This is a genomic window from Micromonospora sp. CNZ303 (genome assembly GCF_004345505.1).
This window is the reverse complement of the sequence record NZ_SLVT01000014.1, coordinates 1-57,671: the sequence shown is the minus strand read 5'-3', so window position 1 is coordinate 57,671 and position 57,671 is coordinate 1. Positions and strand designations below refer to the sequence as shown.

Sequence of the window (57,671 nt, the reverse complement as noted above, 5' to 3'; positions counted from 1 at the left end):
GCCGGCCATGAAGACGGTACGCGGGCCGAACAGGTCGCCGAGGCGCCCGGCGACGATCAGCAGCGACGCCAGCGCCAGCAGGTAACCGTTCAGCACCCAGAGCATGCTGTCGATCCCGGTGTCCAGGGACCGCATCATGTCCGGCACGGCGGTGTTGACGATGCTCGTGTCGAGCAGGATGAGGAAGTTGCCGAGGCACAGCACCAGCAGGGCCGCCCACGGGTTGACCGGTCGCGGCGTCACCGCCTCGGCGCCCCGCTGCGGGTCACGGTTGCTCCGCACGCGACGCCTCCTGCTCGGCGTCGGCGTCGGTCACGCCGCGCGGGGCGGGCCGCAGGCCGTCCTCGTACAGGGTCGCGCCGATCCGGCGGGCCGTGGTGAGGCTCGCCCAGGCCGTGACCGTGACCAGCGCGGCGTCGTCGGCGCCGCCGTCGCGGCAGGCGGCGACGTCGGCGTCGGTCACCCGGTACGGCGCGAGCGCGGTCAGCAGCGCCAGCCGGGCGACGGGTCGCTCGGCCGGCGCCAGTTCGGCGACGGCGGCGTCGAACCACCGGCCGCCGCCCGGCTCCGGGGGCGGCGGGCCGGCCAGGCAGGCCAGGATCCGCTGCCGGACGTGCTCCGGCAGGGCGGCCTGCCCGGCGTGGTGGACCGCCTGGCCGGCCCGGGCGAAGGCGGCGGCCACGTGCGGCTGGCCGACGGCCCAGGTCAGGTCGGCCTCCGGCGGCGCGGGCGGCAGCAGCTCCAGCGAAAGGCCGGGTGGCCGTCCGGCGCGCGCCAGCGCTCCCATGATGCGGGCGGCGGTCCGCCGGACCCCGGCGCGGATCCCGGCCGGCGCCGGCGGCAACGGGGAGTCCTGGAGGAAGACGCTCACCATCCGGTTCAGGTAGTGGAAGGCCACCGCCACGCCGATCAGTTCCGGCCCGTGCGCGGCGGGGAAGGGCGGGGGACGGCGGCGCGCCGCGCTGGCGTCCCCGCTGTGCCGGGCCCACTCGGCCAGGGCCCGCAGCCGGGGGTCGCCGATCCCGCCGACCCCGGTGCCCGGCCACCCGCCCGGGTCGCCCAGCAGCCCGGCGGCCGTGGCGCCGTGCACCTCCACGCAGTACGGGCACCGGTTGCTCTCGGAGACGGCGGCGGCGACCACCTCCTTCGCCTCGCGGCCCACCAGCCCTTCGGCGAGCAGCGTCTCGCGCAGCATCAGCCAGCAGGCCCGCAGCACGTCGGGGGCGGGGGAGTGCAGCAGCACCGGGGGCGCGAGGACGCCGAAGTCGTCGGCCATCTGCCGGTAGACCCGCGCGACGGGCCCGTCGGCGGCCTCCGGGGCGACCGGCGTCACGTGCCGGACGTGGGTCAGCATGGTGCGGCTCGTCACCCGAGCCAGTCGCCTGCCCATCGGTTTCCTTCCTGGTCGGGCGGGCCGGGGCCGGGGGCGGGGTGCGCCCCCGGCCCGTCGTGGTCCTAGCTGGGCACGACCTGGGGCACCGCGGTGACCGTGCCGTCGGGCAGCGAGCCGTGGTAGGTGACGTCGATGCCCCGCTGCTGCGCCGCGCGGACGATGCCGGGCACGGCGCGTTCGGCCAGCGCGGCGATGGTGAGGGCCGGGTTGACGGTGAGCGCGCCCGGCACCGCCGAGCCGTCGGTGACGAAGATGCCGGGGTGCTGCCGCAGCTCGTGCCGGTCGTCGAGGGCCGACGTCGCCGGGTCGTCGCCGATCCGGCAGGACGACAGCGGGTGCACCGTGTACGCGCCGACCACGTCGTTGGTCCACGGCATCACCCGGGCCAGCCCGTCGCGCTCCAGGATGTCCCGGGCGTCCGCGTCGGCGGCGGCCCAGCCCCGCAGCGTGTTGGCGGTGGGCCGGTAGCGCAACGGGCCCCGGCCGAGCATCTGCTGGGAGATACGGTCGGCGTTGCCGGTCGCCGGCGGCGGCCCGAAGACGCCCTCGTTGTCGTCCTCCGACATCGTGAACAGCGTCAGCCACGACTGCCAGCGGCGCAGCATCTCCTTCTTCTCCAGGCCGAACCAGCTCGGGCCCTGCGCGTCGGGCACCTGGGCGAGGATCGTGCCCAGCCCCAGCGGGAAGAAGAGCTGCTCCAGCGAGTACCGCTCGTACTCGGGCAGGTCGGGGTCGAGCCGGTCCCAGGTCGCCACCGTCGGCCCGCGGCCGATCTGGTTGGCGTCGTAGCCCTTTCCGTTGGGGCGGCTGAGCCCGAGCACCTCCCGGACCCGGTCGTCGTCGAAGACCGCCGTGTTGAGCCGCTCGCCGTTGCCGGAGAAGTACCGGCCGACGGCGGGGGGCATGGTGCCCAGCGTGGGCTCCGAGCGTTGCAGGATCACCGGCGTGGCCCCGGCCCCGGCCGCCACGATGACGATCTTGGCGTCGATCGTCCCGCTGTCGTGCAGGATCCGGTAGTCCTCCGCGTCGACGATGCGGTAGTGCACCCGGTATCCGCCGTCCTCGGTGCGGGAGAGGTGCTGCACCTCGTGCAACGGCCGGATCTCGGCGCCGTGCGCCAGGGCGGCCGGCAGGTAGTTGAGCAGCAGGGAGCGCTTCGCGTCGAAGCGGCACCCGGCCATCATCCAGTTGCAGTTGGTGCACTTGTCGACGTCCACGGCCGACGGCACGGGGTTGGCCGTGCGCCCGGCGTGCGCGCAGGCCGCCGCGAAGAGGCCGCCGGCGTACGGCACCTTGTCCCAGCTCTGCATCGTCACCGGCAGCGACTCGCAGACCCGGTCGTACCACGGGTCGAGCGTGGCGCGGGTGATGGCCGCCGGCCACATCCGGCGGCCGATGCTGCCCTGCCGCTCGAAGACGAACTGCGGCGCGCGCGGCATGGTGGCGAAGTAGACGACGCTGCCGCCGCCGACGCAGTTGCCGCCGAGCACGCTCATCCCGTCGCCGACGGTGAAGTCGAAGATCCGGGTGTACGACGAGCCGAGCTTGAAGTCGTGGTCGAACTCCTCGCTGGACAGCCACGGTCCGCGCTCCAGGACCACCACCCGCGCCCCGCCCGCGGCCAGGTGGTAGGCCGGGATCGCGCCGCCGAAGCCGCTGCCGATCACCACGACGTCGGTGCTTGCGCTACTGGTCATGCCGGGCTCCCTGTGGGGGTGGTGTGTGGGTGCAGTCGCGACAGCGGGCGTCCGTACGAGTACTCGGGGAACCGCCACAGCCCGTCGTCGTCGGGCTTGGTGATGCCGATCGCCAGCAGCCCCGGGTGCCCGGCGGCGAGCGCGTCGAGCGTGTTCATGTGTGCGGCGCTGTCGTATGCCATGTTGCTGAACAGGGCCAGCCCCACCCACATCTCCTTCTCCGGGTTGTCCGGGGCGAGCAGGTGGCTCAGCAGCGCGGTGCGGTGGTCGAACGCGAGCGCGACGAAGGGCGGCACCGCCGGGTCGAGGGTCAGGCCGTTCGCCTCGGCGTACCCGGTCGCGTGCGCGTTGAGGGCCTCACTGAGCGTTCCCAGCATCAGCGACAACCCGCCGGCCGGGTCCTCCATGAGGGCCAGCGCCCCGCACTCGACGGCGCCGCCGTCGGTCGAGACGCCGGCGATCGCCCGGTCGTCGGCGGACCGCTTCGCCCCGGGGACGATGGTGTCGGCGAACGCTTCCAGCGTCAGCACGCGTGCCTGCTGCTCCTCGGGTGTTTCCGGTTGCACGGCGGCTACCTCCTTCTGGGGCGGGCGCGTCGGTACCGGTCCCGCCGGGACTTTTTTCGGGCAGCCTTGACCACCGCCCGCTAGGGCGACGGATGCAAGGGATGAATTGGTGGTCGCCCGGAATGCTTTCCGTGCGGCGTGGACGGTGCGCGAAGTTCTGCATCATCGTGGCTACCGACGCAGGTGGGACGCATCTTCTGTTTTGCTGAGGCCGATGTCCCGACGGCCGGGACGATTGACGCGGAAATTGCGAACGGCGGCGGGCGTGCAATTTCCGCGCCACGTTCCACGCGGACGGAGGTGGCCGCCCCCGCGCGGCGGGCACGGCGCGCCGTCCCGGGCGGCGGACGCCGCGTCCCGGCCGCGGCGGACGGTGGGGCCGGGCCCACGAGCGGGCGGGCCCGGTGCCCCGCGGCGCGTTGCGGCGGCGTGGTCCGCGCGGGCGGGCGCCCGCGCGGGGCACAGTCCGGACGGGTCGGGGTCGGCGGTCAGGCCGGTTCGGTGGCGCGGCGCGGCGCGGCGGTCGCCGGGAGCGCGGCGCGCCCGGCCTGCCGGCGGCTCAGCCGCCCGGTGCGGTGCAGCCAGCGCACGGTGTCGGCCAGGGTCTCGTCCAGCGACCGGCTCGCCGGCCCGAGCAGCTCCTCGGTGGGCGTGCCGTCCATCGGGCGGGCCGTGGCGCACAGGTAGATGGCGCCGTGCTCGGCGGGCAGGTGCACGGGCGAGAGCCGCTGCGCCGCGCTGACCAGGTGGCCCATCGGCAGCAGGGCCGCAGCCGGCAGCCGGAGGGTGGGCAGGGCCCGCCCGGTGACCCGGCGCAGTGCGTCGACGAACTCCCGGGTCGTGACGTACCGGCCGGGGGCCGGGAAGCGGCGGGGGCCGCGCCCCGGTTCGAGGACCGCCGCGTGCAGCCGGGCCACGTCCCGCACGTCGCCGACGGGGAAGCCGCCGGTCGGCCACAGCGGCATCAACCCGCGCAGCACGTTGCGTACCCGGGTCGTCTGGTCGCCCAGGTGCGGGTCGTCGGGCCCGAGCGAGGCCAGCGGATAGGTGATGACCACCGGCGCCCCGTCGTCCTGGTGCCGGCGCGCCACGTGCTCGGCGGCGGCCTTGCTGCTCAGGTACGCCTCGCGGGGCGCGCCCACCGGGGAGTCGACGGTCAGCGGCGATCCCGTGGCCGGCAGCAGCGCGCCGAAGGTGGAGACGTGCACGATCGGGTCGAGGCCCGCCGCCCGCGCCGCCGCGAGCACCACCTCGGTGCCGCGGAGGTTGACGGCCCGCATCCGCGCCCGGTCCCGGGAGTCGAAGCTGTACACGCCGGCGGCGTGCAGCGCGGCGGCGCAGCCGTCGGCGGCCCGGGCCACGGCGGCGGGGTCGGTGACGTCGCCGGTGACCAGCTCCACGCGCCCGGCGTCGGCGCCCAGCGTCGCCAGCACCCGCCGGGCGCGGGCCGGGTCGCGCACGAGCAGCCGGACCCGGTGCCCGGCGTCGAGGACGGCCGCCGTCGAGTGGGAGCCGATGAATCCGGTGCCACCGGTTACCAGGACCAGCATCGCGACTCCCGCGGGTGGGGGACTGGGTCGTCGCCCATCATGGGCGGGCGCCGCCGGGCCCTCCTTCTCCCAGGGTGCTCAACCGGCGTCGATGGCGTTGCCTGCGCCCCCGGACTCCCAATACTGGCATTGCCGCAGTCGTGGGAGCCGTCGTCGTGACCGTCCGGCGGGGCGGCGCAGAGCAGGAGGCAGATCATGATCGCTCGTCGGGTGGCCTCGTCGGTGGTCCAGCGCCAGGTCAACTACGTCACGCCGGTGCCGCAGGGGTCCGCACGGGGACTGGTGGACGCCGTTTACCGGCAGGTCGCGCAGGAGATGCAGCTGGTGGTGCCGCCGGCGCAGCTGCACTCCCCGTCGCCGGAGGTGCTGGCGGCGTACTGGATGGTGATGCGGGAGCCGCTGCTGCCGACGGAGAACGTGGACCGGGCGACCAAGGAGGCGGTGGCCGCCGCGGTGTCCGTGGCGAACATCTGCCCGTACTGCGTGGACATGCACAGCGTCGGGCTCTACGAGCTCTCCACGGAGCACGACGCGGAGGCGATCGTGGCCGACCGGCTCACCGAGATCGCCGACCGGCGCATCCGCGTGGCGGCGGAGTGGGGCCGTACGGCACACCAGCCGCAGACCTCGCGGCCGGTCCTGCCGTTTCCGGAGCGGGACCGCCCGGAGCTGGTCGGCGTGGTGGTGGGCTTCCACTACATCGCCCGCGTGGTCAACGTGTTCCTCTCCAACTTCCTGCTCCCGCCGGGGCTGTCGCCGCGGGCGCGCCGGCGCCTGAAGCGGGGCATCGGCTGGGTGTTGCAGGGGACGCTGCGCGACGCCCGGGAGCCGGGCCGCTCGGTGGAGCTGCTGCCGCCGGCGCCGCTGCCGGCGGAGGCGGCCTGGGCGGCGGGCAGCCCGCACGTGGCCGGGGCGATGGCCCGCGCCTACGCGGCGTTCGAGGCGGCCGGCGAGCGGGCGGTCCCGCCGGCGGTCCGGGAGCTGGTCGCGGAACGCCTCGACGCCTGGCGGGGGGAGGAGACCGGCCTGAGTAGACAGTGGTGCGAGCGGCTGATCGCGCCGCTGCCCGAGGCGGAGCGGGCCGCCGGCCGACTGGCCCTGCTGACCGTGTTCGCCTCCTACCAGGTCGACGAGGAGGTGGTCACGGAGTTCCGCCGCCACCAGCCGGGCGACGCGGCCCTGGTCGATGCGGTGGCCTGGGCCAGCTTCGCGGCGGCCCGCTGGGTCGGCACCTGGTACGCCCCCGCCGGCTCGCCCGAGCCGGTCTGACGGATTCCCGACTTGAACTGCGCAACATTGGAGACGTGTCGGCGTGTCGGAGCCGACACGCTGGGTGAGGGGCGTGGTTTCTCTCGCGCCCGTGACCCTTCCAAGGAGGAAACGTGACCAGCTACCAGGCGACCCTGCCCGGAGCGTCCGGGCGTTGGGCGACACTCAACGGCGCGCACCACCGGGCGGCCCTGAACGCCTTTCTCGTGATCGTGCTGGCGCACTGGGCCGAGCACCTGGTGCAGGCGTACCAGATCTGGGGCCTGGGCTGGTCGCGGCCCGAGGCCCGCGGGGTGCTCGGCATGCCGTTCCCGTGGCTGGTCAGCTCGGAGTGGCTGCACTACGGCTACGCCATCGTGATGCTCGTCGGGCTGTGGATGCTGCGCCCCGGCTTCGTCGGGCGCAGCCGGAGCTGGTGGACCGCGGCCCTGGCGATCCAGTTCTGGCACCACATCGAGCACCTGCTGCTGCTGTTGCAGGCGCAGACCGGCCGGCACCTGTTCGACAGCCCCGTGCCCACCAGCCTGCTCCAGGTCGTGATCCCCCGGGTCGAGCTGCACCTGTTCTACAACACGGTCGTCTTCGTGCCGATGATGATCGCGATGTACCTGCACCTGCGGCCCTCCCCGGCGGAGGCGGAGCTGATGTCGTGCAGCTGCCGGCAGCCCGAGGTCGCGGCCCAGCCGTCATGACCACCGTGGACGGCGCCCGTCCGCCGGCACCGCCCACGTCCGTCGGGGCGGTGCAGCGGGCGGTCATCGCCGTCGCGGTCGGCATCGTGCTGTCGATCGTGGCGCTGCTGGCCTTCGGTACTCCGGCCGAGAGCCGGAGGTTCATGCTGAACCCGGGCGACGGGTCGGTCGTCGGCGTCGCGCCCGCCGAGGTGACGCTCACGCTCGGCGGAGCCGAGTCGGCCGAGAACGTGCACCTGGCCGTCACCGGACCGACCGGGGCGGTCGTCTCGATCGGGAAGGCGGCCGTCCGCGACGGCCGCCTGGCCGTGCGGGTACGCGACGCCGGGCCGGGCACCTACCGGGTGGCCTACCGGGCCCTGTTGCCCGACGGCCGGCAGGTCGCCGGTCTGGCCGGCTTCACGGTGACCCCCGGCGCCGTTCCGGCCGGGCCCGTCGCCGCGCCGATCGGGGACGAGGCCGCGAACGCCGGCCACGACCACGCCCGGATCGACGGCATCAACGGCGTGCTCCTCCTGCTCGACCTGGGCCTCGTCGCGGTGGCCCTGCTGCTGATGTTCCTCCGTCCGCAGCGGGGAAGGGGGCCTGTCACCGGCCCGTGACCCGCCCGCCGGGCGGCCCTGCCCGGGGCGGCGGATGGAGCGCACAGCAGAAGACGCGGCCCCGGCCAACGCGAGGTGACGATGAAGTCACCCGCCGGCCGGGGCCGGCGTCGTCGTAACGACAGGGGGATCTGCCATGCCGACGGTACTGGGCTCCATGCGTCGACTGCTGATGGCGCCGACGCTCGCGGAGGTGACCTTCGCGCGTCGGGGTTTCCCCGGCCCCGCCACGGAGGTCACCCGCCGGCTGGAGGCGGTTCCGCAGTCGGTCGTCTGCGGATTCGAGTGGGGCATCGACACCCGCGACCCGTGGGAGCTGGAGCGCCGGCTCGCGCTCGTCGACCGGGAACTGCTCGGTTTCGCCTACGAGGGCGCCACGATGGCCTGCACCATCCTCGACGTGATGGGGCCCCGGCGCGGCACCCGCACCCGTGACCTGCTGCGGGGGCCCGGCGCGCCGCACCTCTTCCTCGCCTACATCGGCATCGGGTTCGCCATGGCACGCCTGCCGCGACCCCTCTGGCGGCACGTCGTGCCGGACCTCACCGGCTCCCCGTACCACCCGACGATGACCTGGCTGGCCGTGGACGGCTACGGGTTCGACCGCGCCTACTTCGACCTCGACCGCTGGGTGACCCGGCAGGAGCGGCTGGCGGCGTACCCGTGGCAGGGCCACGGGGACTACTTCCTCCGGGCCACGGACCAGGGCCTCGGCCGGGCGCTGTGGTTCATCCACGGCGCCCGCACCGCCGACGTGGCCGGGGCCGTGCGGGCCTTCGCCGCCGACCGGCACGGCGACCTGTGGAGCGGGGTGGGGCTCGCCGCCACCTTCGCCGGCGGCGCCGACGCCGAGGCGCTCGCCGCGCTGCGCGCCGACGCCGGCCCGTGCGCGCCGGACCTGGCCCAGGGCGCGGTCTTCGCCGCCAAGGCCCGCAGCCACGCCGGGCACGTGCCGGCGCACAGCGAGGCGGCGATGCACGCGCTCGGCGGGCGGTCCGTGGCCGCCGCCGCGGCGCTCGCCGACGACGTGGCGGTCCGCGCGGAGCCGGCCGGACCGGTGCCCGCGTACGAGGTGTGGCGGCGCAACGTCCGCGCGCACTTCGAGCCGGCCGGCGTCAACCACGGCCGCTGAGAACCGCCCGCGTCGTCCCCCGGACGGTCGCCGTGCCGTCGCGTGTCGACGGTGCACGTGAATGTTCCGGATAGTTGCGACGAGTGCGCAAGGTTGAAGAAATCAATCCTTCCCGCGCTTGCCATCATCGAATTGGATGTCCATCCCCGGTAAACGGAAACACCGACCCTTTGGGGGAACGTGCCATGCAGAGCCTGCGTGATCTGCGGCGCAGAATCCTGACGCCAAATATCTCCGAGACGAAAATGGACGTGCGCGGATTCCACGTGAAGAACGAGGAATCGAAGGCGCTGCTCGAAACCGTCGGCGCCTCATTCCTCGCCGGTTACGGATACGCCGCCGAGGCGCCGACGGCCGAGGCGGCCGAACGCCGGCTGGAAACGGTGCCGACGCGTTTTCGTGGTTTCGCGTACGAGGGCGCCGCGATGGGCTTCGCCGTCCGCGACGCACTGCGGCCGGGCCGCCCCCGGCACGTGGAGGCCATGCTCGCCGGCCGGGGCGACGCGCACGTCTACATGGCGTACGTCGGCGTGGGCTGGGCGATGGCCCGGGTGCCCCGGATGCGCTGGGGCCAGCTGCACGCCCCGGACCCGCTGCTGCGGTGGCTGGTGCTCGACGGCTACGGCTTCCACCAGGCGTACTTCCACACCGACCGGTACGTGTACGGGCAGTACCGCCACCCGCGGTTCCCGTGGCCGGCCGAGGGCCCGCGCGAGTACGCCGACCGGGTCATCGACCAGGGCATCGGGCGGGCCACCTGGTTCGTCGGCGGCACCGACGTGGACCGGGTGACGGAGATCTTCGCCGCGTTCCCCGCGCACCGGCGGGCCGACCTGTACGCCGGGGCGGGCCTCGCCGCCACCTACGCCGGTGGTGCCACCGAGGCGGACCTGCACCGGTTCCGCGACCGGGCCGGCGACTACCGGGTGGACCTCGCCCAGGGCAGCGCCTTCGCGGCCGGGGCCCGGGTACGCGCCGGCCTGGTCGTCCCGCACAACGAGGTCGCCACGCAGGTGTTCTGCGGCATGTCCACCGCCGAGGCGTCGAAGGTGACCGACGTGACCCTGCCCCGCGGGCAGGACGGCGGCACGCCCGCCTACGAGCGGTGGCGCCAGGCCATCGCCGCCGAGTTCGAGGGGCGGTGCTGACCGTGGCGCCCCACCCCGCGGCCCGTACCGCGCCCCGGCGGTCCACCACCGCACGCACCGAAGGAGAGACCTCGTGACAAGGATCGCTGTCGTGGGGATGGCGTGCCGCTACCCGGACGCCACGTCGCCCCGTGAACTGTGGGAGAACGCCCTCGCCGGGCGGCGGGCCTTCCGCCGGCTGCCCGACGTGCGGATGAGTCTGGACGACTACTGGGATCCGGACCCGGCCACGCCCGACCGCTTCTACGCCCGCAACGCGGCGGTCATCGAGGGCTACGAGTTCGACCGCATCGCCTACAAGGTCGCCGGCAGCACCTACCGCTCGACCGATCTCACCCACTGGCTCGCCCTCGACATGGCGGCCATGGCGCTGGCCGACGCCGGGTTCCCGATGGCGGAGGGACTGCCCCGCGAGCGCACCGGCGTGGTCGTCGGCAACACGCTGACCGGCGAGTTCTCCCGGGCCAACCAGCTGCGGCTGCGCTGGCCCTACGTGCGCCGCATGGTCGCCGCCGCGCTCAAGGAGCAGGACTGGGACGACGACCAGCTCACCACGTTCCTCGGCGACTTCGAGGCGACCTTCAAGGGCCCGTTCCCGGAGGTCGACGAGGACACCCTCGCCGGCGGCCTGTCCAACACCATCGCCGGGCGCATCTGCAACCACTTCGACTTCAAGGGCGGCGGCTACACGGTCGACGGCGCCTGCTCCTCGTCGCTGCTCTCCGTCGCCACCGCGTGCAAGACCCTCTCCGACGGCGAGGTCGACGTGGCGGTCGCCGGCGGGGTCGACCTCTCCATCGACCCCTTCGAGATCATCGGCTTCGCCAAGACCGGCGCGCTGGCGCGCGGCGAGATGCGGGTCTACGACCGCGGCTCGAACGGCTTCTGGCCCGGCGAGGGCTGCGGCATGGTGGTCCTGATGCGCGAGGCCGAGGCCCGCCAGGCGGGGCATCGCATCTATGCCACCATCGCGGGCTGGGGCATCTCCTCCGACGGCAAGGGGGGCATCACCCGCCCCGAGGTCGCCGGCTACCAGCTCGCCCTGCGCCGGGCGTACGACCGGGCCGGCTTCGGCATCGAGACCGTCGGGCTCTTCGAGGGCCACGGCACCGGCACGCAGGTGGGCGACGCCACCGAGCTCCAGGCCCTGTCCCTGGCCCGGCGCACCGCCGACGAGAACGCCGCCCAGGCCGCGATCAGCTCGATCAAGGGCATGATCGGGCACACCAAGGCGGCGGCCGGCATCGCCGGTCTGATCAAGGCCGCGATGGCGGTCCACCACGAGGTGCTGCCGCCCACCATCGGCTGCGTCGACCCGCACGAGATCCTCACCGCCGAGCAGTCCGCGCTGCGGGCCCTGCGCAAGGCCGAGGCGTGGCCGCGCGACGTGCCGGTGCGCGCCGGCATCACGGCGATGGGCTTCGGCGGCATCAACACCCACATCGTGCTGGAGAACGGGCAGCCGCGTCGCTCGTCCCGGCTGGACAGCCGCTTCCGCAACCTCGCCGCCTCGATGCAGGACGTGGAGCTGCTGCTCGTCGACGGGGGCAGCCCGCAGGAGCTGCGCGAGCGGTTGCAGCGTCTCGTCGAGTTCGTGCCCACGGTGTCGTACGCCCAGCTGGGCGACCTCGCCGCCACCCTGCACCGGGAATTGCGCGACCTGCCGTACCGGGCGGGTGTGGTGGTCTCCTCGCCGGAGGACGGCGAGCGGCAGCTGCGCCGGATCTGCGACGCTCTCGACGCCGGCGAGGTACGCCTGTTCTCCTCCGACGGCCGCTGCTTCCTGGGCCACGTGAGCGGCCCGGGCCGCATCGGCTTCCTCTTCCCCGGGCAGGGGTCCGGCAAGGGCACCTCGGGTGGCGCGCTGCGCCGCCGCTTCGCCGACGTGGAGGAGGTGTACCAGCGGGCGGCGCTGCCGAGCAGCGGCGACATGGTCGCCACCGCGGTGGCCCAGCCGCGGATCGTCACCGGTTCGCTCGCCGGCCTGCGGGCGCTGTCGCTGCTCAACCTCGACGCCACGGTCGCCGTCGGGCACAGCCTCGGCGAGATCGCCGCCCTGCACTGGGCCGGCGTGCTCGACGAGGAGGCCCTGCTCCGGGTCGCCGGCGTGCGCGGCCGGACGATGGGGGAGCACAGCGCCTCCGGCACGATGGCCAACATCGGCGCCCCGCCCGAGCGGGTGGCCGGGCTGATCGCCGGCCTGTCCGTGGTGATCGCCGCGTACAACGGGCCGGAGCAGACCGTGATCGCCGGCTCGGAGGCCGCGGTGGAGGACGCCTGCGAGCGGGCCCGCTCCGCCGGCCTGCGGACCACGCGGCTGTCCGTGTCGCACGCGTTCCACTCCCCGCTGGTCGAGCCGGCCGCGGACGCCTTCCTCGACGCGCTGGCGGGGGAGCGGTTCGGACCCGTCACCCGGCGGGTCGTCTCGACGGTCACGGGCGAACCGCTCGCTTACGACACCGACGTCTCCGCCCTCCTGCACCGCCAGATCACCGACCCGGTGCTGTTCAGCCAGGCCGTGGCCCTCGCCGCCAAGGAGGTCGACCTCTTCGTCGAGGTGGGCCCGGGGCAGGTGCTCTCCGGCCTCGCGGCGGCCAGCACCGACCTGCCGGCGGTGGCGCTCAACACCGACGACGAGTCGCTGGCGGGCCTGCTGCGGGTCGCGGCGGCCGCGTACGTCGTCGGCGCCGGCGGCGTGGAGGGCACCCTCTTCCACGACCGGCTGGTCCGGCCGCTCGAGGTGGGCCAGAACTTCCGCTTCTTCGCCAGCCCCTGCGAGTCCGCCCCGGTGGTGAGCCTGCCCAAGGGCGCTGGCGTCCGGGCGGCGGTCCCGTCGGCCGCGAACGGGCAGCGGCCGGAGTCGGAGCAGCCGGCCGGCGAGTCGAGCCTGCAACTGCTGCGCCGGCTGGCCGCCGAGCGGGCCGAGCTGCCGCTGGAGATGGTGCACGACGGCAGCCAGCTCCTCGACGACCTGCACCTCAGCTCGATCACCGTCGGCCAGCTGGTCAACCAGGCGGCGCAGCAGCTCGGCGTGCCGGCCGCGCAGACCCCCACCAACTTCGCGACGGCCACCGTCGGGCAGCTCGCCGAGGCCCTGGAGCAGCTCGCCCGGACCGGTCGGGACACCGACGCGGCCGGCCCGAGCATTGTGCACGGCGTCGCCGACTGGTGCCGGGCCTGGTCGGTGGAGCTCGACGAGGCGCCGGCCCCGGTCGCCGGCCGGGCCGAGGCCGACGGAGCCTGGCAGCTGTTCGCCCCCGCCGGCCATCCGCTCGCCGAGCCGCTGCGCGCGGCCCTGCAGACCGCCGGCCTCGGCGCGGGCGTGCTGGTGTGCCTGCCGGAGCGGTGCGCGGAGGCCGATCTCGAACTGGCCCTGCGCGGCGCGCAGGCGGCGACCGCCGCCGCCCCCGGCACCCGCTTCGTCCTCGTCCAGCAGGGACCGGGCGCGGCCGGGCTGGCCAAGACGCTACGGCTGGAGGCGCCGCAGCTGCGCACCACCATCGTGCACACCCCGCCGGTGCCGGAGGCCGTGGCCCGGGTGACGGCGGAGGTCGCCGCCACCGACGGGTTCGCCGAGGTCCGCTACGACGCCGGCGGCCGGCGCCGGGTGCCGACCCTGCGCGGGCTGCCGGTGCGACCCGCCGAGACGCGGCAGCCGCTGGGCGCCGAGGACCTGCTGCTGGTCACCGGCGGCGGCAAGGGCATCACCGCGGAGTGCGCCCTGGCGATGGCCGTCGACAGCGGCGCCGCCCTCGCCGTGCTGGGCCGCTCCGATCCCGCCCAGGACGACGAGCTGGCCGCGAACCTCAAGCGGATGGCGGACGCCGGCGTACGGGTGCGCTACGCCCGGGCCGACGTCTCCGACCCGGAGCAGGTGCGGCAGGCCGTCGACGGGCTCGTCGCCGAGCTGGGACCGGTCACGGCGGTGCTGCACGGCGCGGGCCGCAACGAGCCGGCGGCGTTGACCGGCCTCACCATGGACGCGTTCCGCCGCACGTTCGCGCCGAAGGTCGACGGCCTGCGCGCCGTGCTCGACGCGGTCGACGCCGACCGGCTGCGCCTGCTCGTGACGTTCGGCAGCATCATCGGCCGGGCGGGCCTGCGCGGCGAGGCGCACTACGCCACGGCCAACGACTGGCTGGCCGAGCTGACCGTCGACTTCGGCCGGCACCACCCGAACTGCCGCAGCCTCTGCCTGGAGTGGTCGGTCTGGTCCGGCGTCGGCATGGGTGAGCGGCTGTCCGTGGTCGAGGCGCTGACCCGCGACGGCATCACTCCGGTCACCCCCGACCAGGGTGTACAGATGCTCCGGCGCCTGCTCGCCGACCCGCAGGCACCGTCGGTGGTGGTGGTCAGCGGGCGTACGGAGGGCATCGACACGGTCCGGATGGACCGTCCGGAGCTGCCGCTGCTGCGGTTCGTGGACCGCCCGCTCGTGCGCTACCACGGCGTCGAACTGGTCGCCGAGGCCGAGCTCAAGCCGGTCACCGACCTCTACCTGGACCACCACCGGCTGGACGGCAACCTGCTTTTCCCGGCGGTGTTCGGCATGGAGGCGATGGCCCAGGTCGCCGCCGCGGTGACCGGGCGGACCGACACGCCGGTGGTCGAGCGGGCCGAGTTCCTGCGGCCCATCGTGGTGCCGCCGGAGGGCAGCACCACCATCCGGATCGCCACCCTCGTCGTCGACGACGACGTCGTGGACGCGGTCATCTACAGCGCGGAGACGGAGTTCAGCGCGGCGCACTTCCGGGCGCGGCTGCACTTCACCGGCACGCGACCGCCGGCGGGCCCGCCCGAGCAGGTGCCCGCCGGGCTGCCGGCGGTGCCGCTGGAGCCCGCCACCGACCTGTACGGCGACATCCTGTTCCAGGGTGGACGGTTCCAGCGGCTGCGCCGCTACCACCGGTCGGCCGCCCGGCACGTCGACGCGGACGTCGTCACGGCTCCGCAGACGCGCTGGTTCGCCGACTACCTGCCGGACACCCTGCTCCTCGGTGACCCCGGCGTGCGGGACGCCCTCATGCACGGCAACCAGGTCTGCGTTCCCGACGCGACGCTGCTGCCGGCCGGGATCGAGCGGCTGCACCCGGCGGGGACCCGCCTGACCGGGGCGGAGGAGCTCCGCTACTGCGCCGAGGAGCGCAGCCGCGACGGCGACACCTACGTCTACGACATCGCGCTGCGCTCCGCCGACGGTGCGGTCGTGGAGCGGTGGGAGGGCCTGCGGCTGCGGGCGGTACGCAAGAAGGACGGCCGTGGCCCGTGGGTGGCGCCGCTGCTCGGCTCGTACCTGGAGCGGGCGGTCGGCGACCTGGTCGGCGGCGACGTCGCCGTCGCGGTGGAGCCGACCCCGACGGAGCAGGACGGGCGCGGCGAGCCGTCCGGGCAGGGCACGCCGGACGAGACCCGGCGGCGGCGGGCCCGGACCGCGGTGGCCGCCGGCCGCGCCGCGGGCGGGCCGGTCGAGGTCGCGTACCGGCCGGACGGCCGCCCCGAGCTGGCCGACGGGCGGTCCCTCTCCGCCGCGCACGCCGAGGACCTGACGCTCTGCGTGGTCGGCACCGGGCCGCTGGCCTGCGACGTCGAGGCGGTACGCGCCCGCGAGGAGTCGGTCTGGCAGGGGCTGCTCGGCGCGCACGTCGACCTCGCCCGGCTCTGCTCCGCCGACGGCGGGGAGTCCCTGGACGCGGCGGCCACGCGGGTGTGGGCGGCGATCGAGTGCCTGCGCAAGGCGGGGCTCTCGCACCGGGCGCCGCTGGCCGCGGTGCCCTCGGAGCGGGCCGGCTGGCTGGTCTTCGCCTCCGGCGACCTGCGGATCGCCACGCTCGTCACGACCGTGCGGGACCTGCCCCAGCCGATGGCGTTCGCGATCCTCACGGAAGGACGGGCCTAGGCGATGGACAAGTACTTCGAGTACCTGCACACGGTGGGCTTCGAGGAGACCAACCTCGTCGGCAACGTGTACTACGTCAACTATCTGCGCTGGCAGGGGCGCTGCCGAGAGATGTTCCTGAAGGAACGGGCGCCGGACGTGCTGGCGGACGTACGCGACGACCTGAAGCTGTTCACCCTCCGGGTCGACTGCGAGTTCTTCGCCGAGATCACCGCGTTCGACGAGCTGTCCATCCGGATGCGCCTGGTGGAGCTGGCACAGACCCAGCTGGAGTTCAGCTTCGACTACGTCAAGCTCGACCGGGACGGCGGCGAGACGCTGGTGGCCCGGGGCCGGCAGCGCATCGCCTGCATGCGCGGCCCGAACACCCGCACCGCGCCGGCGAGGGTGCCGGAGGCACTGGTGACGGCGCTCGCGCCGTACACCTCGGCGCGGCGCACCTGACGGCGCGAGGAGGAGACGTCGTGGACGTACAGCGAACACTCACCGTCGGGACGCCCGACGTGACGGCACTGCGGCGGGCGTACGGCGCGTTCGCGACCGGCGTCACGGTGGTGACCGTCGGCGGTGCCACCCCGCACGGCATGACCGCCAACTCGTTCACCTCGGTGTCGCTCGACCCGCCGTTGGTACTGGTGTGCGTCGACCGGAACGCGGTGATGCACGCCTGTCTCTCCGAGACCCGGGAGTTCGCGGTCTCGGTGCTGACCGACGCCCAGGAGAAGGTGGCCCGGTACTTCGCCGACGGGCGGCGACCGCTCGGCGGCGAGCAGTTCGACCAGGTGGACTGGCGGCCCGGCGCGACGACGGGGGCGCCGCTGATCAGCGGCGCCCTCGCCCACTTCGAGTGCGAGGTGTGGCGTTCCTACGACGGCGGTGACCACACCATCTTCCTTGGCCGGCTGCTCTCCCTGGAGCGCCGGTCGGACGGGGAGGCCCTGCTCTTCCTCTCCGGACGGTTCCGGCAGGTCGAGCGCGAGCGGAGTGAGGCGGCATGACGACGATCGAGGGAGCAGCCCGGCGCACGCCGCCGGGCCCGCCCCGCTCCGCCGGCCTGCACATGCTGGTCCTGATGGGCCGGGACCGGCTGCGGATGATGACCCTGGCCGCCGAGCGGTACGGCGACGCCGCCCGGCTGCCGGTCGGCCCCAAGCAGCTCTACTTCTTCAACCACCCCGACCACGCCAAGCACGTCCTGTCCGACAACAGCGCCAACTACCAGAAGGGCATCGGCCTGGTGCACGCCCGCCGGGCGCTGGGTGACGGCCTGCTCACCAGCGAGGGTGAGCTGTGGCGCAAGCAGCGCAAGGTGATCCAGCCGGCGTTCCAGAAGGGACGGCTCGCCCAGTACGCGGGGGTGATCGGCGAGGAGGCCGCGCTGCTGGTCGAGCGGCTGGCGGCGCGGGCCGGCGGCCCTCCGGTGGACGTGCTGGAGGAGATGACCACGCTGACCCTCGGGGTGCTCGGGCGGACCCTGCTCGACGCCGAGCTGAGCGGCTTCCACGGCGTCGGCGGATCGTTCGCCGCCGTGCAGGACCAGGCGATGTTCGAGCTGGAGACGCTCAGCGCGGTGCCACCGTGGATCCCGCTGCCCCGGCAGTTGCGCTTCCGGCGCGCCCGTCGCCACCTCCAGCAGGTCGTCGACGAACTCGTCGCCGGCCGGGGCCGGGACGTGGACGGTCGCGACGACGTGCTCTCCCGCCTGATCATCTCGACCCGGCTGGAGAAGGACCCGCGGGTGGCCCGGCAGCGGCTGCGCGACGAGCTGGTCACGCTGCTGCTGGCCGGTCACGAGACGACCGCCAGCACGCTGGGCTGGAGCCTGCACCTGCTCGACCGGCATCCGGAGATCCGGCAGCGGGTCCGCGAGGAGGCCGTGACGGTGCTGGGCGACCGGCTGCCCGGGTACGAGGACCTGCACCAACTGCGGTTCACGGCGATGGTGGTGGAGGAGGCCATCCGGCTCTATCCGCCGGTCTGGCTCCTGCCCCGCAAGGCCCAGCAGGACGACGAGATCGGCGGGTACCACGTGCCGGCGGGGGCGGACATCCTCATCTCCCCGTACACCCTGCATCGGCATCCCCGGTTCTGGGACGAGCCGGACCGGTTCGACCCGGACCGCTTCGACCCGTCGCGCAGCACGGAGCGCCCCCGGTACGCGTACATCCCGTTCGGCGCCGGCCCACGGTTCTGCGTGGGCAACAACCTGGGCATGATGGAGGCCACCCTCGTCCTTGCCATGCTGCTGCGCGACGTGCGCCTGGCGGGGGTGCCGAACCGTCCGGTGGTGCCCGAGCCGATGCTGTCTCTGCGGGTGCGCGGCGGGCTGCCGATGACGGTGCACAAGGTCGACTGATCCCCGCGCAACGGTCCCGCGGACGCCACGGCGTCCGCGGGACCGCTGCGTGTCCGCCGGGGCGTCCGCACCGCCCCGGACGCCGGCTCCGCGCCGACGTGACGCGGGGAAGCGACGCGAGCGATGGCGTGGCGCGGGGGAGCGACGCGAGCGATGGCGTGACGCGGGGGAGCGACGCGAGCGATGGCGTGGCGCGGGGGAGCGCCGCGAACGGGGCGTGGCGCGGCGGCGTGCACGGGGTGGCCCGGCGGTGGACATGGCGGTACCCCGGTCGCCGACGCCGTTGCGGGCGCCGGCGGCCGGGGTACCTCGTGGCCGACCGCGGGTGACGCGGCGGTGGGGAGCGCCGCCGAGGGGTACGCGGTGCTCCGCCGGGGGCGGGTCAGGCCGCGTACACCTCGGCCCGGTTCTCCCCCTGGGCCTGGCGTTCGCTCGCCGCCTTCCGGCTGTCGAGCAGGGCCAGGAGCACCGGTGGGTCTATCTTGGACACCTGCTTGAGGTGGGCGTCCGCGGTCAGGGTCTGTCGGCCGCGGACGACCAGCGGACCCACCGCGGACACCATCACGCTGTCCTGCTGGAGCCGGAGCACGTCGCCCGAGACGGAGTGGCACAGCAGGTACCAGGTGCCGTCGGGCACGTTCACGAAGCGGTAGACGCCCGGCGACTCCATGATGGCGCAACGTGCCGGCGGGCCCTCGGGGATGCGGTGCTGGAACAGCCCCATGAAGATGAGCCCGGGCACCGGCCCGCGGGCGGGGGCGGTGACCCGCCCGGTGATGGTGCCCTGCGTCTGGCCCGACGGGCGTTGGATGGGGATGCGCGGGGCGAAACCGCCCATCCGCCGGTACGTGGTGGGTGGCAGGCCGACGCTCTTGGTGAACCTGGTGCTGAACGTGCCGACGCTGTTGTAGCCCACCCGGAGGCTGATGTCCGTGACGTTGAGCCTGGTCGTGGTGAGCAGCCGCTTGGCCTCCTGCAGGCGGATCGCGGACAGGAACCGACCGGGCGAGATGCCGGTGACCCGCTGGAAGATCCGCGTGAAGTGGAACTTGCTGAACATGGCTGCGCGTGCCATGTCGTCCACCGTCAACTGCTCCGATAAATTGCTGCGCATCGTGTCGATCGCTCGTTCCACTGCCTGCTCTGCGCTGTCGTGCATTTGTCTCCCCCGGATTGCGGACAATCCCAATGTGTGGATGTGGCGAATTGGGCCGAGTCATTTGGGAGCATCGACCGCCACTATTCCCCGCTAACCGCAGTCGATGCTAGCCGAGGCCGGACGGCCGGTCAACACGTTCTGCGTTCGGAGAGTAGCGCGGAGTGACGAGGGGGGGCTTATCAATTCTTGCCCAGAATTGGCACGTGCCACTGTACGTTCCGGATGAAGATCGCTAAGATTGCGCTTCGTATTGTGGAACTCGCCAGTATCCGCGCCGCCTTCTATCAATCCTTAGCGTAATTTTTCGGACATCGGCGGCCCGTTCCGATGCGTGGCGATCAAGCGGCCCGGCGCCCCCGTCGTCGGCGTGTCCGATCCGTCGTGGATGAGCATCGCTCAATGGCTAGCGATCGATCTCTATGGCAAGATTGCCCAAACGTTCGCCAGGGCGGAGGACGCGTGCGTATCTCGGAGCTCAGTCGACAGAGTGGCGTGTCGGTCCCGACGATCAAGTTCTATCTGCGTGAGGGATTGCTTCCGGCGGGCCTGCCCACCGGTCGCAACCAGGCGGACTACAGCGAGCGGCACCTGCGCCGGATCCGACTGATCCGGACCCTGAGCGGGATCGCCGGGCTCGACCTCTCCTCGGTCCGGGAGATCCTGGCGGCCATCGACGACGACGAGGTCACCCTGCGCGACGCGTACCAGGTGCTGGACCGCGCCCTCTACCTCGACGGATCGGAGACGCTGGGCAGGGCCGCCGTGGACTGCGCACGCACGGAGGTGGCCGAGTTCGCCGACTCGCTCGGCTGGTCCCGCGAGACCAGTGCCTCCGGCGGCGAGGTGCTGGCGCAGGTGCTGGCCGGGCTGCGCAGCCTCGGCTGCGAGGCCGACGCTCCCTTCTTCCTCTCCTACGCCCGCGCCGCCGAGCAGCTCGTCGTCGCGGAACTCGACCTGCTCGCCGGCGACGGGGGGACCGAGAAGGGTCCCGCGATCGTGCGCAGCGTCCTGTTCGGGGTCGCCCTGTCCGCCCTGCGCCGCATGGCGCACGAGCACCACGCCGCCCTGCGATTCCCGCTGAATGCGGTTGAGTGCGGGCCTGGAACGGGTGAGATGCCGGATCCAACCGGCCGGTAACGTGTGCGCCCTCGTCGGCCACTGAGCAACTTTTGAGAAGAACTCAAGCCGTGCTCCCGCGACCATAAGTGGGCCGGCGGCGACTTTCGCGGCCGGTTCACCAGGCATCGTGAAGGGACCGCACGCCATGCCTCGATCGGCTGAGAATGGGCAGCGCCGGCCACGTACGCCGTAGCGCCCCACGTGAGTGAATGCCCCGTTCCTGCGGCAATGAACTGCCGATGGATGACAGCGAAAAAATTGTCGCCGGGACAATTCACTCCATTTCTCGGTCGATGACACTGCCCGTCGCCAGACCCGGCCGCACGGCGAGATCAGCCGCTGCACAGCACGGGTGGTGGCCCAATCTGGAGGGGAACCCCTTGCCATCCCAACCCGTCGGCGCCATCCGCCGAATCATTCCCGCTGTCTTCGTGCTGGTCCTCGTGGCCGCGTTCTTCGCCGTCGCCCGGCTGCCCAGCGCGTCGGCCGAGGAGCGTCAGACGCTGGCGTCGCGGTTCGGCTTCACCGAGCTGCCGATCGCGCTGCCGCCCGGCCTGCCCGAGCGCTCCGTGCGACCGGTCAACCCCGAGTACGAGCACATCCGCGCCTGGGTGTCGTCGGTCGGCGCCGCCGTCGCGGCCAACGACCTCGACGGCGACATGATCGCCAACGACCTCTGCCTGGTCGACACCCGCAGCGACAGCATGATCGTCACGCCGTCGCCCGACGGGCCCGCCCGGTACGCGCCCTTCGTGCTGGACCCCGCGCCCCTGCCCACCCACAAGGCGATGGCGCCGATGGGCTGCGTGCCCGGCGACTTCAACGGCGACGGCCGCACCGACCTGCTCGGCTACTACTGGGGCCGGACGCCGGTGCTGTTCCTGCACCGCGCCTCGGCGGCGGGTCCGCTGACCAAGGCGACCTTCCACCCCACCGAGCTGGTCGGCCAGCCGTCCTCCTCCAGCGGCGAGTACCAGGGCAAGCTCTGGAACACCAACGCGGTCGCGGTCGCCGACTTCGACGGCGACGGCCGGCCGGACATCGGCGTCTTCAACTACTTCCCCGACAGCCAGGTGCTCGATCCGGCCGGCCAGCCGAACGTCGAGATGAACCACTCGCTGTCCCGGGCGCAGAACGCCGGCGGGGCGCACGTGCTGCGCTGGACCGCCGCCACCAGCGGCGACAGACCGACCGCGACGTACGTCGAGCAGTCCGCCATCCCGCCGGAGTACGCCACCGGCTGGACCCTCGGCGCCGGCTCCGCCGACATCGACGGCGACCTGCTGCCCGAGCTGTACCTCGCCAACGACTTCGGCCGGGACCGCTTCTTCCACAACGTCTCCACGCCGGGGCAGATCCGCTTCGCGATGGCGGAGGGTCGCCGCGGCGCGCTCACCCCGAAGTCCATGGTGGTCGGCCACGACTCGTTCAAGGGCATGTCCATCGAGTTCGGTGACCTCGGCGGCACCGGCAAGTTCGACATGTTCGTCAGCAACATCACCACCTCCTGGGGCCTGGAGGAGAGCAACTTCGTCTGGCGCAACAACTCGTCGAGCCTGGCCGACGCCCGCAAGCGGTTGAACGAGGGCAAGGCCGTCTTCGACAACAAGGCCGCCGAGCTCAACATGGCCTGGGTCGGTTGGGGCTGGGACGCCAAGATCGCGGACTTCGACAACAGCGGCGAGATGTCGGTGGTCCAGACCGCCGGGTTCGTCAAGGGCAAGATCAATCGTTGGTCCTGGTTGCAGGAACTGGCCATGAGCAACGACCTCATGCTCCGCAACCCGGCCATGTGGCCCAAGGCCGAGCCGGGCGACGACATCGCCGGCTCCGAGCCGTTCGCGTTCTGGGTGCGGGAGAAGAACGGGCGCTACGCGAACATCAGCGCCGAACTCGGCATGACCGACAGCACCCCGAGCCGCGGCGTGGCCGTCGCCGACACCAACGGCGACGGGGGCCAGGACTTCGCGGTGGCCCGCCAGTGGGGCGCTCCGTCCTACTACCGCAACGACAAGCCCGGCAGCGGCAACTTCATCGGCCTGCGCCTGTGCCGCCCCGGTGAGGACGGCCGCGGCACGCCCGCGTACGGGGCCCAGGTCCGGGTGAAGACGGCGGACGGCCGTACCCGCGTCGCCCAGCTCGACGGTGGCAGCGGCCACTCGGGCAAGCGCAGCTTCGACGTCTTCTTCGGCCTCGGCGACGCCGGCGCCAAGCCGGTCTCGGCGGAGATCGCCTGGCGCGACCTCAACGGTGCCGTGCACAAGCAGACCCTCGACCTCGCCGCGGGCTGGCACACGATCATGCTCACGGACAAAGCCCAGGAGATGCCGAAATGACCGACGTCCGAGACAGCGCCCGTACCAGCAGTGACGTGCGGGGGGTGGGAGGCACCGCGGTCGCCGACGCCCCGGTCGGCCCGGCGCCGGCCGTCACGTTCGACCGCAACGCGTCGGTGGCGGCCACGACCGGGGCGCCCCCGCGCATCGACCGGCGGGACCCCCGCTACCTTGCCCTGCGCAACTTCGCCATCTCCATGAGCGTCTTCAACATCCTCGGCTACACGGTGCTGGGCTTCGAACAGCCCTGGACCTGGCCCTTCTTCGCCCTGGCCATCGGCTACGCCACCGAGATCGTGGTCGAGCTGGTCACCGCACGGGCCAACAAGCGCCGCCCCGCCTTCCTCGGCAACGGCGCCTGGGGGATGTACACGTTCCTGCTGCCCACCCACATCACCGCGCTCGCCGCGAACATGCTGCTCTACGCCAACGACAACTTCTGGCCCATCGCCTTCGCGGTGGTCGTCTCCATCGGTCAGAAGGCGATCTTCCTGGCGCCGATCAGGGGCCGCATGCGGCACTTCATGAACCCGTCGAACTTCGGCATCACGGTGACCCTGGTGGCCTTCTCCTGGGTCAACATCGCCCCGCCGTACCACTTCACGGAGGACGTGCCGGACATGATCCGGATCCTCGTGCCGCTGGTCATCCTGACGGCCGGCACCGTGCTCAACGGGGTGCTCACCAAGAAGATCCCGCTGATCGTGGGCTGGGTCGGCGGCTTCGTCATCCAGGCGCTCGTGCGGCACTTCATCTGGGACGTCGCGCTCTGGGCGGCCCTGCTGCCGATCACCGGCGTCGCGTTCGTGCTGTTCACCAACTACATGATCACCGACCCCGGTACGACGCCCACCTCGGGCCGGGCCCAGTTCATGTTCGGCGCGAGCGTCGCCGGCGTGTACGGCGTGCTGATCGCCTTCAACGTCGTCTACACGCTCTTCTTCGCCGTGACGATCGTCTGTCTCGCCCGGGGCCTGCTCTGGTGGGGCATCTGGCTGCGTGACCGCTCCCGGCGTGCGAGCACGCCGGAGGTGCGGCCCGCCGTCACCTGACGCACGGGTGGTCCGTCGCCGGCGCGGCCCCGGGTGGGCGCGCCGGCGACGGACCTCGTTCCGACCGACCCGCATGCAGAGAGGAGAGCGAGGCGATGAGCGTGCACCACAGCCCGCAGGCCCCACCGCGAGGCGTGCCGCCGGAATCCGTACCCCGGCGGGTGGCCCGCCCCGGCCGGACGGCGGTGATCAGCGCCGCGGCGGGCGTGCTGCTCGCCGTGCTCTGGTCGTTCGAGCTGGTGGACTCGGTCATCGGCGACACCGTCGCCGACACCCTGCTGGGCCACGACGCGAAGGGCACCGCCATCACCGGCACCGCGGCGGGGCTGCTGTTCGCCTTCGTGTCCGGCTTCGCCGGCACCTTCACCGCCTGCAACATCGCGATGGCGGCCTCGGTCGGCCCGATGAGCCAGGCCGGCGCGGACGGGCACCGCCACGGCGTGCGGTCGCTGCTGCGGCCCGTCGCCTGGTTGACGGTCGGCATGCTGGCGGTGTCGGCGACCTACGGCGCGCTCGGGGTGCTCCTCGGCGAACGGCTGCCGCAGCTCTCCACCGACACCGTCGGCGGGATGCCCGTACGCCTGATCCAGTCGTCGGTGGTCTTCGGCCTGATCGGCCTCGCGCTGACCTACCTCGGGCTGGCGGCCCTCGGCCTGCTGCCCGACGTCTTCGCGCGGCGGCCGGTGGCGCGGGTCGTGGTCATGGGCGCCCTGGTCGGGGGGTTCCTGGTCGGCCGGCCGTACCCGCTGTTCAACAAGCTGTTCCACTGGGCGGTCGACACCGGCAACCCGGCGTACGGCGCACTCGCCTTCGCCCTCCAGTCGCTGGGCAACGTGCTGATCGTCGCGGCGCTCTTCGCGGTCCTCATCCTGGCCAGCCGGGGCCGGTTCCTCGCCTGGATGGCGTCGCCGCGGCGCGCCGCGACCGTGACCGGCGCGCTGCTGGTCGCGCTGGGCGTCTTCACCGTCGTGTACTGGGACCTGCGCGTGCCCGCGATCTTCGGGGTGGGCTGGTTCCCGACGATGCCGTACAACTGACCGACGCCGCCGACGACGCTCCCCGGTCCGTCCCGGACCGGGGAGCGTCGTCGGGCCGGCTACCGGGCGTTGCCGGGCACCGGCCCCGGGGCGCGGGCGGGGTCGCCGGTGCCCGGCCGGGCGCGTTCGGCGTTGGCCGCCAACCAGCCGGTGGTGATCAGCAGCAGGGCCGCGATGTAGGTGGTCATCACCGCCAGGCCGTGGCCGGGGACCCGGGAGCCCGCGGCCTCCAGGCCGATCAGCAGGTCGGAGATCAGGAACAGCCCGCCGCCCAGGGCCACCCGCCGGGAGACGCCGGCCGCGGCGGCGGCCATCAGGCTGAGCGCGAGGCTGTAGCCGAGCACCGGCAGCCGCAGCGGGCCGAGGGCGCTCCACAGCACCAGGTTGGCCATCGCCCAGCAGGCGAGGTAGATGACCACCGCGCTGGCCGGCGGCCGGCGGTGACGCAGGAACGCGGTCAGGAAGGCCACCTGGGTGCCGAGGAAGCAGCCCATGCCGACGAGGAACGCCGTGTCGCCGGAGACCAGCAGCGCGATGTCGCCGCCGGTCGCGAAGACCAGCCCGACGGCGACGGGGTCGACGCGCCGGCGTGCCCGCAGCAGGTGCAGCAGCAGCACCGGCGCGAGCAGGGGCTTGGCAAGCCACTGCAGGAGGGTCGAGTCGGTCGCCACGCCGATCAGCTCGACGGCGGCCACCACGCCGAACAGCCAGAGGATCCTCATCGGGCCACCGCCGGCTGCGCCTGCGGGGTGGGCTGCCAGCCCGGCCGGCCGAACACGTGGCCGAGGCGGTGCCGCCAGGACGAGGCGGCCCGGGCGTCGGCCCAGATCGCCTGGTACTCGTGCGTCGCCACCCGCAGCGGGTTGTACGTGCCGACGTTCTTGGTCAGGCCGTAGCGGACGGTGGCCCGCTCGGGCTCGAACGTGCCGAACAGCCGGTCCCAGACGATCAGGATGCCGCCGTAGTTGCGGTCGAGGTACTCGGCGTTGGCACCGTGGTGCACCCGGTGGTGCGAGGGCGTGTTGAACAACCACTCGACGGGCCGGGGCAGCCGGCCGACCCGCTCGGTGTGCAGGAAGAACTGGTACAGCAGGCTGACCGACTGCTGGAGGAAGATCATCCAGGGCGGGATGCCGAGCAGCGCCAGGCCCAGCCAGAACGGTACGGATGTCATCGGGGTCCAGCTCTGCCGCAGTGCCGTGGAGAGGTTGAAGAAGACGCTGGAGTGGTGCACCACGTGCCCGGCCCAGAGCAGCCGCACCTCGTGGTGGGAGCGGTGGAACCAGTAGTAGGCGAGGTCGTCGGCGAAGAAGAGCAGCACCCACGTCCAGACGCTGGTGGGGGAGAGCTGGATCGGCGTGAGGGTGTACGCGGCGGCGTAGAGGCCGACTGTCGCCAGCTTCCACGGCACGCCGATGACCTGACTGCCGGCGCCCATGGTCAGGCTGGTGGCGGTGTCGCGCAGCTCGTACCCGCGTTCGCCGTCGTCGGGGGCGAACCGGTAGGAGAGCGCCTCGACGACGATGAGGAGCAGGAACGCCGGTACGGCGTAGAGCACGGCGGGGATCATGCCCGGGCTTCCCTTCTCGGTGCTGCGGCGGGGGTGGTGAGGGGGGCGGTGAGCAGGGCCCGTGCCTCGCGGGCGGCGTCGGCGGACCGGCCGGTGACGACGGCGTCGGCGAGCCGGCGGTGGCCCGCGACGTCGAGCAGTTCCGCGGCGCGCCGCTGCGGCGGCACCTCGCCGACGGCGAGCGCGCCGGCCACGAGGCTGTTGAAGGCCAGCAGGTAGGCGGTGTTGCCGGAGCCGGCGACGATGTGCCGCCAGAGCACGATGGTGGCCTCGCCCATCCCGGTGAGGTCCGGCGCCAGGCCCGCGTACTCCTCGACGGCCCGCAGGATCGCGGCCCGCACCGCCGGGTCGCCGCGCTCGGCGCAGAGCCGGGCCGCGTCGACGCCGATGCAGGCCCGCATCTCCAGCATGTCGCGGACCAGGGTGTCCACCGGGAGGGTGTCGTGGAAGCGGGTGAGCGACAGGGCGAGGTCGAGCCCGGCGTGCACCCGCCAGTCCAGCACCCGGGTGGCGCCGCCCTGGCTGACCCGCACCAGGCCGAGCTGCTGGAGGCGGCGCAGGGCCTCCCGCACGGCGTGCCGGTTGACCCCGAAGGTGGCGGCCAGCTCCCGCTCGCCGGGCAGCGCCTCGTCGGGGCGGTAGACGCCGCTGACGATCGCGTCGCGGATCTGGCCGAAGACGTGGTCGGAGACCGAGGAGCGGGGGACGGGAGCGAACGCCATGCCGTGGAGTGTGGGGCAGACCACATCAACCCGTCAACTGGTTGGACCAGACGATGTCGAGCCCGTGCCCGCCGGCCGTCGACCTCGTGGAACGCGGCCTACGGACCGGACGGCACCGGGAAGCGGGCGCACGTGCGGTGGTACGGCTGCCCGTGACCGACGTACCGGTTCCATTCCGCGGGGGTGAGGTTGCGTCCGGCGATGACGCAGGCGTGGTCCTCCCACTGTCGTACGTCGACGGGGAACATCTGGATCGTCTGGTCCGGCCTGGCGACGGCTACCGCCGCGGACCCCGGTACTAAGGCCACCCTCCCCACGTGGTCGACGTAGCCGGACAGCGGGGGTCCGGTCCGACGACCGGTCCCGACGTCCCACCGGACGATCACTCCGTCGCGGTCGACTGCGGAGATGGTCCGACCACCGGGGTCGAACGCGACCTGCGTGACCGCCTCGTGGTGCCCGACGAGTGGCACACCCACCTCACTGCCCGATTCGACGTCCCAACGGCGCACGGCGTTCGGCGCGGACGCCGCCGCGACGACCGTGCCGTCCGCGCTGACGGCCAGTGCCTCGACCGGCGCCCCCGCGAGGAGCGGACCGCCCCGCGCGGATCCCGTGCGGGTGTCCCAGCGGCGGACGGTTCCGTCGTGACCCGCGGACACGATCATCGCGCCGCTCTGTGCGAACAGGACGGTGTTGACCGTGTCCGTGTGGCCGAGCAGCGGCGGGCCGAGCGGGGCTCCGGTTTCGGCGTCCCACCGGCGTACCGTGCCGTCCCAGCCCGCCGTGGCGACCACGGCGCCCGTCGGGTCCACCGCGACCGAGGCGACCTCGGCGGTGTGGCCCGGCGACGCCGCTCCGATCGGCGCACCGGTGGCGGCGTCCCACCGTCGGAGCGTGCCGTCCTGGCTGGCGGAGTAGATGCGCCGGCCGTCGGGCGAGAAAGCCACCGACGTGACCTGGTCGAGGTGGCCCGCGAGTGGCGCGCCGATCGGCTCGCCGGTGCCGGCATGCCACCGGCGGACCGTACCGTCGCCGTGGCCGGAGGCGATCATCGCCTGGCGCGGGTGCGTGGCCACCCGGGCGAACTGGTCCTTGACACCGCGCAAAGTCGGGCCGATCGGCGCCGCCGGCTCGGTCCGCCAGAGCCGGACGGTCCGGTCCCGGCCCGCGGTGGCGATGGTGCCGCCGTCCCTGCTGACCGCGACGAACCGCACCTGGTCCCGGTGACCGAGCAGGGGCGCGTCGAGCGGCGCTCCGGTGCGGGCGTTCCACAGCCGCACCGTCCGGTCCCGCCCGGCCGAGATGATGGTCTTACCGTCCGGGGTGACGGCGACCGCCTCCACCGGGGCGCTGTGTCCGGTCAGGGGTCTGCCGACGGGTGTGCCGGAGGCGGCGTTCCAGCGCCGCACCGTGCCGTCCTGGCCGCCCGAGACGATCAACGAACTGCCGGTGTGCACGGCGACGTCCAACACCGGACCGGCGTGTCCGCGCAGCGGCGCCCCGAGCTGGCGTCCGCTGTCGCCGTCCCAGCGACGGACGGTGTGATCCCGGCCCGCCGAGACGATCAACCGCCGGTCGGCGCCCATGGCGACGGCCCACACGTGGTCGGTGTGGCCGAGGAGCGGTGGACCCAGCGCGGCACCGGTCGCGGCGTGCCAGCGGCGGACCGTGCGGTCCTTGCCCCCCGACACGATCATCGCGGCGTCGGCGCTGATCGCGACGGACTTGACGTTGTCGGAGTGCCCCCGGATCGGGTCGCCGAGGGGCTGACCGGTAGTGCCGTCCCAGCGCCGGATCGTCCCGTCGTCGCCACCCGAGACGATCATGCCGTCCGGGCTGGTCGCCAGGCCCTCGACGGGGTCGGTGTGTCCGGTGAGGGGCGCTCCGACGGGAGCTCCGGTCGCCACGTCCCAGCGGCGGATGGTGCGGTCGTCACCCGCGGAGACAACTGTCCGCCCGTCGGCGCTCAGGACGACCGCGTGCACGCTGCCGGTGTGTCCCGTCAGGGTGGTCGTGTTGCGCTGTGGCCGCAGTACGCCGTCCAGCAGGGCCGCGCGACCACGGTCGGACGGGTGCAGCCGGAGGCTTTCCATGCTGAGCAGCAGCGCGAGTGGGTGCGGGCTGCTCGCCGCCTGGACGGCGAGCTTCTCGGCGGTGGCCCGGTCCCGTTCCCGGGCGAGCGTGCGCCGCTGGTCGACGGCGATGGCCGTCGCGGTTGCGGCGAGCACCACCAGCACGGCAAGGGTGGCCGCCAGGACGGCCAGTCGGCGGTTCTGGCGGCGGCTGGCGGTCAGCTCGTCACGCTCCAGCGCGCCACTGGCGGCGAGGAACTCGCGTTCCCGCTCGTTGACCGCCTCCGGATGCGCCTGCGCCCACTGCCAGGCGACGGCGAGGCGGCTGCCTCTCCAGAGGAAGCCGGCGTCGCGGTCGTGCGTCGTCCACTCGGCGGCGGCATGACTGAGCCGTCGCTGCAGGCGCAACTCGTCGCGGTCGTCGGTCAGCCAGGTCTGGAACGTGGGCCACGCGTGCAGCAACGCCTCGTGCGCGAGCTGCACCTGGCCGTCGGTGACCGAGACCAGGCGGGCGGCGGTCAACGCTGTCAGTACCGTGTCGACGGCCCGTTGGCCGCCCGGTCCTGCGGTCAATTCGGCACGGTCCACCGGGCGGCGGGTCGCCTCACCGCCCTCGCCGACGGTCAGCCGGAGCAGGATCCACCTGGCGGTCCTCCGGCCGGGCTCATCCAGGTTGTCGTACAGGTGGTCCGCGGTCTGGGCGATTGCACCGCTCAGCCCGCCGGCGGCCTGGTAGGCGTCGAGGGTGAGCTTGTCACCGTGGCGGTGTCGCCAGGTCTCGAGCAGGGCGTGGGACAGGTGCGGAAGCGCCCCGGGTCCGCCGCCTGCCCGCAGGTCCGCCACCACGGCCGCGACCAGGGTGGAGTCGACTCGCAGGCCCGCCCGTCTGGCCGGTTCGGTGACCACTGTCCGTAGCTCGTCGGTGGACATCTGCCCGACCAGGAACTGCCGGTCCTGGAGGGCGTCGAGCAGCGGCCGGTTGCCGGCACAGTGACCGTAGAAGTCCGCCCGGACGCCGAGGACCACTCTGCCGGGGCAGTGCGGTCGCAGGGCGATGCCGAGCAGCGCGGAAATGAACCGGTCGCGCTCGCAGGCGTCGCCGCAGAGGGTGAAAACCTCTTCGAACTGGTCGACGACCAGCACCACCTCGGTGCCCTGCGGTCGCCCGGCCAGCGCGGTGCGGACGAGGAGGTCGGCGCTGGCCGGGTCCCTGTCGAGGTCTGCCAGGACAGCCGCCGGGGGAAGCTCGGCGAGGGCGGCGAGGCTGCTGGCCAGCGCACGCAGCGGCTGCTGCCCCGGGGTGAGCAACAGGGCCGATCGGTGCCGACCGGCCGGTGCGTCGCCGGCCCGGATCGTGCCGATCAACCCTGCCCGGATCAGCGACGACTTACCGCTTCCCGAGGGGCCGAAAACGGCGAGAAAGGACTGCGCTTCGATCCTTTCCAGCAACTGCGCGACCAGTCGCTCGCGGCCGAAGAACCGATCCCTGTCCTCGGGTTGGTAGGTCTCCATGCCGAGATAAGGGGGAGCCGTGGGCTCCGCCTCGACCGTCTTCCGCTGATTGCCGGGCACCGACGCCGTGAGCGTCAACAACCGCCGGACCCAGGCGTTCTCGTCGCCACCGCACACTCGGACGTACGCCCGCAGCACCGACGCCGTCGGCAGATCCCGCCCGCCGGCGGCCTGCGACAGGGCGGTGACCGAGTAGTTGGCCAGGCCCGACATCTCCTGGTAGGTCAATCCCGCGCGGTGGCGCAGTTGGCGCAGGTCGACGGCGAAGTGCTGGATCGGGTCGGCGTCGGGATCCAACGCCCTCTCACGGCGTCCCACCCGGCCATCGTCGTGCACTCATTGTTTTTCAGCAATGGCCGAGGTCGGTGAACAAAACACCAGGCCGGTAGACAGGGAGGTGATCGCGGTACCGCGTGATCGCCCTCGGGGATGCCACATCCATTCGCGGAATCCCCAGGAGCGTGTCCCACCAAGTCGTAACGGCCCTTGCAGCAATTCCCATGTTGGCCGGGCGATCGACCGGCCCGTCGCGAACGAAAAGGAGGACCGACATGGTGCAGGTCCCTGTGGCAGCCACCGCGCCGCTTCGGTGGCCCGCCGCCGAGGCGACGGCCGACGGCCGGGCACCGCGGGAGGCCCGGGCATGACGTCCCCCGTACCGCCGCCCACGCCAGAGGCGACGGCACCGGCCGCCGTAGCCGAGGCCCCCTGGCACCGGCTGTTCACCCCTGGCCCGCGTCTGGGCTGGCGGTTCCAGGACCGTTCCCGAGGGCTGCGCCCGTTCCCGCTGCGCCCGCTGGACCCCGCCGCCCTCGCCAGGCACCGGGACGCCGCGTACGAGGCGAGCCTCCTGCGGACACGCCGCCAGGCGAAGGCTGGCGGGCTCCTCGGCGGCGGTGCGGCGGTGCTCCTGTTCTGCGGCGCCGTCGTCAACTCCGGGCATCCGACCCGGGCGGGCGCCAGCATCGCGATCGCGCTCCTGTCGGCGGTCGCCACCGTCGGGTGGCTGATGCTGTGCATGGCCCGGCAGGCAGCGGTCCACTCGGCCCGTCGGACGGTGTCCGCCCAGGTGCGGGAGGAACTGCTGGACTGGCAACGGCAGGCGCAGGCCTGGGTCGCCGCCGAGCACGCCCGGCTGGACGGCGTCGACGAGTGGTTGTCCGTCCCCGCGCCACCGCGTCGTCTCGACGTGTACGGCGGCGCGCCCTGGGGCTGGGAGGCGCTGCTGACCGTGTACGGGGCCGGTGCGCTGGCCGCGGGGTGCCGGGTGTGGGTCGCCGACCTCTCCGGTCAGGGGGTCGCGCGGGAACTCGTCCGGCTGGCGCACCTGGCCGGGCACCGATTCGACCACCAGTCGCTGCCCCGGGACCTCGCCCGGTGCCGGCTCCTCGCCGGCCTGCCCGTCGACGAGCTGGTGGACGCCCTCGTGGAGATGACGCACGGCCGAGCCGGACCGGAGGGGCGTGAGGACCGCAGCCTCGACACCACCCTGCTGCACGACGTCTGCCGGGTACTCGCGGACGACGTCTCGATCGGCCGGATCGTCGCGGCGCTGCGCGTCGTGTCCGGTCGCTTCGAGCCCTCGCCGCTGCTCACCGCCGAGGAGATCGGCCAGTTGGCGGACGCCCTGCTCGCCGAGGGGGAGCAACGCGACGCCCTGCGTGCGCTCCGACGCATGGTGGCGGCGCTGGAGCCGCTGACCGGGCTCGGCACCGTGCCGCGCGGCGACGCTCCCGCGCCGCAGCTGACCTGCGTCGCCCTGGGCACGGACGGCAACAGCGTGCGCGACGACCTGCTGCGCGACATGGTCGTGCAGGCCCTTCCGCACATCGTCGCGGTCGACGCCCCCGACCGACCGGACGTGCTGATCGTGGCCGGCGCCGACGAGTTGTCCCAGCGCCACCTGGAGCGCCTGTCCGACCTGTGTGCCCGTCACCGGGTACCGCTGCTGCTCGTCTTCCGGCATCTGCGCGACGAGGCGCTGCGGGGACTCGGCTCAGGAGTCGTGGCGTTCATGCGGCTGGGCCAGCACGAGGAGGCGACCCGGGCTGCCGACTTCGTCGGCCGCCATCACCGGGTGGCGCTCACCCAGCTCACCGCGACCCTCGGGGGCAACGAGACACACACGGTGGGTGACAACGAGGGGACCACCGAGTCGACAGGCACCGGCACCAACAGCGCGTCGACCCGATCGACCAACCGCGGTACGTCCGGCAACGCCTCCGCCAGCGGGCCGTGGGGTGCCGGCTGGCCGAGCAGTGCCACCAAGGGCAGCGGCTGGACCAGCGGGACCGGCACCGGTACGACGCGTGGCGCGAGCGAGACGCACACCGTCGGGCGCAGTTGGGGCACCACCCGCAGCCTCGCCGAGGGAACCAACTGGACGCTGGCGACCAGTGCCTCCCGCGTGTACGAGTACGCCCTGGAGCCCACGGTGCTGCAGCGCCTGCCGGACTACCTGCTGCTGCTGGTGAACCACGCGCCGCACGGACTGTCCCTGACTCCGGTGGAGACCAACCCGGACATCGTGACGCTACCCCGCGTCCGGATGGAACTGCTGCCGGCGGACGCCCACACGCTGGCACCTGGGACTGCTTCGCCGTACCGCTCGCCGTCGATCGCGACCTCCCCGGGTGGTGACCGGTGAGGGCCATCTCCGCCGCGCCGCGGGTCCGGTTGCCCGACCTGCTCGCCAGCATCCCGGTCTACGCGGTGGACAGCATCCCTCGCTCCGCCTCCGGCGAGCAGCCGGTCGGTGAGCCGGACCGCGCCCATCGGCTCGCCGCGCTCAGCGGCGCCCATCGGCGCAACCTGCCGGTGTTGTGGGCGTGGTGTCGGGAGCGGACGGGCGGTCCGGTCCGGCTACTTGCCGGCGGTGTGCCGACTGCCGAGCCGGCACCGTCCATGGGGGACGGCGGGCACCGGCTCGCCCTGCCCCTGGGCGCGCACGGCCGCCCTCTGCCTCCGGGCGCCGCTCGGAGGCTCTGTGCGCGGATGCCACGGTGGACCACGATCGGCGCCATCGTGGATCCGCTCACCGTCGAGTCCCCGAACCCCGCCGAAGGGCGCGGCGAGCCGCCACCCTCGCTGGAGGACTGCCTGCTGTCCATCTGGGCGGGGCCGTTCGCCTGGTTCGTGCTCGCCGAGCCGATCGGCGCCGACGAGGCGGCCGGGCTGACCGCCGCTGTCGAGGCGGCGGACCGGCTGGCGCGTAGCCGAGCGGGAACCTCACCGCTGGCCGCCGTGCAGGCGCAGCGGCACGGAGAGCGGCACCGGGAACTGCGCCGGGCGGAGACCAGCGGCCTGTGGAGGCTGACCCTCGCGGCGGGCGGCGGCGACGAGGACGCCGCGCTGCGGGTCGCGGCCCTCGTCGCGGCGGCGCTTCAGGCCCCGGATCTGCCGTACACCCTCGTCACCGGCGACCGGAGTGCCGGGCTGGCGGAGTTGGACACGACCGATGCGCTTCCCGGTCGCTTCGCCGCGGGTTCCGGCGTGCTCGCCGCGCTCGCCCGCGCGCCCCGCGACGAGATTCCCGGGGTCCGCCGGGTACGCCGCCCGGACTTCGACGTCGTTGCCGAGACGGAGGCGGCGCCGGCCGCCGTCACGCTCGGGGAGGTGCTCGACCGGGACGAGCGGCCGGCCGGAGCGATCCGGCTGCCGCACGGCAGCCTGAACCGGCACACCTTCGTCTGTGGTGCCACCGGGGCGGGTAAGTCGCAGACCGTCCGGCACCTGCTCGAGGAGGCGACCCGACAGGGACTGCCGTGGCTGGTGATCGAACCGGCCAAGGCGGAGTACCGGGCGATGGCCACGCGGTTGGCTGGGCTCGCCGACGTGGTGGTGGTCAGGCCCGGCGCGCCCACCGACGTCCCGGTGGGGCTCAACCCGCTGGAGCCGGCCGCGGGGTTCCCGCTGCAGACGCACCTCGACCTGGTCCGCGCATCGTTCCTCGCCGCGTTCCAGGCCGAGGAGCCGTTCCCCCAGGTCCTCACCACCGCGCTCACGCGGTGCTACGAGGAACTCGGCTGGGACCTGGTGCTCGGCCGGCCCGACGTCGACCCGGAGACCGGCGAGGTCCCGCTGCGGCCCCGGTACCCGCGCCTGGGCGATCTGGAGCGGACCGCCGCCGACGTCGTGGACGAGATCGGCTACGGGCGGGAGGTACGGGACAACGTGCGAGGGTTCATCCGGGTACGCCTGTCCAGCCTACGGTCGGGCACCACCGGACGCTTCTTCGACGGCCGGTACCCGATCGACGTCGCGGAGCTGCTGCGCCGCCCCGTCGTCATCGAGCTCGAGGATGTCGGCGACGACCGGGACAAGGCGTTCCTCATCGGCACGCTGCTGGTCCGGCTCACGGAGCACCTGCGGGTGCACGCCGTCGACGCCGATCGTCTGCGGCACCTGACGGTGATCGAGGAGGCGCACCGACTGCTGCGGCGCACCGGCGCCGGCGGCGCGGTCGACCAGGCGGTCGAGATGTTCGCCGGGATGCTCGCCGAGATCCGCGCGTACGGGGAAGGGCTGGTCATCGCCGAGCAGATCCCGGACAAGCTCATCGCCGACGTCATCAAGAACACGGCCGTGAAGATCGTGCACCGGTTGCCGGCACGCGACGACCGGGACGCCGTCGGCGCCACGATGAACCTGTCGCCGCGGCAGTCCGAGTACCTGGTCGCCCTGCGGCCCGGCACCGCGGCCGTGTTCACGGACGGCATGGACGCACCGGTGCTGGCCCGGATGCCCGACGGCACCGGGCGGGAACGGCGTACGCCCGAGCCGCCCGCGTCAGCGGCGCTGCTGGCCACGGCCGTCGACCCGGCCGCCGGACCGCCCGCGTCCCTGGAGGAGCTGGTCCGGGCGCGCCGACTGGCGACCGCCGATCCACGGTTGACCCTGTGGGCCGAACTGACGGTGGTCGGGCACCTCGTCGGTCACCCACAGCTGCCGCCCGGCGCGGACCTCCTCCGTGCGCTGCAAGCGCACGACCGGGGCCACCTGCGGCTGTGCCTGGCGGAGGCGGTGGACGCCGCGGTGGCCAACAGGTCGGTGATGTTCGCGCGCGCGATCGGGCCGGCCCGACTCGCCGCGCACGTGCTCGCCGCGCTGCTCGCCGGGCTCGACGGCGCGCCGCCGTGCCCCCCGGATGAGCCCGCCTGGCTGGCACCGGCGTACCGGTGGGTCCGGGTACTGCGTGACCTGCACCTGCTCGCTGTCACGGGGCCCGACGCCGGCCGGCACCCGGCGAGCGCGCGGTGGGAGCGGTGGCTGGGCGCGCCGGTGCCCGGGCGCACCGTCGGTGAGCAGCTCCGCCTGACCCGCGCCCGCCTGGCCGCGACGTACCCCGAGACGACGCCACGGCGGTTGCTGCTCGGCGTGTGCGCCCCCTCCGCCCTCGAGGACGCCGTCGGTGCACGGTTCGGCGACCCGGACTGGGCCGCGCGGGCCGAGAGCGCGCTGCACGCGTGGCCGACCGCCGGCTGGCTGCGGGCGTACGTCGATCCCGCCGCGGCAGCCGACGACCCGACTCCCGACCCCACACCACAGGAGGCATGATGCCGATCGACCGGGAGAACGACACGACACCGGAGCACGGTGACACCGGAGGCGACAGCCCCGGACGGGGCGACACCGCACGAGCCTTCGTCGCGGAGGTCCTGACGACGCGGCACGGACTGAACCTGGAGCGGTGGTTCGACCGGGAGGTGTTCGGCTCGGTGCCACGGGAACCGGCCGCCGAGCGGGTTGCCGACCGCGCCCCGGCCCGGCGCGACGCAAGCGTCGAATCCCCCGCCGGTGGCGCCGGTGAGGCGACGGACGATCGGCGTGCCGCTCGGACCGCGACGTCGTCCGCGGCGCCCGACGCGCGGCCCGCCGAGGCCCGTGCGGGTGCGGCGGCCGACGCGCCGCCGCCGGACGGACCGCCGCCGGACGGACCCGATGTCGCCGGCCGCGACGGCCCGGCCTGGCGGACGCGGCAGGAGTACCGCGAGCAGATCGCGCCGTTGCGGGTGCGTGGGTACGACCGGGAGGCCTTCCTCGAGAAGTTCATCAAGGCCAAGCCCCCGGAACCGGGCGGCCCGGAGGAAAAGGACAAGACCCAGGAGCCGGGCGGCCCCGGGGAACCGGCCGCCGGTGCGGGTCACCGTGTGCAGGACTACCCGAAGCAGGACGGGTTCGTCGTCCGCGACGAGAAGGCCGTCAAGGAAAGCCGGACGCTCCAGCCCGGCGAGGTGATGATCCGGCAGGGCGGCGAGGGTCATGAGAACAACGACGGCACCATCTCCGGGGGGCGCTACGCCAGTCCGGAGGGGACCTCGGAGCAGGCGCGCTCGTTGCCGCCGCTCCCGGCGGAGCTGTCCCCGTTCGGCGCCGACATGACCCCACTCGACCGGCAGTACCGCGTCGTGAAACCACTCCAGGTGGAGACGGGCCCGGCGGCGGGCGCGTTCGGCCGCGACGGCGGCGGCACCCAGTATCTGCTCCCTCTCTCCGTCCGGGAGTTGCTCGACGAGGGTGTGATCGAACGGGTCGGCCCCGAGCCGATGACCGGACTGATCGACGACGTGCGTGCCGCCCAGCAGGACGGACCGACGGAGCCCGGGAGGACGTCATGACCCAGCCACCGACCGTACCCGGCCCGGACCACGCTTCCACCGCCGTACCGCCGCCCCGGCCGGCGGCCGTGCCATTCTGGCGCAGGCTATCCGCGCCGGACGCTGTCCCGGCCCCCGGCGCCGCCACAGCCGGTGACCTGCGTTGGGGCCGTTACTGGATCGCCGCCGCCGTCGTGGCCGCCGTGGTGCTGGGCTTCACTCTCAGCGGCCCCGTGGTGGTCCTGGCCTTCCCGCTCGCCGTGCTCGCCGGCACCATGGCGCTCGTCGTCGGCGTCGGCGGGGTGCCGGGGGCCGTCTGGGCGCTCCCGCTCGTGCCCCTGGCGCTGCTCCTCGTCAGCAGCCGCACCATGGACGGGGAGTGGGGGCAGCCGTCCGGGATCGTCGCGGTCGTCGTGCTGGCGCTGGTCGAGACGTACGCGGTGCTCGTCAGTCGCCGCGGCAGGCGGGACCTGGCCGAGCGGGCCACGCGGGGCGAGGCGGTGACCGGACGGCTCGCCGCCCGCTCGTCACGGCGGGCACTCGACGTGCGCCTGGTCGGCTACACCTGTCTGCTGCTCGGCGGCGACCCCGACCTGATCGCCCTGGCCCTGATCGCGAGCGTCTTCGCACTGCTGCGCCGCCGGAGGTGGACCTCCGCCGTCGCCATCGCCGCCTGCGGCCTGAGCGTGTTCGTCGGGGTGCGGGACGTCAGCCTGATGGGAGTGACGTTGGCCGACACCGCTCGTCCCTTCGTGCTGGCGGCGCTGACGGTGCACTGGACGCACGCACTGTTCCACCCCGCCTGGCGGTACGGGAAGCTGGCGGCCATCGCGGACGCGGTACGAACCGTCGACGCATTGCGGCGACCCGCCGCGGCCTGGCCCTCGGGTGACGGCGGAACGACGTGGCACACCGCGCCGCCTCACCACCCGGTGCCGCCGTACGCCGGACCGCCCGTCCCCGCCGCGCGGCCGCCGGCAGCCGATCCTCCGGTGGCCTTCGATCCGCCGGTCCCGCCCGCCGGCCCCGGCCCGTTCCCGCCTCGTCCGGGGTCGTCCGCTCCGTGAGGCCCGGCGACGGGCACCTGACGGCCCGGTGACTCGGGCCCGACAACCAGCGCGGGTCCAGGCCGAGCTGCCCGGCCTGGACCGCGACGGGCTCGGCGGGACCTTCGATGTCCTGGTCCGCGACGTCCGTGCGTACGTCACGGAGCCGCCCGGCGGGCGGCGGCCGCCGAGGTCGGGCCGTCCGGGCGTCGGCCGTTGCCCGCCCGGCCGTCACCGGGGTCAGCCGGCCGTGACCACCTGGTTCGCCGGCTGCGGCGCCGGTGCCTCGGCCGGGGCCCGCCCGCCGTCGCCGGGGGCGGTCGCCGCCGCGTCGTCGCCGCCCTCCGGGGTCGCGTCGTCGGCGGGTCGCACCGCCACCGGCGCCGGCCGGTCCGGCCTCGGCCGGGCCGCGACCTGCGGGTACTCGGCGGTCTCCGCGCCGCCCGTGGCGGCTGCCATGACCGCCGCCGCGGCCAGGTCGGCCACCCGCTTCGCCTCCCGCTTCACCCGGGCGCGGACCTCCTTGGCGTGCTGCTCGGCGGAGTCCGCGGCCCGGCGCGCCTCGTCGAGGCGGCGCAGCTCGTCGGTCAGCTCCTGCCGGGTCTCGGCGAGGCGCTGCTGCACCTCGGCGAACTCGTGCTCGACGCCCGCGCTCTCCTGCCGCGCCTGTGCCAGCTGCTGCTGGGCGGCGTCCAGCTCGGACTGCATCCGCGCCAGCGCCTCCCGCCGGTCCCGGATGCCCTGCTGCGTCGCGGCGAGCTGCTGCTGGTGGGTCGCGGCCTGCTCGTCCACGTGCTGGCGCACCTTGGCCGCGTACTGCTGGGCCTCCGCGATCAACGTCGCGATCTCCTGCTCGGCCGCCGTACGCTGGGCACCGAGCTCCCGCTCGGCGGACGCGAGCTGCTCGGCGATCTCCTGCTCGGCGGCGGCCCGCCGGTCGTTGATCTCCCGCTCCACGCCGGCCTGCCACTGGCCCAGCTCCTGCTGGGTCTTCGCGCGCGCCGCCTGTACCTCCTGCTGGATCTGGGCGCGGGCCGAGGCCAGGAACGCCTCGGACTCGACGCGGGCCTGCTCGACCTGCTGGGCGGTCTGCTCGTCGATCCGCTTCGCCTCCTGCACCGCGTGGTCGTGGGCCGCCTCGCCCGCCGCCCGCAGCCGTTCCGCCGCCTCCCGGATCCTGGCCAGCTCGGCCTGGGCGTTGGCGCGGCGTTCCTCGTGTTCCCGGTCGTGCTCCTCGCGCCGCGCGGCCGCCTCCTCCGTCAGCTCCCGCAGCGTCGTGGCGGCCTGCTCGCGGGCCTCGGCGAGCACCCGCTCCGCCTCGGCCTCGCGTTCGGCGGCCCGCTGCCCGGCGGCGTCGGTGATGGCCCCGGCCTGCTTCTCGGCCAGGGCCAGGATCTGGTCGACCATCGGACCGAGGTCGCGGAAGGACGCCCGGTCCGGCTGCGCCGGCCGGTCCCGCAGCTCGGTCGCCTCCGCGCGCAGCCGGTGCACCTCGACGGTCAGCTCCCGCAGCTGGGCCGAGACCCGGTCCCGCTCCGCGGCCCGCGCCGACCGTTCGCCGTCGACCTGCTCGACGTAGCGGTCCACCTGCCGCTTGTCGTAGCCGCGTAGCGCGAGGTCGAAGCTCGGCCGCGAGGCCGCGTCCTCGCGTGCCGCGAACGGGTCGTCGCCGTGGGACATGCATCCTCCTCCGTACGATCGCGAGCGCCGCGCCGGCGGGAGAGCCGCCCCACGGGCCGTGCTGAGGCGCCACGCTACCGTCGCGGCCGTACGCTCCCGCGAAAAGGGTGACCACATGCGACGGCCCCGCGGGACCGGCTGGTCCGCGGGGCCGCCGCCGCCCTGGTGGGGGCTGTCGCCAGGTGATGTCCGACGACGAGTGGAGGCAGGGCGACGGTCGGCCCGACCCGCCACCCCCGGGTCCGGCTCAGGGGTTGATCCGACCACGCCCGGCGGTCCGCGGCGGGGCGGTCAGTAGGGGAGCCTGCCGGTGCCGGCGCCGGCCGTGACGACGGACTTCACGGTGACCGGATCGGTCAGGGTGTACGGGTAGAACGTGCGCGGCTCCTGGACGGTGCCGCCCGCGTCGCCGGGCTCACTGGTGCCGGCGAGCACGTTGTCGCGGGCGATCATGCGGCCCCGGTCCCCGGAGTAGCTGATCGACCAGGGCACCTCGACGTCCTCGAAGTAGTTGCCCTCGACGACGCAGCCGGAGTCGAGCTGGCAGGCCACCCCGACGTCGGTGTTGTAGACGAAGTAGTTGTTGAACACGTGCACGGGGTCGCCGTAGCGGACCCGGGGGTTGCGCTGCGGCGTGCGGTCGAACCAGTTGTGGTGGTACGTGACCTTCAGGTTGCCGACGTCCTGGGCGGCGTTGCGGTCGTCGTGGCCGAGCAGCATGTTCTTCGTGTGGTGGTGGGTGTGGTTCCAGGACACGGTGACGTAGCTGGATCCGCGCTTGACGTCGATCAGCCCGTCGTAGCCGTACGCCAGGTCGTTGTGGTCGATCCACACGTGGTGCGAGAACATCTGCACGTTGATCGCGTCGTCGACGGTGTTGCGGAAGTTCAGGTTCCGCACGATCACGTTGTGCACGGCGTTCGCCGGCGGGCTGGTCGCGTCGCTCACCGGCAGGCCGATGTTCAGCCCGCCGCCGGTGATGCCGGAGCCGGCGCCGACGCCGACGATGGTCTTGTCCGAGGTGACGTCGTGCATCGGGCCGGGCAGCGCGATCATCCCGTCCACCCGCACGGTCAGCGGGCCGGCCGTGCCGATCGCGGCGAGGAGCTCGGCGGGGGTGTCCACCGTGACGGTCGGGCCGCCGGCCCCGCCGGTGGTGCCGTTCTGGCCGAGCGCGTGCACCGAGGCGAAACCGACCGGCGGGGCGCCCGGGTCGATCGGCGGCCCGGTCGGCGGCAGGGTGGGCCCGCCGGTCGGCGTGCCGGTGGGCGGCGCACCGGTGGCCGTGTCCACCTGGACGTCGTCGAAGGTGGCGCTCGCGTACGAGGTGGCCAGGCCGATCCGGCCAGCGGCGAACGCCCCGTCGGTGGCCTGCACCCGCAGCGTGCCGTCGACGTAGCCGCGCAGCGAGCTGCCGACCGCCTCCAGCCGCAGGGTCGCCCAGCTGCCGACGGTGATCCCGGCGGGGGCGGATCCCAGCGACACCGGGTCGCCGCCGGAGCGGCGGAGCAGCTGCACGCCGCCGCTCGCGGTCACCACCAGCGCGTAGTAGCTGCTGCTGCTCTGCGCTCGGGCGATCACCCCGGCGTGCCGGCTCGCCCCGCCGAAGCCGGTCGGCCGGACCCGGGCCTGCACCCCGTAGTCGGTCCAGGTGCCCGCGCCGGCCAGGGCCCGGGCGTCGCTGCTGGTGCCGGACTGCCGGTAGGCGTACGAGCCGTCGGTCACCACCGACCAGCTGCCACCGGAGCGGGACCACCCGTCGGCCGCGCCGTCGGAGAACGTGTCGCTGAACAGGGTGTCGGCGTGCGCCGACGAGGTAGTCGCGAGCACCGTGCCGACGGCCAGGGCGCCGGCGGTGAGCGCCGCGCCGAGCAGTCTCGGCGTGCGCGTCCGGGAGCGGGGTGTCCGGTTCATGGTGCACCTCCTGGTGGTGGGGTGGGCACCGGTGGGCCGCCGCGCTGAGCGCCGGGCGCGGCGGCCCACCGGCCGTCCGTCCGCCGCGCGGGACGACGCGGCGGACGGCGTCCTAGATGAGCAGCCGGTCCGCGCCGGCCAGCGCCCCGACGACCGCCGGCACCGCGGGCGCCGGCAGCACCGGACCGCGGCGCAGGGTCGGCGTCCAGCCGGCGTCCGGGGCCAGGTCCGGTTCGTGCGCCTCGTTGTACGCGGCCACCAGGTCCACGGGCCTTGGCCGGTCACCGGCGGAGCGGACCCAGTTGCCCCGGGTGGTGACGGCGGTGCCGCCCCAGTCGTACAGCAGGGTGTCGGGCGTGACGTCGGCGCCGAGGCTGAAGAAGTTGTTCTCGGCGACCACGGCGGACTGCACCCCGACGCCGATCGCGTAGGCGAAGCCGTCGCCGGCCAGCCGGTAGTGGTTGTTCCACACGTCGACCTGACCGAAGCGCACCCGGGGCAGCCGCTGGAGCACCCCGTCGAAGAGGTTGTGGTGCAGGCTCACCTTCAGCCGCCCGACGTCCGGGCCGACGGTGTTGGACGAGCCGATCAGCATGACCTTGTCCCGCCCCACGAAGCGGTTGTACGACACGGTCACCAGGCTCGCGGTGTGCGTGACGTCCAGCGACCCGTCGTGCACCTGGTACGGCCGGCCGAGGTACACCGGCTGGGCACTGTCCGGGTTGTCGCCGTCGGTGAAGGTGTTGTGGTCGATCCAGACGTGCTCGCTGCGGCGCACCGAGATCTGGTCGTACTGGGAGTTCCAGTTGCCGGCGTCGCCGTCGGTGGGGGACCAGGCGGGGAAGCAGTCCCGGGCGTCGTCGAACGTCAGGTTCCGCACGATCGTGTTGTGCGCGCCGTCGAGCATCAGCGTCAGGCCGGTCAGCCGGGCGCCGCGCAGGCCGACGATCGTGGTGTTCGGGCCGACGTTGATCTGGGTCTGCCGGGTCTGGTTCGTCACCGAGCGCACCCGCGCCGCCTCCAGCGGCCCGCTCGGCGCCACCCGGCCCCAGACCGCCGGGTCGTACGCCGCGAGGTACGCCGCCAGCGAGTACTCCGGATCGGCGAGGCCGGCGCAGTCGAGCAGGGCCCCGTCGGGCCCCTCGAACCCGTCGACCTCGCCCCTGACGTAGATGATCTTCGGGGTGGCGTTGCCCCGGTTGGTGGCGTTGTCGCCGCCGAGGGCCGCGACCAGCTCGGCCCGGCTGGAGACCACGTGCACCTGCTCCGGGGCCGCCGCCGCGCCGCCGGTCGTGCCGGTCCCCTCAGCCGCCCAGCCGTCCCCGGCCGGCAGCGCCTGCCGGCCGAGGTGCCGGGCGAACCAGGAGAGCCCGCCGTCGGCCGTGTCGACCGCGCCGTTGCGCGCCGGGGCGGCCCCGCCGCCCGGGGCCGGGGCCGCTGTCACGCTCCCGGGTGTCGCCGCGAGCGTCACGGCGACCATCGCCGCGCCCACTGCCTTCTTCCACATCTATCGGACCACCTGTTCGTTGCCGGTCGGGTATCAGGCAACGGTAGGTTTCGCGTTTTAGACGAGTCAATGACAAACGTGTGCAGAAGTGTTGCAACTGATCAAATCGGCCGGTATCGCCCCGGCCGCCCTCGGTCGGGTTGACGCCCCTATATCCGATATGGACCCACCTCAGGCGGGCGGTTCAGTTGCAGTGGGTTGCGGTTCCTCCTGTCCCGTCAGCTCCCTGCGGTGCGGCGCCACCGCCCACGGCACCCCCAGCTCCGACAGCAGCGCCCCCTCGTCGGCCGCCCGGCGCAGCAGCCGGTTGATCCCGCGCACCGTCAGCACCCGCTGCGGGCCGTCGCCCGTGGCCGTGACGAGGTCGCCGCCCAGCGGCGCCGGCTCGGGCGCGGTCGTGACCGCCTCCAGCACCGCGGTGAACGGGGCCGTCCTCGCCAGGGGCGCGATCAGCGGCACCGCCGGGTCGGCCCGGTGGGCGAGGAGGTTCTCCAGCAGCCCGCGCCGGCCCGGCACCTCGCGTGCGCCGGCGTCGCCGGGCAGCAGCAACCGGTCGGTCGGATACTCCAGCACGGCCCGGCCGGCGGTACCCGTCACGATCACCTCCCCGGCGACGAAGTCCTCCCCGGCCAGCGTCACCGCCGCGACGATCGGCGGCCCCGAACGGGACGACACCCGCAGGGTCGCCGTGTCGTCCACCTCGATCGGCCGGACCCGGTAGCGCTCCACCTCGATCCGCGCGGGGACCACCGGCCCGTCCCCGGCGGCGGCCTCGGCGACCGCCAGGCACTGCATGACCGCGTGCGCCAGCGGGTTGGCCAGGGCGCCGTCCAGCACCGGCCGGCCGTGCAGCGTGCGCCGTCCGGCCCACGGCGCCCGCGCGTAGTAGGCGTCGGAACGCTGCCAGGCCGCCACCGTCGCGATGCCGGTGACGGTGCCCAGCCGGCCGGCCCGGACCGCGTCGGTCAGCTCCGTCAGCGCCGCCGAGCCGAGCGCCTGGAAACCGACCTGGCACGCCCGGCCCGAGGCCGCCACGGCGGCGGCCAACTCCCGGTGCTCGGCCGTGGACAGCACCGGCGGCTTCTCCAGCAGCAGGTCGGCGCCCGCGGCGAGCACGTCCAAGGCGATCGGCAGGTGGGTGTGCGGCGGGGTGCAGACCACCACCACGTCCGGCCGGGCCGCCCGCAGCATCTCCCGGTGGTCGGGGTAAACCAGGGTGCCGTCGGGCACCGGCGCCGCCGGCTCGTCCTCGATCGGACGTACGTCGACCAGGGCTACCAGCCGCAGCCGCCCGGCGTCGTGCAGTGGGGCGACGACCCGCCGGTGCCAGCGCCCGTGCCCGTTGGCCCCGACGATCGCGACCCTCGGCACGGCGCCGGCCCGCCCCGGTGGCGCCCCCGCGGCGGCGGCCGTCACCGGGCGCCCGCCAGCGTCGCGGCCACCCCGTGCCGTTGCAGGGCGGTCAGCCACCCGGTCACCTCGGCGCGCACCTCGTCGTCCTCGGCCACCTCGGCGGGGAAGACCTCGCGCAGCGCGAACACCGCGTCGACGGCCCCCGCCGGGGTCTTCGCTCCGGCGGCGAGCGCGGCGCGGATCTCCTCGGCGAGCGGGTCGGCCAGCGGCAGGGGGCTGCCGTCGTCGGCGTGGCCCTGCGCGAAGCGCAGCCAGGCGGCCACCACCAGCGTGGCCCAGTGCGCCGACCGCCCCGCGGCCCGCAGGTCGGCGATGGTGTGCAGGATCCGCTGCGGCAGCTTCTGCGAGCCGTCCAGGGCCACCTGGAGGGTGCGGTGGTGGATCGCCGGGTTGGCGAACCGGCTCAGCACCTCCTCGCCGTACGCGACGACCGAGACGCCCTCGGGCGGCTCGAAGCTGGCCGCCACGTCCTCGGCGACCAGCTGCCGCAGCACGGTCGTCAGGTGCGGCAGGGCCAGCGCCTCGGCGATCGTCTCCCGGCCGGCCAGCGCACCCAGGTACGCGGCGGCCGAGTGCACGCCGTTGAGGGCGCGCAGCTTCAGCCGCTCCCAGGAACCCGCGTCGGCGGTGAGCACCGCGCCGGCCCGCTCCCAGGCCGGCCGGCCGCCCGGGAAGTCGTCCTCGATCACCCACTGCCGGTACGGCTCGGCGGCCACCGCCGCCAGGTCGGCCACCCCCAGGGCCCGCTCGGCGTCGGCGAGGGTCTGCGCCGTGCTGGCCGGCACGATCCGGTCGACCATCGTGCCGGGGAAGCTGACGTGCTCCCGCACCCAGCCGGCCAGCGGCTCCGGCACCCCCGCGTACGCCATCGACTGCTCGACCAGGCCGCGCAGCCGGCGGCCGTTCGCGGGCAGGTTGTCGCAGCTGACCAGGGCCAACGGCGGGCCCTGCGCGGCGGCGCGGGCGAGCAGCCCGCGCAGCAGCAGGCCCGGGACGGTGACCGGCGCCCGGTCGGTGCGCAGGTCGGCGGCGACCTCAGGGTCGGGCCGCAGCCGGCCGGTCACCGGGTCGAGCTGGTACGCCTTCTCCGTCACGGTGAGGGTGACCACCCGGATCGCCGGGTCGGCCAGCAGCGCCACCACGGCGGCGGGATCGCCGGCGGCGTGCCGGGTGCCCGCCAGCGCGCCGACGACCCGGGTGTGGCACCCCTCGGCGCTGGTGGTGGTGACGCTGAACAGGTTGTCCTGCGCGGCCAGCGTCGTCACCACGTCGGGGTTGCGTGGCGCCACGCCGACGATGCCCCAGTCGCCCCCGGCCCGCGCCATCGCCTCCTCGGTGTAGACCGCCTGGTGGGCGCGGTGGAACGCGCCCAGCCCGAGGTGCACGATCCCCGCCGGCGCGCTGCCCGGGCGGATCAGCGGGCGGCTCCCGGCCGGCAGCCGGCGTAGCGTCCCGAGACCGAGCCGGGCGGCGCCGCCGATCATCGCCACACCGGTCCGTCGGGGAAGCGGAACTCGGCGATCGACTCCGGCTTCATCGTGGAGCTGTAGCCGGGCGCCTCCGGCAGCAGGTAGCGCCCCTCGCGGGTGCGCACCGGGTCGACGAAGTGCTCGTGCAGGTGGTCGACGTACTCGACCATCCGGCCGTCGAGGCTGGTGCCGACCCGCAGGTAGTCGAAGACGGCCAGGTGCTGGACGTACTCGCACAGGCCCACGCCGCCGGAGTGCGGGCAGATCGGCACCCCGAACTTCGCCGCCATCAGGATCTCGGCGAGGACCTCGTTGACGCCGCCGACCCGGCAGGCGTCGATCTGCATCACGCCGATCGCCTCGGCCTGGAGCAGCTGCTTGAAGATGACCCGGTTGGCGGCCACCTCACCGGTGGCGACCCGGCACCGGCCGTCCGTCAGGCCGGTGACCGCCCGCGCGATCCGGGCGTGCCCGAGGATGTCGTCGGCGTGCGTCGGCTCCTCGATCCAGTACGGGTCCACCTCCGCCAGGGCGGTCATGTTGGTGATCGCCTCGTCGACGTCCCAGACCTGGTTGGCGTCCATCATCAGCAGCGCGTCCGGCCCGATCTCCTCCCGGATGATCCGCGCCCGCCGCAGGTCGTCGGCCGGCAGCCCGCCGACCTTCATCTTCATCGCCCGCCACCCCTCGGCGTACGCCTGCCGGGTCAGCGCGCGGACCTTGTCGTCGGGGTAGCCCAGCCAGCCCACGGAGGTGGTGTACGACGGGAACCCGTCGCGCTCCAGCCCGGCCCGGCGCTCGTCCAGCCCGACCAGCCCCTTGTCGAGGATGGCCGCCGCCTCGTCCGGGGTGAGGGCGTCGGTGATGTGGTGGAAGTCGATGCTGGCCACCAGCTCCTCGGTGGGCAGCTCGGCGAGCAGCTGCCACATCGGCTTGCCGGCCAGCTTGGCCCGCAGGTCCCAGACCGCGTTGACCAGGGCGCCGGTGGCCATGTGGATGACCCCCTTCTCCGGGCCCAGCCAGCGCAGCTGCACGTCGGCGCTCAGCGAGCGCCAGAACGCCACCGGGTCGGCGAAGATCTCCTCCACGGTGCGGCCCCGCACGTGGTGGGCGAGGGCCTCGATCGCGGCGCAGGTCAGCTCGTTGCCGCGACCGTTGGTGAAGGTGAACCCGGCCCCGGTGACGCCGGCGTCGGTGCGCAGCTCGACGTAGCTGGCCGAGTAGTCGCCCCGGTTGATCGCGTCCGAGCCGTCGCCCGCGGCGGCGGTCGGGAACCGCACGTCGTGCACGTCGACGGCGGTGACGGTGACACTCACAGGACATTCTCTCCGATCTTGAAGACCTTCTTCGGCAGCCGGTACGCCAGGTCGACGATGGTCTCGGCGGCCTCGTCCTCGTCGAGGCGGTGCTCGGTGACCAGCCGGGCCAGGTAGGCGGCGTCGACCCGGCGGGCCACGTCGTGGCGTACCGGGATGGAGCAGAACGCGCGGGTGTCGTCGACGAACCCGGCGGTGTTGTAGAAGCCCGCGGACTCGGTGACCGACTCGCGGAACCGGCGCAGCACCTCAGGCGAGTCCAGGAACCACCACGGCGCACCGAGGTACAGGGCGGCGTACCCGCCCGCCAGGGGGGCGAGTTCCCGGCTGAAGGTGTACTCGTCGAGGGTGTAGAGCACCACCCGCAGCCGCGGGTCGTTGCCGTACGCGTCCAGCAGCGGCGTCAGCGCGTGCAGGTACTCGGTGGCCTGCGGCAGGTCGCCGCCGACGTCGCGGCCGTGCCGCGCGTACAGCCAGCGGTTGTGGTTGCGCACCGCGCCGGGATGCAGCTGCATCACGAGGCCGTCGTCCAGCGACATCCGGGCGAACTCCAGCAGCATGTGCGCCCGGAACGTCTCCGCGTCGGCCGCGTCGGCGACCCCGCGCAGGCCCTTGTCGTAGAGGCGCCCCGCCTCGTCCGCGCCCAGCGCCAGGGTGCGCGCGGTGGGGTGGCCGTGGTCGGTGCAGGTGGCGCCGGCCGCGATGAAGGCCGCCCGCCGCCGGCGCAGCGCCGCCAGGTAGCCGGCGTACGTGCCGGTGTCCTCGCCGGTGATCTCGCCGAGGCGCGCGACGTTGTCCGCCCAGCCGTCGAACTCCATGTCGGCCACGTTGTCCGGCCGGAACGTGGTGATCACCCGGCCGCCCGGCCCGCCCCAGCCGTCGGCGGCGAGCTTGGCGTGCTGCCCGAGGTCGTCCAGCGGCGACTCGGTGGTGGCGAGCACCTCGATGCCGAACCGCTCGAACAGCGCCCGGGGCCGGAACTCCGGCTCGGCGAGCCGGGCCGCGAGCTCGTCGTAGACGGCGTCGGCGGTGGCCGGGGAGAGCGGGGTGCGCACCCCGAACACGTCGGTGAAGGTCTGCTCCAGCCAGAGCCGGGAGGGGGTGCCCCGGAACAGGTGCCAGTGCGCGGCGAAGCGCCGCCAGATGGTGCGCCCGTCGGGCTCCGTGGGGCTGCCGTCGACGGTGGGCACGCCCAGGTCGGCCGGGGGGACGCCCTGGCTGAGCAGCATCCGGGTGAGGTAGTGGTCGGGCACGATGAGCAGCCGCGCCGGATCCGGGAACGGGCGGTCCTCGGCCAGGATCGCCGGGTCGACGTGCCCGTGCGGGGAGATGATCGGCTGGGGCGCGGCCAGCGCGTACAGCCGGCGGGCCACCGCGCGCTGCGCGGGGTCGGCGGGGAAGAGCAGGTCGGTCGTGGGCACGGGTGGGGCTCCTCGGAGGGTGTTCGTGGCTCAGGAGAGGTCGAGCAGGTCGGCGACCCGGACCGGGGCACCGGTGGTGAAGGAGCGGTTCGCGGCCAGCCCGGTGAGCAGGGCGAGGGCGCCGTCGCGGGCGGTCGCCGCCCGCCCCATCGGGTCCGGCTCGCCGGCGATCAGGACCCGGGCCATCCGGGCGTCGGCGCCGCCGTGCCCGGAGCGGGTGTGCCCGGCCACGGGTACGACCTGCGGCGGCGCCCAGAACGGCCGCAGGGTCAGCGTGGCGGAGCCGGCCTCGGCGGCGGCCTCGTCGCCGTGCAGCGCCGCGCCCTTGAGCGCACCGGCGGACGCCGGGCTGACGTGGTCGCTCTCCACGACCTCCAGCTCCAGGCGCCCCCGGCTGCCGTTGACCATCACCCGGTAGCCCTCGTAGGGGGCGTACGCGGTGAGGTGGTAGGTCATCGTCGCGCCGGTGGAGTAGCGGGCGAGCACCGCCATGTCGTCCTCGATGTCCACGCCCGGGGCGAAGACGTTGCGGTCGCGCTGGTAGCCGTCCTCGGCCTCGGCGTCGAGGTAGAGCTCGCGCAGTTTCGGGTGCGCGTCGAGCCGCAGCGCGAACGGGTCGTCGTCGGCGGCGGGGGAGCCGTGCGCCCGCTCGTAGTCGCGGGCGTAGCCGTGCCGGCGGCCCGCCTCGCCGTAGAAGAACAGCCGGCCGGTGGCGTACACCTCGACGGGGGTGGCGTCGAGCCACCAGTTGACCAGGTCGAAGTGGTGGCCGGCCTTGTGCACCATCAGCCCGCCGGAGTGCGCCTTGTCGCGGTGCCAGCGGCGGAAGTAGTCGGCGCCGTGCCGCACGTCGAGCAGCCACTCGAAGTGCACCGAGCCCACCTCGCCGATCGCGCCGTCGGCGAGCAGCTCGCGCAGCTTCTCGTGCAGGGGGTTGTAGCGGTAGTTGAACGCCACCCGCACCTGCCGCCCGGTGTCGGCGACCGCGTCGAGGATCTGCCGGCAGCCGGCCGCGTCCACGGTCATCGGCTTCTCGGTGATGACGTCGCAGCCGGCCCGCAGCGCCGTGTCGACGTGCGCGGCGTGGGTGTCGTCCACGCTCGTCACCACCAGCACGTCGACGCGCTCCTTGGCGAGCATGGCGGTCAGGTCCTCGGCCCGGTACGTCGGCACCGGCGGGTGGCCCAGCTCGCCGAGCCACCGGTTGTGGGCGTCCATGCGGGCCTGGTTGACGTCGGCGAACGCGACGAGCTCGGCGGTGTCGGCGTGGTCGCGCACCAGCGCCCGGACGAACATCTCGGCCCGGGACCCGGTGCCCACCAGGGCGTGTCGGACCCGTTGACCGGTGCTGGACGACATGTCGACCGCCTCCCGTGTTGCTGCAAAGGTTTGCAGCGAAATAACCACGCGCCGCGCGGCGGCGTCAACGATCGATGCCAAACCGGCGGCATAGATCCGATTTGATCCGCATTTCAGCGCATGGTGGGAGCGTGGCCGAAACGCATCTGTAACCATCGGCCGTTGACACCAGCACAACCGTTTGCATTAATTGGCGGCACCTGACGTGACCCCAGCCACACTGGACGAAGGGCCCCGCCGTGCCAGCCACCATCCGAGACGTCGCCCGGGCCTCCGGCGTGCACATCTCCACGGTCTCCCGCACGTTCTCGGCCCCGCACCTGGTCAACCCGGAGACCCGGGGCCGGGTGCTGGCCTGCGCCGAGGAGCTCGGCTACCGGCCCAACCGCGCCGCCCGCGCCCTGATCACCGGCCGTACGCACAACGTCGGCCTGATCATCGCGGACATCGCCAATCCGTTCTTCCCGCCGCTGATCAAGGCGGCGGAGAGCCAGGCCCGCCAACGCGACTACCACGTGTTCGTGGCCGACACCAACGAGGACCCGATCGCCGAGGAGGAGCTGGTCCACGCCCTCGCGAAGCAGGTGGACGGGGTGCTGCTGTGCAGCCCGCGGATGAGCAACAGCATGATCGAGCAGCTCAGCCGCGAAGTGCCGCTGGTGGTGATAAACCGGCAGGTCGCCGGCCTGCCGTGCGTCACCATGGACGTCGGGCAGGGCGCCCGGTCGGCCATCGAGCACCTGCTCGGCCTCGGCCACCGGCGGATCGCGCTGCTCAGCGGGCCGCGCGGCTCGTGGACCAGCCGGGAGATCCGCCGGGCGGCCGGCGTCGCGGCGCGGGCCGGCGGCGCCGAGTTCACCGTCCTCGGGCCCAACCAGCCCACCGAGACCGGCGGCGCGGCCCTCGCCGAGCAGGTCCGCCGCAGCGAGGCCACGGCGGTCCTCGCCTACAACGACCTGATGGCGATCGGCCTGATCGAAGGGCTCGACGCCGTCGGGATGCGCGTCCCGCAGGACGTGAGCGTCGTCGGCATCGACGACATCGCCCTGAGCCGGCTCACCCGGCCCAAGTTGACGACGGTGGCCACGCCCAACGCGGCCGCCGGCCGGACGGCCGTCGACATGCTCCTGCAACACGACACCGTCGCCGCCCGTGGCTCACGCGGCGGTCGGGGTGTCACGAGCGACGACCGTCGTACCACCGCACAGGTAATGCTCCAGACCGAACTGGTCATCCGCGACTCGACCGCCGCCGCGCCGGCAGACGGTCGGAACCGCCCCGACGCCGAGTTGGTCGTCCCGGGCCCGCATCGCCTTGCGGGCCCGGGTCGCCCGACCGCGGCCACCGGTGGCGTCGTCGCCTCCTAACGCCAAGGAGTGAGCGCACATGCACCCCGCAACGCCCCCCACCACTGGCACGCAGGCCGTGCCCGTTCACCGTACCCCCGTCCGCAGGCGGCGGTTGATCCGCGGCCTGCTCGCCACGGTCGTCGCCCTGCCCCTGATCCTCGGTGCCACCGGCTGCGGCGGCGACGACGAGGCCAGCACCGACCCGAACGCCCCGGTCAAGCTCTCGGTCTTCTGGTGGGGCGGTGAGGCCCGGGCGAAACTGACCGAGGAGGCCCTCGCCCTCTACACCAAGAAGCACCCGAACGTCACGTTCGAGAAGACCTGGCAGGCCAACCAGGGCTACTTCGACAAGCTGGCCACCCTCACCGCCGGCGGCAACCCGCCGGACCTCTTCCAGATCGACGACAACTACCTGGCCGAGTACGCCTCGCGCAGCACCACCCTCGACCTGACGTCGTACAAGGACTCCGGCGACCTCGACGTGTCGAAGTTCCCCAAGAGCCTCTGGCAGTACGGCGTGGTCGACGGCAAGCTCGCCGGCGTGGCCTCGGGGGAGAACACCCAGGGCCTGGTCTACAACAAGACCCTGCTGACCAAGAACGGTCTGCCCGAGCCGACCACCGGCATGACCTGGGAGGAGCACATCGCCTGGGCCGAGCAGGTGGCGAAGAAGACCAAGGTGCCCGGCACCCAGGACCCGAGCGCCGACTACAAGGCGTTCTGGGTGTGGCTGCGCCAGCAGGGCAAGGACCTCTACAAGGGCAAGGAACTCGGCTTCACCGCCGAGGACGTGACGAAGTGGTTCGACCTGTGGAAGGGCGCCCGGGACCGGGGCGCCACCCCGACCCCCGACGTCATCCACGAGGGCAACGCCACCGACATCACCAAGCAGCTCGTGGTCACCGGCAAGGCCGGCACCAGCTGGGTCTGGGTCAACCAGATGCCGGAGCTGAAGAAGAACACCAAGGACGAGCTGGGCGTCATCGCCTACCCCGGTGACCCGAGCGCCCAGTGGGCCCGCGCCTCCATGTACTGGTCGGTGTTCAAGGGCAGCAAGCACAAGGACGTCGCGGTCGACGTGATCAACTTCCTGGCGAACGACCCCGAGGCCGTCAAGATCCTCGGCACCGACCGGGGCCTGCCGTCGAACCTGGACCTGCGCCGGGTGGTCAGCGACGACGTCACCGACCCGGCGATGAAGCAGTCGATCCAGGTCGAGTCCGACCTGGCGGAGAAGTTCGGCGAGGCGCCGCAGGTCCCGCTCAAGGGGCACAGCAAGGTCCGCGCCGAGCTGATCAAGGCCGCCGAGAACGCCCAGTACGGCCGGATCAGCTCCGCCCAGGCGGCGGAGCAGTTCATCGCCGCCTGCAAGTCCGCCATCGCCTGACCTGACGCCCACGGAGAGGAATCGGTTCGTGGCTCTGACCACGGCGCCCGACCCGACCCGACGTACCGGACCCGTCCCGACCCCCGCCGGCAGGCGCGGGGTCGGGCGGGCCCGGCACGGCGACGGTCTGGCCGGCTACGTCTTCCTGTCGCCCTGGCTGCTCGGCCTGATGGCCGTCACGGCGATACCCATGCTCCTGTCGCTCTACCTGAGCTTCACGAACTACGACATCCTCACCCCCTTCTCGGAGGTGGAGTGGGTCGGATTCGCCAACTACGAGCGCATGTTCACCGCCGACCCGTCGTACTGGCACTCGGTGCGGGTGACGCTCACCTTCGCCCTGGTCGCCGTGCCGCTGAAGCTGGCGGCCGCGCTCGGGGTGGCCCTGCTGCTCAACCGCGCCTGGCGCGGCGTCGGGCTGTTCCGCGGCCTGTTCTACCTGCCGTCGCTGCTCGGCGGCAGCGTCGCGCTGGCCATCGTCTGGGTGAACATGTTCAACCGCGAGGGCGCGTTCAACTCGCTGCTGGGCGTCTTCGGCATCGAGGGCAAGCCGTGGGTCAACGACCCCGACTGGGCGCTGGAGACCCTCATGGTGCTCGCCATCTGGCAGTTCGGCGCGCCCATGGTGATCTTCCTGGCCGGCCTCAAGCAGGTGCCCACCGAGCTCTACGAGGCGGCCTCCGTCGACGGCGCCGGCAAGTGGCGGCAGTTCGTCGCCGTCACCCTGCCGATGCTCTCGCCGGTGATCTTCTTCAACCTGGTGCTGGAGACCATCAACGGCTTCCAGGGCTTCACCGCCGCGTTCGTGCTCAGCAACGGCACCGGCGGCCCGGTGGACTCCACCCTGATGTACACGCTGAACCTCTACATCACCGGCTTCACCAACCTGGAGATGGGCTACGCCTCGGCGATGGCCTGGGTCTTCCTGCTCGCCATCGCGATCATCACCGCGATCTTCTTCAGCACCGGGCGCTTCTGGGTGCACTACTCGGACGGGGAGGACCGGTGACGGCGACGGCGACCCCGACGGCAACCCCGGCGACGACCGGCTCGCGCGGCCCGCGCCGCCCGGGTGGCGGCGGCGGGCAGGCCGTGCGCCTGCTCATTCTGATCGCGATCGTCGCGGTCGTGCTCTACCCGCTCTTCTGGATGATCGGTACGTCCCTGAAGAGCCAGGAGGAGATCGTCAACAACATCGGCCTGCTGCCGAACGAGTTCACCCCCGGCAACTACGCCGACGGCTGGACCAACTTCGACTTCAGCTTCGGCCGGTTCTTCCTCAACAGCGCGATGGTCAGCCTGCTGACCGTGGTCGGCAACGGCGTCTCCTGCCTGCTCGCCGCGTACGCCTTCGCGCGGCTGCGGTTCCGGCTGCGGGGCGTCTGGTTCGCCGTGATGATCGGGACGCTGCTGCTGCCCGGGCACGTGCTGATCGTGCCGCAGTACATCCTGTTCCGCAGCCTGGGCCTGGTGGGCGGCGAGTGGCCGTACCTGCCGCTGCTGATCCCGCAGTTCCTGGCCACCGAGGCGTTCTTCGTGTTCCTGATGGTGCAGTTCATGCGGGGCATCCCGCGCGAGCTCGACGAGGCCGCCAAGATCGACGGTGCGAACGCCTTCGGCATCTTCCGGCACGTGATCCTGCCGCTGAGCCGCCCGGCGCTGGTCACCACGGCGATCTTCTCGTTCATCTGGACCTGGAACGACTTCTTCCGGCAACTCGTCTTCCTCTCCGACCTCGAGGACTACACCGTGCCGGTGGCGCTGACCCTGTTCATCGACTCGACGAGCCAGAGCGCCGTCGGCCCGATGTTCGCCATGTCGGTGCTGTCGCTGCTGCCGGTGTTCCTGTTCTTCGTGGCCTTCCAGCGGATGCTGGTGGAGGGCATCAACACGAGCGGACTCAAGGGATGAGGCCGCACCCGGACGGCGGGCCGGACCGCGAGGACGGGCCGGCTCGCCGCGACTGGCGGGACGTGCTCACCGACGCCACGGACCTGGCGGTGGTCGGCATCGTCCTGACCCTGGCGGCGCTGCCGGTGCTCACCGCGGCGGCGGCCGTCGCCGCCGCGAGCGCGGCCGTGCACGACCGGTACACCGTCGGGTCCTGGCCCTCCGCACGGGAGAACCTGACCCGGTACGGCCGCGCCCTGCTGCCCGGCGCCGGGGTGAGCGTGCTGACGCTCGCCGCCTTCGGGCTGCTCGCCGTGAACGTCGCCGCGCTGGCCGGCGGCCGGGTGCCCGGCGGGGCACCGCTGCTCCTGGTCACCGTCGTGCTGGCCGCCGCCCTGGCCGGGTACGCCGCGCTGGTGGTGGTGGAGGTCGGCCGCCGCGGTGGCCGTGGCTGGCGGGAGGCCGCCGGTGCCGCCGCCGGCGCCTGCCGCGCCCGCCCGGGCACCTGGGCCGCCGCTGGTGGGGTCAGCGCCGTCGCCGCGCTGCTCGCCGTCCTGGTCATCCCGGTCGCGGTGCCCATCCTCGCCGGGTACGTGGTCGCCGCCCTGCACGCCGTCGCGCGGCGGACCGTGCCCGCCCCGGTGGGACAGTCGTGACGGGCGACGACCGGCGGGCCGGCGTGACCGAGAACGATCGGCAGCTCAGCGTCGACGACGTGCCGGTGGCCCGGTACGTCGTCGACCCGGCGATCGACCCCCGGCACGGCCCCCGCCCGTACCTGCACCCCGTGCGGACCCTCGGCGGGACCGTGGTCACCGACGCGTTCCCGGCCGACCACGTCTGGCACCTCGGCGCGTCCCTGGCCGTGCAGGACGTCGACGGCACCAACCTGTGGGGCGGGCGCACCTACGTCCGCGACACCGGCTACACGTGGCGCGACGACCACGGCCGCATCGCGCACACCCGCTGGGAGACCCGCGACCCGCAACGGCTCGCGCACCAGCTGGAGTGGCGGGACCGGGACGGGGCGGTGCTGCTCACCGAGCGGCGGGAGCTGGCCGCGCAGCGGGTCGGCGAGCGGGCCTGGGCCCTCGACGTCGGATACACGCTGACCGCTCCCGCCGACCGGGACGTCGCCCTGGGCAGCCCGGCGACCAACGGACGCCCGGGTGGCGCCGGCTACGGCGGCTTCTTCTGGCGGGCGGTCAGCGCGACGCCCGCGCGGGTGCGCACCGCCACCGCCGAGGGGGAGGACGCGGTCAACGGCAGCGACGCGCCGTGGCTGGCCTTCGCCGGCACCGGGCCGGACGGGGCCGCGTACACGCTCGTGCTGGCGGGGCTCGCGGAGGGCGACCGCTGGTTCGTCCGCACCGCGATGTACCCGGGGATCTGCGTGGCGTTCGCCTTCGACCGGCCCAGGGTGATCACCGCGGGTACGAGTCGCACCGGGCGGCACCGGGTGGTCGTCGCCGACGGCGCGCTCGACCAGCCGACGGCCGCCGCGTTGGCCGCCGGCGGGACGGTGTGACGCGGCCCTCCCACCCCGGATTTGACGATCTTGTCGGGCGGGCGTAACTTTCTCTCTGCCAGCGCGGAACGGACGAACAGGGCGAAAGCCCGGCCGAGGCCGGAGCGCGGTGAGACCATCGGTCCGGGTGGGGTTCTCCCACCGGGATCGGCACGGGCGGTGCCCCGGATCCGTCGCGAGGCGGATTTGGCGAGGCGGAACCGACCGGGTAAGGTTCACGGCCGGCAGGGATCCGGGCGAGCTCGCGGGAAACCGCGAAGCGGCCGGTCTGCCGAACTTCCCGAAGACCGTCGGCGAGAGTCGACGTCATCGGGATGCCCGGAAAATGGGTTGAAGTGGTGCGGATCGCTACGAAGCGGTTTGACACAGCGGAAACCACCGGGTAACGTAGTAAAAGTGCCCGGCGCGGGAAGCGGCGGGTGCGGTGAACGAAATGCCCCGGGTCGGGTGCTCCACGGTGTGGGGTTTCTGGGCGGTGTGTGGTTGTTCTTTGAGAACTCAACAGGGTGCTTGATAAGCCAGTGCCAATTATGATTTATACCCCGGACTGGCAGACCGTTTATGGTTTGTTGGTCTTGGATTCCTTTGGCAACACTTTTTGTTGTCGGGACAGTTTTTCAACAAGTTTTTGTTGGAGAGTTTGATCCTGGCTCAGGACGAACGCTGGCGGCGTGCTTAACACATGCAAGTCGAGCGGAAAGGCCCTTCGGGGTACTCGAGCGGCGAACGGGTGAGTAACACGTGAGCAACCTGCCCTAGGCTTTGGGATAACCCTCGGAAACGGGGGCTAATACCGAATAGGACCACCGGTCGCATGTTTGGTGGTGGAAAGTTTTTCGGCCTGGGATGGGCTCGCGGCCTATCAGCTTGTTGGTGGGGTGATGGCCTACCAAGGCGACGACGGGTAGCCGGC

At 73.4% G+C, this 57,671-nt stretch carries 41 protein-coding genes and 1 rRNA gene (1 of these 42 running past the window's edge); 24 read left to right on the top strand and 18 right to left on the bottom strand.

Annotated features, from left to right (window positions below):
• From EV374_RS21685 to EV374_RS21665, 5 genes are all read right to left on the bottom strand, one after another.
• On the bottom strand, positions 1–282 hold the beginning of the coding sequence (locus tag EV374_RS21685; RefSeq protein WP_132238206.1) for an MFS transporter. 1,482 nt of this gene lie to the left of the window's left edge; 282 of the gene's 1,764 nt are visible here — the first part of the coding sequence; it begins with the start codon at positions 280–282; its stop codon lies off the left edge, out of view.
• A complete protein-coding gene (locus EV374_RS21680; RefSeq protein ID WP_132238388.1) occupies positions 266–1,354 on the bottom strand; it encodes a carboxymuconolactone decarboxylase family protein in 1,089 nt (362 codons plus the stop codon). Before EV374_RS21680 ends, EV374_RS21685 begins: the two co-directional genes overlap by 17 nt.
• 101 nt (positions 1,355–1,455) lie before the next feature.
• Positions 1,456–3,090: an FAD-dependent oxidoreductase gene (locus EV374_RS21675; protein WP_132238204.1), complete on the bottom strand. Its 1,635-nt coding sequence runs from the start codon at positions 3,088–3,090 to the stop codon at positions 1,456–1,458.
• Positions 3,087–3,656 (bottom strand): DUF5987 family protein, encoded by a 570-nt coding sequence (locus tag EV374_RS21670; RefSeq protein WP_132238202.1) that lies wholly within the window; start codon positions 3,654–3,656, stop codon positions 3,087–3,089. The genes EV374_RS21675 and EV374_RS21670 overlap by 4 nt, the downstream gene beginning before the upstream one ends.
• A gap of 488 nt (positions 3,657–4,144) precedes the next feature.
• Positions 4,145–5,206: an SDR family NAD(P)-dependent oxidoreductase gene (locus EV374_RS21665; RefSeq protein WP_132238200.1), complete on the bottom strand. Its 1,062-nt coding sequence runs from the start codon at positions 5,204–5,206 to the stop codon at positions 4,145–4,147.
• Between the two features lie 195 nt (positions 5,207–5,401).
• Between EV374_RS21665 and EV374_RS21660 the strand changes: the two genes are divergently transcribed.
• The 9 genes from EV374_RS21660 (at position 5,402) to EV374_RS21620 (ending at position 18,301) form a co-directional block, all read left to right on the top strand.
• Positions 5,402–6,475 carry a carboxymuconolactone decarboxylase family protein gene (locus EV374_RS21660; RefSeq protein ID WP_132238198.1) on the top strand — a complete coding sequence of 358 codons (1,074 nt, stop codon included), beginning with the start codon at positions 5,402–5,404 and terminating at the stop codon, positions 6,473–6,475.
• Between the two features lie 113 nt (positions 6,476–6,588).
• Positions 6,589–7,167 (top strand): hypothetical protein, encoded by a 579-nt coding sequence (locus tag EV374_RS21655; protein WP_486485886.1) that lies wholly within the window; start codon positions 6,589–6,591, stop codon positions 7,165–7,167.
• Positions 7,164–7,769, top strand: a complete 606-nt coding sequence (locus EV374_RS21650; protein ID WP_132238196.1) for a copper resistance CopC family protein — start codon at positions 7,164–7,166, stop codon at positions 7,767–7,769. The genes EV374_RS21655 and EV374_RS21650 overlap by 4 nt, the downstream gene beginning before the upstream one ends.
• 136 nt (positions 7,770–7,905) lie before the next feature.
• Positions 7,906–8,901 carry a DUF1702 family protein gene (locus EV374_RS21645; protein WP_132238194.1) on the top strand — a complete coding sequence of 332 codons (996 nt, stop codon included), beginning with the start codon at positions 7,906–7,908 and terminating at the stop codon, positions 8,899–8,901.
• Between the two features lie 185 nt (positions 8,902–9,086).
• On the top strand, positions 9,087–10,049 hold the full coding sequence (locus tag EV374_RS21640; RefSeq protein ID WP_132238192.1) for a DUF1702 family protein: 963 nt from the start codon (positions 9,087–9,089) through the stop codon (positions 10,047–10,049).
• A gap of 73 nt (positions 10,050–10,122) precedes the next feature.
• A complete protein-coding gene (locus EV374_RS21635; RefSeq protein ID WP_132238190.1) occupies positions 10,123–15,945 on the top strand; it encodes a type I polyketide synthase in 5,823 nt (1,940 codons plus the stop codon).
• A 3-nt stretch (positions 15,946–15,948) separates the two neighbouring features.
• The gene (locus EV374_RS21630; RefSeq protein ID WP_132238187.1) at positions 15,949–16,389 is read left to right on the top strand and encodes an acyl-CoA thioesterase; all 441 of its coding nucleotides are present in this window, start codon (positions 15,949–15,951) and stop codon (positions 16,387–16,389) included.
• 20 nt (positions 16,390–16,409) lie between these two features.
• The gene (locus tag EV374_RS21625) at positions 16,410–16,943 is read left to right on the top strand and encodes a flavin reductase family protein (protein ID WP_132238185.1); all 534 of its coding nucleotides are present in this window, start codon (positions 16,410–16,412) and stop codon (positions 16,941–16,943) included.
• Entirely contained in the window at positions 16,940–18,301 is a 1,362-nt protein-coding gene (locus EV374_RS21620) for a cytochrome P450 (protein WP_132238183.1), read from the top strand. The genes EV374_RS21625 and EV374_RS21620 overlap by 4 nt, the downstream gene beginning before the upstream one ends.
• Before the next feature lie 382 nt (positions 18,302–18,683).
• On the opposite strand, the gene EV374_RS21615 is transcribed toward EV374_RS21620, so the two are convergent.
• Positions 18,684–19,460 (bottom strand): helix-turn-helix domain-containing protein, encoded by a 777-nt coding sequence (locus tag EV374_RS21615; RefSeq protein WP_132238181.1) that lies wholly within the window; start codon positions 19,458–19,460, stop codon positions 18,684–18,686.
• Between the two features lie 459 nt (positions 19,461–19,919).
• Between EV374_RS21615 and EV374_RS21610 the strand changes: the two genes are divergently transcribed.
• The 4 genes from EV374_RS21610 (at position 19,920) to EV374_RS21595 (ending at position 25,004) form a co-directional block, all read left to right on the top strand.
• On the top strand, positions 19,920–20,597 hold the full coding sequence (locus tag EV374_RS21610) for a MerR family transcriptional regulator (RefSeq protein ID WP_132238179.1): 678 nt from the start codon (positions 19,920–19,922) through the stop codon (positions 20,595–20,597).
• A 413-nt stretch (positions 20,598–21,010) separates the two neighbouring features.
• Positions 21,011–22,915, top strand: coding sequence for a CRTAC1 family protein (locus tag EV374_RS21605; protein ID WP_132238384.1), 1,905 nt, complete (start codon positions 21,011–21,013; stop codon positions 22,913–22,915).
• Positions 22,912–23,967 carry an enediyne biosynthesis protein gene (locus tag EV374_RS21600; RefSeq protein ID WP_132238177.1) on the top strand — a complete coding sequence of 352 codons (1,056 nt, stop codon included), beginning with the start codon at positions 22,912–22,914 and terminating at the stop codon, positions 23,965–23,967. The genes EV374_RS21605 and EV374_RS21600 overlap by 4 nt, the downstream gene beginning before the upstream one ends.
• 95 nt (positions 23,968–24,062) lie before the next feature.
• A complete protein-coding gene (locus tag EV374_RS21595; protein ID WP_132238175.1) occupies positions 24,063–25,004 on the top strand; it encodes a hypothetical protein in 942 nt (313 codons plus the stop codon).
• A gap of 59 nt (positions 25,005–25,063) precedes the next feature.
• Here the strand turns inward: EV374_RS21595 and EV374_RS21590 are convergent, their stop codons facing one another.
• The 4 genes from EV374_RS21590 to EV374_RS21575 all read right to left on the bottom strand — a co-directional run bounded on the left by EV374_RS21590 (position 25,064) and on the right by EV374_RS21575 (position 31,201).
• Positions 25,064–25,726 carry a lysoplasmalogenase gene (locus tag EV374_RS21590; RefSeq protein ID WP_486485885.1) on the bottom strand — a complete coding sequence of 221 codons (663 nt, stop codon included), beginning with the start codon at positions 25,724–25,726 and terminating at the stop codon, positions 25,064–25,066.
• Positions 25,723–26,574 (bottom strand): sterol desaturase family protein, encoded by an 852-nt coding sequence (locus tag EV374_RS21585; RefSeq protein WP_132238173.1) that lies wholly within the window; start codon positions 26,572–26,574, stop codon positions 25,723–25,725. Before EV374_RS21585 ends, EV374_RS21590 begins: the two co-directional genes overlap by 4 nt.
• Positions 26,571–27,296 carry a GntR family transcriptional regulator gene (locus EV374_RS21580; protein WP_132238171.1) on the bottom strand — a complete coding sequence of 242 codons (726 nt, stop codon included), beginning with the start codon at positions 27,294–27,296 and terminating at the stop codon, positions 26,571–26,573. The genes EV374_RS21585 and EV374_RS21580 overlap by 4 nt, the downstream gene beginning before the upstream one ends.
• Positions 27,297–27,394: 98 nt before the next feature.
• A complete protein-coding gene (locus tag EV374_RS21575) occupies positions 27,395–31,201 on the bottom strand; it encodes an nSTAND1 domain-containing NTPase (RefSeq protein WP_165947862.1) in 3,807 nt (1,268 codons plus the stop codon).
• Positions 31,202–31,526: 325 nt separating this feature from the next.
• Between EV374_RS21575 and EV374_RS21570 the strand changes: the two genes are divergently transcribed.
• Genes EV374_RS21570 through EV374_RS21555 form a run of 4 tightly spaced genes read left to right on the top strand, consistent with a single transcriptional unit; the run spans position 31,527 to position 38,546 of the window.
• Positions 31,527–33,530: a hypothetical protein gene (locus EV374_RS21570; protein WP_132238167.1), complete on the top strand. Its 2,004-nt coding sequence runs from the start codon at positions 31,527–31,529 to the stop codon at positions 33,528–33,530.
• Positions 33,527–36,439, top strand: coding sequence for an ATP-binding protein (locus EV374_RS21565; protein WP_132238165.1), 2,913 nt, complete (start codon positions 33,527–33,529; stop codon positions 36,437–36,439). The genes EV374_RS21570 and EV374_RS21565 overlap by 4 nt, the downstream gene beginning before the upstream one ends.
• Complete coding sequence (locus EV374_RS21560; protein ID WP_132238163.1) at positions 36,439–37,500, top strand: TNT domain-containing protein; 1,062 nt, start codon at positions 36,439–36,441, stop codon at positions 37,498–37,500. The genes EV374_RS21565 and EV374_RS21560 overlap by 1 nt, the downstream gene beginning before the upstream one ends.
• Positions 37,497–38,546 (top strand): hypothetical protein, encoded by a 1,050-nt coding sequence (locus EV374_RS21555; RefSeq protein ID WP_132238161.1) that lies wholly within the window; start codon positions 37,497–37,499, stop codon positions 38,544–38,546. The genes EV374_RS21560 and EV374_RS21555 overlap by 4 nt, the downstream gene beginning before the upstream one ends.
• A gap of 219 nt (positions 38,547–38,765) precedes the next feature.
• Here EV374_RS21555 and EV374_RS32710 read toward each other — a convergent pair whose 3' ends face one another.
• From EV374_RS32710 to EV374_RS21515, 8 genes are all read right to left on the bottom strand, one after another.
• On the bottom strand, positions 38,766–40,205 hold the full coding sequence (locus EV374_RS32710; RefSeq protein WP_165947861.1) for a coiled-coil domain-containing protein: 1,440 nt from the start codon (positions 40,203–40,205) through the stop codon (positions 38,766–38,768).
• 291 nt (positions 40,206–40,496) lie between these two features.
• On the bottom strand, positions 40,497–42,119 hold the full coding sequence (locus tag EV374_RS21545; protein ID WP_132238159.1) for a pectate lyase family protein: 1,623 nt from the start codon (positions 42,117–42,119) through the stop codon (positions 40,497–40,499).
• A 112-nt stretch (positions 42,120–42,231) separates the two neighbouring features.
• On the bottom strand, positions 42,232–43,626 hold the full coding sequence (locus tag EV374_RS21540; protein WP_207914440.1) for a polysaccharide lyase family 1 protein: 1,395 nt from the start codon (positions 43,624–43,626) through the stop codon (positions 42,232–42,234).
• A 171-nt stretch (positions 43,627–43,797) separates the two neighbouring features.
• Positions 43,798–45,042 (bottom strand): Gfo/Idh/MocA family protein, encoded by a 1,245-nt coding sequence (locus EV374_RS21535; RefSeq protein WP_132238157.1) that lies wholly within the window; start codon positions 45,040–45,042, stop codon positions 43,798–43,800.
• Positions 45,039–46,523 (bottom strand): mannitol dehydrogenase family protein, encoded by a 1,485-nt coding sequence (locus tag EV374_RS21530; RefSeq protein WP_132238155.1) that lies wholly within the window; start codon positions 46,521–46,523, stop codon positions 45,039–45,041. The genes EV374_RS21535 and EV374_RS21530 overlap by 4 nt, the downstream gene beginning before the upstream one ends.
• Entirely contained in the window at positions 46,520–47,824 is a 1,305-nt protein-coding gene (locus EV374_RS21525; RefSeq protein WP_132238153.1) for an enolase C-terminal domain-like protein, read from the bottom strand. Before EV374_RS21525 ends, EV374_RS21530 begins: the two co-directional genes overlap by 4 nt.
• A complete protein-coding gene (gene uxaC, locus EV374_RS21520) occupies positions 47,821–49,245 on the bottom strand; it encodes a glucuronate isomerase (RefSeq protein WP_132238151.1) in 1,425 nt (474 codons plus the stop codon). Before uxaC ends, EV374_RS21525 begins: the two co-directional genes overlap by 4 nt.
• Positions 49,246–49,275: 30 nt before the next feature.
• The gene (locus EV374_RS21515; RefSeq protein ID WP_132238149.1) at positions 49,276–50,604 is read right to left on the bottom strand and encodes a Gfo/Idh/MocA family protein; all 1,329 of its coding nucleotides are present in this window, start codon (positions 50,602–50,604) and stop codon (positions 49,276–49,278) included.
• 239 nt (positions 50,605–50,843) lie between these two features.
• Between EV374_RS21515 and EV374_RS21510 the strand changes: the two genes are divergently transcribed.
• From EV374_RS21510 to EV374_RS21480, 7 genes are all read left to right on the top strand, one after another.
• The gene (locus tag EV374_RS21510) at positions 50,844–51,971 is read left to right on the top strand and encodes a LacI family DNA-binding transcriptional regulator (protein ID WP_132238147.1); all 1,128 of its coding nucleotides are present in this window, start codon (positions 50,844–50,846) and stop codon (positions 51,969–51,971) included.
• Positions 51,972–51,990: 19 nt separating this feature from the next.
• Positions 51,991–53,340, top strand: coding sequence for an extracellular solute-binding protein (locus EV374_RS21505; protein WP_132238145.1), 1,350 nt, complete (start codon positions 51,991–51,993; stop codon positions 53,338–53,340).
• Positions 53,341–53,368: 28 nt separating this feature from the next.
• Positions 53,369–54,349, top strand: a complete 981-nt coding sequence (locus EV374_RS21500) for a carbohydrate ABC transporter permease (RefSeq protein WP_132238143.1) — start codon at positions 53,369–53,371, stop codon at positions 54,347–54,349.
• Between the two features lie 140 nt (positions 54,350–54,489).
• On the top strand, positions 54,490–55,251 hold the full coding sequence (locus tag EV374_RS21495) for a carbohydrate ABC transporter permease (RefSeq protein ID WP_132238380.1): 762 nt from the start codon (positions 54,490–54,492) through the stop codon (positions 55,249–55,251).
• Positions 55,248–55,886 carry a hypothetical protein gene (locus EV374_RS21490; RefSeq protein ID WP_132238141.1) on the top strand — a complete coding sequence of 213 codons (639 nt, stop codon included), beginning with the start codon at positions 55,248–55,250 and terminating at the stop codon, positions 55,884–55,886. The genes EV374_RS21495 and EV374_RS21490 overlap by 4 nt, the downstream gene beginning before the upstream one ends.
• A 23-nt stretch (positions 55,887–55,909) precedes the next feature.
• Positions 55,910–56,758: a DUF6807 domain-containing protein gene (locus tag EV374_RS21485; protein ID WP_132238378.1), complete on the top strand. Its 849-nt coding sequence runs from the start codon at positions 55,910–55,912 to the stop codon at positions 56,756–56,758.
• Positions 56,759–57,386: 628 nt separating this feature from the next.
• A 16S ribosomal RNA gene (locus EV374_RS21480) occupies positions 57,387–57,671 on the top strand; the annotation flags it as partial.

Excerpts from the sequence above, each read along its gene's own strand:
- EV374_RS21600 (WP_132238177.1), top strand. The coding sequence starts at position 22,912 with ATGACCGACGTCCGAGACAGCGCCCGTACCAGCAGTGACGTGCGGGGG.
- EV374_RS21590 (WP_486485885.1), bottom strand. The coding sequence starts at position 25,726 with ATGAGGATCCTCTGGCTGTTCGGCGTGGTGGCCGCCGTCGAGCTGATC.
- EV374_RS21665 (WP_132238200.1), bottom strand. The coding sequence starts at position 5,206 with ATGCTGGTCCTGGTAACCGGTGGCACCGGATTCATCGGCTCCCACTCG.
- EV374_RS21505 (WP_132238145.1), top strand. The coding sequence starts at position 51,991 with ATGCACCCCGCAACGCCCCCCACCACTGGCACGCAGGCCGTGCCCGTT.
- EV374_RS21615 (WP_132238181.1), bottom strand. The coding sequence starts at position 19,460 with ATGCACGACAGCGCAGAGCAGGCAGTGGAACGAGCGATCGACACGATG.
- EV374_RS21555 (WP_132238161.1), top strand. The coding sequence starts at position 37,497 with ATGACCCAGCCACCGACCGTACCCGGCCCGGACCACGCTTCCACCGCC.
- EV374_RS21640 (WP_132238192.1), top strand. The coding sequence starts at position 9,087 with ATGCAGAGCCTGCGTGATCTGCGGCGCAGAATCCTGACGCCAAATATC.
- EV374_RS21620 (WP_132238183.1), top strand. The coding sequence starts at position 16,940 with ATGACGACGATCGAGGGAGCAGCCCGGCGCACGCCGCCGGGCCCGCCC.
- EV374_RS21630 (WP_132238187.1), top strand. The coding sequence starts at position 15,949 with ATGGACAAGTACTTCGAGTACCTGCACACGGTGGGCTTCGAGGAGACC.
- EV374_RS21580 (WP_132238171.1), bottom strand. The coding sequence starts at position 27,296 with ATGGCGTTCGCTCCCGTCCCCCGCTCCTCGGTCTCCGACCACGTCTTC.
- EV374_RS21530 (WP_132238155.1), bottom strand. The coding sequence starts at position 46,523 with ATGATCGGCGGCGCCGCCCGGCTCGGTCTCGGGACGCTACGCCGGCTG.
- EV374_RS21645 (WP_132238194.1), top strand. The coding sequence starts at position 7,906 with ATGCCGACGGTACTGGGCTCCATGCGTCGACTGCTGATGGCGCCGACG.
- EV374_RS21540 (WP_207914440.1), bottom strand. The coding sequence starts at position 43,626 with ATGTGGAAGAAGGCAGTGGGCGCGGCGATGGTCGCCGTGACGCTCGCG.
- EV374_RS21675 (WP_132238204.1), bottom strand. The coding sequence starts at position 3,090 with ATGACCAGTAGCGCAAGCACCGACGTCGTGGTGATCGGCAGCGGCTTC.
- EV374_RS32710 (WP_165947861.1), bottom strand. The coding sequence starts at position 40,205 with ATGTCCCACGGCGACGACCCGTTCGCGGCACGCGAGGACGCGGCCTCG.
- EV374_RS21650 (WP_132238196.1), top strand. The coding sequence starts at position 7,164 with ATGACCACCGTGGACGGCGCCCGTCCGCCGGCACCGCCCACGTCCGTC.
- EV374_RS21560 (WP_132238163.1), top strand. The coding sequence starts at position 36,439 with ATGCCGATCGACCGGGAGAACGACACGACACCGGAGCACGGTGACACC.
- EV374_RS21585 (WP_132238173.1), bottom strand. The coding sequence starts at position 26,574 with ATGATCCCCGCCGTGCTCTACGCCGTACCGGCGTTCCTGCTCCTCATC.
- EV374_RS21680 (WP_132238388.1), bottom strand. The coding sequence starts at position 1,354 with ATGCTGACCCACGTCCGGCACGTGACGCCGGTCGCCCCGGAGGCCGCC.
- EV374_RS21660 (WP_132238198.1), top strand. The coding sequence starts at position 5,402 with ATGATCGCTCGTCGGGTGGCCTCGTCGGTGGTCCAGCGCCAGGTCAAC.
- EV374_RS21490 (WP_132238141.1), top strand. The coding sequence starts at position 55,248 with ATGAGGCCGCACCCGGACGGCGGGCCGGACCGCGAGGACGGGCCGGCT.
- EV374_RS21595 (WP_132238175.1), top strand. The coding sequence starts at position 24,063 with ATGAGCGTGCACCACAGCCCGCAGGCCCCACCGCGAGGCGTGCCGCCG.
- EV374_RS21570 (WP_132238167.1), top strand. The coding sequence starts at position 31,527 with ATGACGTCCCCCGTACCGCCGCCCACGCCAGAGGCGACGGCACCGGCC.
- EV374_RS21515 (WP_132238149.1), bottom strand. The coding sequence starts at position 50,604 with ATGTCGTCCAGCACCGGTCAACGGGTCCGACACGCCCTGGTGGGCACC.
- EV374_RS21495 (WP_132238380.1), top strand. The coding sequence starts at position 54,490 with ATGATCGGTACGTCCCTGAAGAGCCAGGAGGAGATCGTCAACAACATC.
- EV374_RS21545 (WP_132238159.1), bottom strand. The coding sequence starts at position 42,119 with ATGAACCGGACACCCCGCTCCCGGACGCGCACGCCGAGACTGCTCGGC.